General features: G+C 70.7%; 56 protein-coding genes and 2 riboswitches (2 of these 58 cut by a window edge). Of the genes, 35 read left to right on the forward strand and 21 right to left on the reverse strand.

Annotation, left to right across the window (positions count from 1 at the left end; all coding sequences use genetic code 11):
* Both FCI23_RS27100 and FCI23_RS27105 read right to left on the reverse strand, forming a co-directional pair.
* Positions 1–507: the 5' portion of an ImmA/IrrE family metallo-endopeptidase gene (locus FCI23_RS27100; protein WP_136726555.1), read on the reverse strand. 681 nt of this gene lie to the left of the window's left edge; only the first 507 of its 1,188 coding nucleotides appear in the window; its start codon is at positions 505–507; its stop codon lies beyond the left edge, outside the window.
* Positions 508–544: 37 nt separating this feature from the next.
* The gene (locus tag FCI23_RS27105) at positions 545–1,750 is read right to left on the reverse strand and encodes a bifunctional adenosylcobinamide kinase/adenosylcobinamide-phosphate guanylyltransferase (protein WP_136726556.1); all 1,206 of its coding nucleotides are present in this window, start codon (positions 1,748–1,750) and stop codon (positions 545–547) included.
* A gap of 96 nt (positions 1,751–1,846) precedes the next feature.
* On the opposite strand from FCI23_RS27105, the gene FCI23_RS27110 reads away from it, so the two are divergent.
* Positions 1,847–2,065 carry a hypothetical protein gene (locus FCI23_RS27110; protein WP_136726557.1) on the forward strand — a complete coding sequence of 73 codons (219 nt, stop codon included), beginning with the start codon at positions 1,847–1,849 and terminating at the stop codon, positions 2,063–2,065.
* Positions 2,066–2,170: 105 nt separating this feature from the next.
* On the opposite strand, the gene FCI23_RS27115 is transcribed toward FCI23_RS27110, so the two are convergent.
* The 3 genes from FCI23_RS27115 to FCI23_RS27125 form a co-directional block, all read right to left on the reverse strand.
* Positions 2,171–3,226 carry a S1C family serine protease gene (locus tag FCI23_RS27115; RefSeq protein ID WP_136726558.1) on the reverse strand — a complete coding sequence of 352 codons (1,056 nt, stop codon included), beginning with the start codon at positions 3,224–3,226 and terminating at the stop codon, positions 2,171–2,173.
* Positions 3,227–3,299: 73 nt separating this feature from the next.
* Positions 3,300–4,067: a class I SAM-dependent methyltransferase gene (locus FCI23_RS27120; RefSeq protein WP_136726622.1), complete on the reverse strand. Its 768-nt coding sequence runs from the start codon at positions 4,065–4,067 to the stop codon at positions 3,300–3,302.
* A gap of 50 nt (positions 4,068–4,117) precedes the next feature.
* On the reverse strand, positions 4,118–4,705 hold the full coding sequence (locus FCI23_RS27125; protein WP_322973898.1) for a DUF3043 domain-containing protein: 588 nt from the start codon (positions 4,703–4,705) through the stop codon (positions 4,118–4,120).
* 264 nt (positions 4,706–4,969) lie between these two features.
* On the opposite strand from FCI23_RS27125, the gene FCI23_RS27130 reads away from it, so the two are divergent.
* The 4 genes from FCI23_RS27130 to FCI23_RS27145 are packed head-to-tail and all read left to right on the forward strand — an operon-like array spanning position 4,970 to position 8,056.
* Positions 4,970–5,746: a PspA/IM30 family protein gene (locus FCI23_RS27130; protein ID WP_136726560.1), complete on the forward strand. Its 777-nt coding sequence runs from the start codon at positions 4,970–4,972 to the stop codon at positions 5,744–5,746.
* A gap of 19 nt (positions 5,747–5,765) precedes the next feature.
* On the forward strand, positions 5,766–6,044 hold the full coding sequence (gene pspAA / locus FCI23_RS27135) for a PspA-associated protein PspAA (protein ID WP_136726561.1): 279 nt from the start codon (positions 5,766–5,768) through the stop codon (positions 6,042–6,044).
* A 27-nt stretch (positions 6,045–6,071) separates the two neighbouring features.
* Positions 6,072–7,373: a sensor histidine kinase gene (locus FCI23_RS27140; protein WP_246144046.1), complete on the forward strand. Its 1,302-nt coding sequence runs from the start codon at positions 6,072–6,074 to the stop codon at positions 7,371–7,373.
* Entirely contained in the window at positions 7,370–8,056 is a 687-nt protein-coding gene (locus tag FCI23_RS27145) for a response regulator (RefSeq protein ID WP_136726562.1), read from the forward strand. Before FCI23_RS27140 ends, FCI23_RS27145 begins: the two co-directional genes overlap by 4 nt.
* Here the strand turns inward: FCI23_RS27145 and FCI23_RS27150 are convergent.
* Both FCI23_RS27150 and nadA read right to left on the reverse strand, forming a co-directional pair.
* Positions 8,039–8,923 carry a GNAT family N-acetyltransferase gene (locus FCI23_RS27150; protein ID WP_136726563.1) on the reverse strand — a complete coding sequence of 295 codons (885 nt, stop codon included), beginning with the start codon at positions 8,921–8,923 and terminating at the stop codon, positions 8,039–8,041. The genes FCI23_RS27145 and FCI23_RS27150 overlap by 18 nt on opposite strands.
* A 48-nt stretch (positions 8,924–8,971) precedes the next feature.
* Complete coding sequence (gene nadA, locus FCI23_RS27155) at positions 8,972–10,156, reverse strand: quinolinate synthase NadA (protein WP_136726564.1); 1,185 nt, start codon at positions 10,154–10,156, stop codon at positions 8,972–8,974.
* 271 nt (positions 10,157–10,427) lie between these two features.
* On the opposite strand from nadA, the gene FCI23_RS27160 reads away from it, so the two are divergent.
* A complete protein-coding gene (locus FCI23_RS27160; protein ID WP_136726565.1) occupies positions 10,428–10,778 on the forward strand; it encodes a HesB/IscA family protein in 351 nt (116 codons plus the stop codon).
* Between the two features lie 64 nt (positions 10,779–10,842).
* Here FCI23_RS27160 and FCI23_RS27165 read toward each other — a convergent pair whose 3' ends face one another.
* Complete coding sequence (locus FCI23_RS27165) at positions 10,843–12,198, reverse strand: hypothetical protein (RefSeq protein ID WP_136726566.1); 1,356 nt, start codon at positions 12,196–12,198, stop codon at positions 10,843–10,845.
* A 73-nt stretch (positions 12,199–12,271) separates the two neighbouring features.
* A complete protein-coding gene (locus FCI23_RS27170) occupies positions 12,272–12,478 on the reverse strand; it encodes a hypothetical protein (protein ID WP_136726567.1) in 207 nt (68 codons plus the stop codon).
* A gap of 252 nt (positions 12,479–12,730) precedes the next feature.
* On the opposite strand from FCI23_RS27170, the gene FCI23_RS27175 reads away from it, so the two are divergent.
* From FCI23_RS27175 to FCI23_RS27185, 3 genes are all read left to right on the forward strand, one after another.
* Complete coding sequence (locus FCI23_RS27175; RefSeq protein ID WP_136726568.1) at positions 12,731–13,705, forward strand: carbohydrate kinase family protein; 975 nt, start codon at positions 12,731–12,733, stop codon at positions 13,703–13,705.
* Between the two features lie 94 nt (positions 13,706–13,799).
* Positions 13,800–14,399, forward strand: a complete 600-nt coding sequence (locus FCI23_RS27180; protein ID WP_136726569.1) for a TetR/AcrR family transcriptional regulator — start codon at positions 13,800–13,802, stop codon at positions 14,397–14,399.
* Between the two features lie 81 nt (positions 14,400–14,480).
* Complete coding sequence (locus FCI23_RS27185) at positions 14,481–15,107, forward strand: TetR/AcrR family transcriptional regulator (protein ID WP_136726570.1); 627 nt, start codon at positions 14,481–14,483, stop codon at positions 15,105–15,107.
* A 19-nt stretch (positions 15,108–15,126) separates the two neighbouring features.
* Here FCI23_RS27185 and FCI23_RS27190 read toward each other — a convergent pair whose 3' ends face one another.
* Positions 15,127–16,515 carry a cysteine desulfurase/sulfurtransferase TusA family protein gene (locus FCI23_RS27190; protein ID WP_136726571.1) on the reverse strand — a complete coding sequence of 463 codons (1,389 nt, stop codon included), beginning with the start codon at positions 16,513–16,515 and terminating at the stop codon, positions 15,127–15,129.
* Positions 16,516–16,813: 298 nt separating this feature from the next.
* Here FCI23_RS27190 and ctaC point away from each other — a divergent pair, with 298 nt between their 5' ends.
* The 4 genes from ctaC to FCI23_RS27210 all read left to right on the forward strand — a co-directional run bounded on the left by ctaC (position 16,814) and on the right by FCI23_RS27210 (position 21,308).
* On the forward strand, positions 16,814–17,773 hold the full coding sequence (gene ctaC, locus FCI23_RS27195; RefSeq protein WP_136726572.1) for an aa3-type cytochrome oxidase subunit II: 960 nt from the start codon (positions 16,814–16,816) through the stop codon (positions 17,771–17,773).
* Positions 17,770–19,515 carry an aa3-type cytochrome oxidase subunit I gene (ctaD, locus tag FCI23_RS27200; protein ID WP_136726573.1) on the forward strand — a complete coding sequence of 582 codons (1,746 nt, stop codon included), beginning with the start codon at positions 17,770–17,772 and terminating at the stop codon, positions 19,513–19,515. The genes ctaC and ctaD overlap by 4 nt, the downstream gene beginning before the upstream one ends.
* Positions 19,512–19,910, forward strand: coding sequence for a cytochrome c oxidase subunit 4 (locus FCI23_RS27205; protein ID WP_136726574.1), 399 nt, complete (start codon positions 19,512–19,514; stop codon positions 19,908–19,910). The genes ctaD and FCI23_RS27205 overlap by 4 nt, the downstream gene beginning before the upstream one ends.
* A gap of 135 nt (positions 19,911–20,045) precedes the next feature.
* On the forward strand, positions 20,046–21,308 hold the full coding sequence (locus tag FCI23_RS27210; RefSeq protein ID WP_246144054.1) for a L,D-transpeptidase: 1,263 nt from the start codon (positions 20,046–20,048) through the stop codon (positions 21,306–21,308).
* Between the two features lie 118 nt (positions 21,309–21,426).
* Here the strand turns inward: FCI23_RS27210 and FCI23_RS27215 are convergent, their stop codons facing one another.
* Entirely contained in the window at positions 21,427–21,831 is a 405-nt protein-coding gene (locus FCI23_RS27215) for a hypothetical protein (RefSeq protein ID WP_136726575.1), read from the reverse strand.
* A gap of 215 nt (positions 21,832–22,046) precedes the next feature.
* Between FCI23_RS27215 and ctaE the strand changes: the two genes are divergently transcribed.
* From ctaE to FCI23_RS27245, 6 genes are all read left to right on the forward strand, one after another.
* Positions 22,047–22,667 carry an aa3-type cytochrome oxidase subunit III gene (ctaE, locus tag FCI23_RS27220; RefSeq protein ID WP_136726576.1) on the forward strand — a complete coding sequence of 207 codons (621 nt, stop codon included), beginning with the start codon at positions 22,047–22,049 and terminating at the stop codon, positions 22,665–22,667.
* 64 nt (positions 22,668–22,731) lie between these two features.
* Positions 22,732–23,547: a cytochrome bc1 complex diheme cytochrome c subunit gene (gene qcrC, locus FCI23_RS27225; RefSeq protein ID WP_136726577.1), complete on the forward strand. Its 816-nt coding sequence runs from the start codon at positions 22,732–22,734 to the stop codon at positions 23,545–23,547.
* On the forward strand, positions 23,544–24,605 hold the full coding sequence (gene qcrA / locus FCI23_RS27230; protein WP_136726578.1) for a cytochrome bc1 complex Rieske iron-sulfur subunit: 1,062 nt from the start codon (positions 23,544–23,546) through the stop codon (positions 24,603–24,605). The genes qcrC and qcrA overlap by 4 nt, the downstream gene beginning before the upstream one ends.
* Positions 24,602–26,236, forward strand: a complete 1,635-nt coding sequence (gene qcrB, locus FCI23_RS27235; protein ID WP_136726579.1) for a cytochrome bc1 complex cytochrome b subunit — start codon at positions 24,602–24,604, stop codon at positions 26,234–26,236. Before qcrA ends, qcrB begins: the two co-directional genes overlap by 4 nt.
* A 154-nt stretch (positions 26,237–26,390) precedes the next feature.
* A complete protein-coding gene (gene trpD, locus FCI23_RS27240) occupies positions 26,391–27,440 on the forward strand; it encodes an anthranilate phosphoribosyltransferase (protein WP_136726580.1) in 1,050 nt (349 codons plus the stop codon).
* Positions 27,441–27,517: 77 nt separating this feature from the next.
* A riboswitch (SAM riboswitch) is annotated at positions 27,518–27,633 on the forward strand.
* 183 nt (positions 27,634–27,816) lie between these two features.
* Complete coding sequence (locus tag FCI23_RS27245; protein WP_136726581.1) at positions 27,817–29,232, forward strand: aminotransferase class V-fold PLP-dependent enzyme; 1,416 nt, start codon at positions 27,817–27,819, stop codon at positions 29,230–29,232.
* 212 nt (positions 29,233–29,444) lie between these two features.
* On the opposite strand, the gene FCI23_RS27250 is transcribed toward FCI23_RS27245, so the two are convergent.
* Entirely contained in the window at positions 29,445–29,726 is a 282-nt protein-coding gene (locus FCI23_RS27250; protein WP_136726582.1) for an Lrp/AsnC family transcriptional regulator, read from the reverse strand.
* 223 nt (positions 29,727–29,949) lie between these two features.
* Complete coding sequence (locus tag FCI23_RS27255; protein WP_136726583.1) at positions 29,950–30,774, reverse strand: rhomboid family intramembrane serine protease; 825 nt, start codon at positions 30,772–30,774, stop codon at positions 29,950–29,952.
* 125 nt (positions 30,775–30,899) lie between these two features.
* On the opposite strand from FCI23_RS27255, the gene FCI23_RS27260 reads away from it, so the two are divergent.
* From FCI23_RS27260 to FCI23_RS27290, 7 genes are all read left to right on the forward strand, one after another.
* Positions 30,900–31,154, forward strand: coding sequence for a hypothetical protein (locus FCI23_RS27260; RefSeq protein ID WP_136726584.1), 255 nt, complete (start codon positions 30,900–30,902; stop codon positions 31,152–31,154).
* 93 nt (positions 31,155–31,247) lie between these two features.
* A complete protein-coding gene (locus FCI23_RS27265; protein ID WP_136726585.1) occupies positions 31,248–32,621 on the forward strand; it encodes an NYN domain-containing protein in 1,374 nt (457 codons plus the stop codon).
* Positions 32,622–32,883: 262 nt separating this feature from the next.
* Positions 32,884–33,033, forward strand: a riboswitch (cyclic di-AMP (ydaO/yuaA leader).
* A 10-nt stretch (positions 33,034–33,043) separates the two neighbouring features.
* On the forward strand, positions 33,044–34,066 hold the full coding sequence (locus FCI23_RS27270) for a C40 family peptidase (RefSeq protein ID WP_136726586.1): 1,023 nt from the start codon (positions 33,044–33,046) through the stop codon (positions 34,064–34,066).
* Between the two features lie 153 nt (positions 34,067–34,219).
* Positions 34,220–35,272 (forward strand): C40 family peptidase, encoded by a 1,053-nt coding sequence (locus FCI23_RS27275; RefSeq protein ID WP_136726587.1) that lies wholly within the window; start codon positions 34,220–34,222, stop codon positions 35,270–35,272.
* Between the two features lie 192 nt (positions 35,273–35,464).
* Entirely contained in the window at positions 35,465–36,598 is a 1,134-nt protein-coding gene (locus FCI23_RS27280) for a hypothetical protein (protein WP_246144056.1), read from the forward strand.
* On the forward strand, positions 36,595–37,761 hold the full coding sequence (locus FCI23_RS27285; protein WP_136726588.1) for a M48 family metalloprotease: 1,167 nt from the start codon (positions 36,595–36,597) through the stop codon (positions 37,759–37,761). Before FCI23_RS27280 ends, FCI23_RS27285 begins: the two co-directional genes overlap by 4 nt.
* Before the next feature lie 527 nt (positions 37,762–38,288).
* Positions 38,289–39,011 carry a transporter substrate-binding domain-containing protein gene (locus tag FCI23_RS27290; protein ID WP_136726589.1) on the forward strand — a complete coding sequence of 241 codons (723 nt, stop codon included), beginning with the start codon at positions 38,289–38,291 and terminating at the stop codon, positions 39,009–39,011.
* Between the two features lie 214 nt (positions 39,012–39,225).
* Here FCI23_RS27290 and FCI23_RS27295 read toward each other — a convergent pair whose 3' ends face one another.
* The gene (locus tag FCI23_RS27295) at positions 39,226–40,536 is read right to left on the reverse strand and encodes a glycosyltransferase 87 family protein (RefSeq protein ID WP_136726590.1); all 1,311 of its coding nucleotides are present in this window, start codon (positions 40,534–40,536) and stop codon (positions 39,226–39,228) included.
* A 144-nt stretch (positions 40,537–40,680) separates the two neighbouring features.
* On the opposite strand from FCI23_RS27295, the gene FCI23_RS27300 reads away from it, so the two are divergent.
* Entirely contained in the window at positions 40,681–41,826 is a 1,146-nt protein-coding gene (locus FCI23_RS27300) for a glycosyltransferase family 4 protein (RefSeq protein WP_136726591.1), read from the forward strand.
* Positions 41,827–41,881: 55 nt separating this feature from the next.
* Positions 41,882–43,504, forward strand: coding sequence for a GMC oxidoreductase (locus tag FCI23_RS27305; protein WP_136726592.1), 1,623 nt, complete (start codon positions 41,882–41,884; stop codon positions 43,502–43,504).
* A gap of 9 nt (positions 43,505–43,513) precedes the next feature.
* Here FCI23_RS27305 and FCI23_RS27310 read toward each other — a convergent pair whose 3' ends face one another.
* From FCI23_RS27310 to FCI23_RS27325, 4 genes are read right to left on the reverse strand one after another with little or no spacing between them, the layout of a single operon-like run.
* Positions 43,514–44,161: a bifunctional 4-hydroxy-2-oxoglutarate aldolase/2-dehydro-3-deoxy-phosphogluconate aldolase gene (locus FCI23_RS27310; protein ID WP_246144057.1), complete on the reverse strand. Its 648-nt coding sequence runs from the start codon at positions 44,159–44,161 to the stop codon at positions 43,514–43,516.
* Between the two features lie 32 nt (positions 44,162–44,193).
* The gene (locus FCI23_RS27315; protein WP_136726594.1) at positions 44,194–45,435 is read right to left on the reverse strand and encodes an alanine racemase; all 1,242 of its coding nucleotides are present in this window, start codon (positions 45,433–45,435) and stop codon (positions 44,194–44,196) included.
* On the reverse strand, positions 45,435–45,857 hold the full coding sequence (locus FCI23_RS27320) for a RidA family protein (protein ID WP_136726595.1): 423 nt from the start codon (positions 45,855–45,857) through the stop codon (positions 45,435–45,437). The genes FCI23_RS27315 and FCI23_RS27320 overlap by 1 nt, the downstream gene beginning before the upstream one ends.
* 5 nt (positions 45,858–45,862) lie before the next feature.
* Positions 45,863–46,894: a sugar kinase gene (locus FCI23_RS27325; RefSeq protein WP_246144058.1), complete on the reverse strand. Its 1,032-nt coding sequence runs from the start codon at positions 46,892–46,894 to the stop codon at positions 45,863–45,865.
* A gap of 224 nt (positions 46,895–47,118) precedes the next feature.
* Here FCI23_RS27325 and FCI23_RS27330 point away from each other — a divergent pair, with 224 nt between their 5' ends.
* Positions 47,119–47,952 carry an IclR family transcriptional regulator gene (locus tag FCI23_RS27330; protein WP_246144059.1) on the forward strand — a complete coding sequence of 278 codons (834 nt, stop codon included), beginning with the start codon at positions 47,119–47,121 and terminating at the stop codon, positions 47,950–47,952.
* A 208-nt stretch (positions 47,953–48,160) separates the two neighbouring features.
* Here the strand turns inward: FCI23_RS27330 and FCI23_RS27335 are convergent, their stop codons facing one another.
* Positions 48,161–49,975 (reverse strand): AMP-dependent synthetase/ligase, encoded by a 1,815-nt coding sequence (locus tag FCI23_RS27335; protein WP_136726597.1) that lies wholly within the window; start codon positions 49,973–49,975, stop codon positions 48,161–48,163.
* Positions 49,976–50,203: 228 nt separating this feature from the next.
* Between FCI23_RS27335 and FCI23_RS27340 the strand changes: the two genes are divergently transcribed.
* From FCI23_RS27340 to FCI23_RS27365, 6 genes are all read left to right on the forward strand, one after another.
* Positions 50,204–50,965: a metallophosphoesterase family protein gene (locus FCI23_RS27340; protein WP_136726598.1), complete on the forward strand. Its 762-nt coding sequence runs from the start codon at positions 50,204–50,206 to the stop codon at positions 50,963–50,965.
* Between the two features lie 80 nt (positions 50,966–51,045).
* Positions 51,046–51,501 carry an SRPBCC family protein gene (locus FCI23_RS27345; protein WP_136726599.1) on the forward strand — a complete coding sequence of 152 codons (456 nt, stop codon included), beginning with the start codon at positions 51,046–51,048 and terminating at the stop codon, positions 51,499–51,501.
* A gap of 1 nt (position 51,502) precedes the next feature.
* On the forward strand, positions 51,503–52,732 hold the full coding sequence (locus tag FCI23_RS27350; RefSeq protein WP_136726600.1) for an ArsA family ATPase: 1,230 nt from the start codon (positions 51,503–51,505) through the stop codon (positions 52,730–52,732).
* 53 nt (positions 52,733–52,785) lie between these two features.
* Positions 52,786–53,178 (forward strand): DUF5304 family protein, encoded by a 393-nt coding sequence (locus FCI23_RS27355; protein WP_136726601.1) that lies wholly within the window; start codon positions 52,786–52,788, stop codon positions 53,176–53,178.
* Between the two features lie 124 nt (positions 53,179–53,302).
* The gene (locus tag FCI23_RS27360; protein ID WP_136726602.1) at positions 53,303–54,244 is read left to right on the forward strand and encodes an ROK family glucokinase; all 942 of its coding nucleotides are present in this window, start codon (positions 53,303–53,305) and stop codon (positions 54,242–54,244) included.
* Between the two features lie 237 nt (positions 54,245–54,481).
* A complete protein-coding gene (locus FCI23_RS27365) occupies positions 54,482–55,246 on the forward strand; it encodes an endonuclease/exonuclease/phosphatase family protein (protein WP_136726603.1) in 765 nt (254 codons plus the stop codon).
* A 16-nt stretch (positions 55,247–55,262) separates the two neighbouring features.
* On the opposite strand, the gene FCI23_RS27370 is transcribed toward FCI23_RS27365, so the two are convergent.
* A complete protein-coding gene (locus FCI23_RS27370) occupies positions 55,263–55,856 on the reverse strand; it encodes a hypothetical protein (protein ID WP_136726604.1) in 594 nt (197 codons plus the stop codon).
* Positions 55,849–56,405 carry the 3' portion of an alpha/beta hydrolase gene (locus FCI23_RS27375; protein WP_136726605.1) on the reverse strand. Its footprint extends 217 nt past the window's final position, so only the last 557 of its 774 coding nucleotides appear in the window; the start codon falls outside the window, past its right edge; its stop codon occupies positions 55,849–55,851. Before FCI23_RS27375 ends, FCI23_RS27370 begins: the two co-directional genes overlap by 8 nt.

A 56,405-nucleotide genomic window follows, 5' to 3' on the forward strand; every position in this document is an offset into this window, starting at 1 on the left:
CACCTGGGCGCAGGCGGCGGTCAGGCCGCTCAGGTCCAACTCCCTCAGGGGCGGCACCCCGGCGGCGCGAAGCCGGTCGCGGGCTGTTTCCGCCAGGCGGGCGCCCTGCTCGTGGGGGCTGCCCTCCGGCCGGGCCGCCGGAAGAGCGGGGAGCTCCGGAGCGTGGTCGAGCAGGCTCAGTACGTCGTAGGCCGTGGTGAAGCGGCCCGCGAGCTCTTCGAGCGCCCGCTCGTCGAGCGGGGGAGAGGACGGGGAGGGTGCCACGGCACGCGCGGCCAGTGCCGGTCGGGCGGGGGTGTGGCCGGTCAGCAGCCAGTCGACGGTGACAGCACCGGCCTCGGCGACGAGGGCCAGTTCGAGGGAGGTGAAGCGGCGAGCACCGCTGAGCGATTTCGACAGCTTGTCGCCGGTGATCCCGATCCGCTCGGCGAACGCGGCCCGGCTCGGCGCGACGCGGTCGATGACCTCGCGCACGCGGTCCAGGGTGGTCTGCTCAGTCCTCGCCATGTCACCAACGTACGACCGTGTTGCGAAAATCGCAACCCTACCCCCGGAGAGCGAGGGCCTGCCCGGCGACGACAAGCAGCACGTGTTCGGACTCATCGGCGATCGCCGCGTTGAGGCGCCCGAGCTCGTCCCGGAAGCGGCGCCCGGAAGCGGTGCCGGGGACGACGCCGGACCCGACCTCGTTGCTGACGGCCACCACGACCCGCCGCCGCGTCCCGCGCCAGGCGGCGGCCAGTTCGGCGATGCGGTCGTGGAGTTCGCGCCTGGCGCCGTTGGCCCAGACATCGTCGTTCCAGGCGCCGACGGCGTCCATGGCGTTGGTGAGCCAGAGCGAGAGGCAGTCGATGAGCAGCGGGGGACCGTCCGCGTCGGCGAGCAGCGGCAGGAGGTCGCAGGTCTCGACGGTCCGCCAGGACGACGGCCGCCGCTCCCGGTGCAGGGAGACCCGCTGGGCCCATTCGGCATCCCCGCCGCGGGTCCCGCCGGTGGCGGCGTAGAGGACGTCCGGGAACCCGGCGAGCCGCCGCTCCGCCTCGGCGGACTTGCCGGACCGGGCGCCGCCGAGGACGAGGGTGCGCCGGGGCACGTCCGGCACCTCGGGGCAGTCGCCGACGACGAGCGACGTGCCGTCGGGCACGGCCCGCGCGCCCAGCGCGGCCAGCCGCCGCCGCAGCTCGGCGCCGGGGGGAACGGCGTGGCCGATGTGGACGGCGACCACGTCCGTCGTGCCGTCCACGGATCCGGCCGCGCGGAGCCGGGCGAGGGCGTCGGGCCGGCCGACGGCGTCGAGCAGCACCAGGTCGTACCGGCCGGAGGACGGCCCTGAGGCGCCGGGGGAGCACCCCGGGGGGAGGTAGAGCAGCCGCCGGCCGTCCGGCGAGGTGACCTCGTACGCCGTGCCGGGGGCATCGACGGCCAGCGCCCGCACCCGGTGCCCGGTCAGGAGAGCGAGCTCCTCGCCGTCGGGCACCCGGGCGGGAGCGGGCAGCCCGGCGGGGATCTCGACGGCCGGACCGTCGTGCGGGTGCGACAGCAGGACCTGTCGTACACCGCTGAGCGAATGCCCGGAACGGGCCGCGGCGAAGGCCGGCCCGGGGGTGAGGTCGAGCAGTAGCGCTCCGTCCACGAGGATCGCCGTGGCGGCGCGCGCCTGGTCGCCGACGGCGTACGCGCAGGCCGCGCAGGGGCAGTCGGGGAGCGGCAGGCCCTCGGGGCCGCCGGTGCCGAGCAGAGTGAGTTCCACCTCACGATCGTCTCGCGTCCGCGCACGTCGGGCTCGCCGGGTCCACTGTGCGGATACGCTGCCGGGCAGGGCACTTCCAGTTGCGAGGAGATGGATATGGCGTGGACGTGGCGGTTCGAGAAGGCCGACGGAACCGAGGTTTCGCCCGCGGTCGAGCCCGAGGAGTTCACGACGCAGGGGGACGCCGAGTCGTGGCTCGGTGAGATCTGGAAGGAACTGGTCCAGGGCGGCGCGGACCAGGTCCTGCTCTTCGACGACGGGACGAAGATCTACGGTCCGATGAGCCTGCACGCCGAGGAGGAGCAGCAGCCGTAGGCGTGGCGGAGGGCGCCCGGCGGAGGGCGCCCCCACCCACTCCTCGGCCGGGGTTCGGACCCGCGCCGGGTTCGGACCCGCGCGGGGTATCGGACCCGCGCCGGTTCACAGCTTGCCGAGGGCGACGGTGACGGTCGCCGTCTTCCCGTCACGTTCATAGGTGACCTTCACCTTGTTACCGGGGGTATAGGCCACCAGCGCCTCGGACAGCGACTGAATCGTGGTGACAGCGGTGGTGCCCACCTTGGTGATGATGTCGCCCGCCCGCAGCCCGGCCTTGTCGGCGGGGCCCCCGGGCACCACCGAGACGATGGCGACCCCGGCCGGCTCGAAGTCGGCGTTGAGTACGGTGCGCCCGACGATGCCCAGCGCCGCCCGCCCCGATTCCGTGACTTTCCCGTTCTTGATGATCTGGTTGGCGACACGGGTGACCGTCGACGCCGGGATCGCGAAGCCGATGCCCGCCGCCGCGCTGTTCCCGAGGTCCGGGTCGGTCGCCGCCAGCGTCGGGATGCCGATCACCTCCCCGCTGAGGTTCACCAGTGCACCGCCGCTGTTCCCGGGGTTGATCGGCGCGGATGTCTGCACCATGTTCGCGATCGTGGCCCCTGTGCCGCCGCCGCTCTGCCCCTCGCTCACGGTGCGGCCCACGGCCGACACGATCCCCTGAGTGACGCTCCCGGACAGCCCCAGCGGGCTGCCCATGGCCAGGGTGATCTGGCCGACCTCGACCTTCGAGGAGTCGCCGAATTTCGCGGCCCTCAGGCCCTTCAGCGGATTGTTCAGCTTGATGACAGCGAGATCCTGGGCGGGGTAGCTGGACAGCAGCGTCGCCTTGAGGACCTTGTCGTTGTTGGGCAGCGTCACCTCGAAGTCGGTCGAGCTGCCGACGACATGCGCGTTGGTGACGATGTCGCCCTTGTCGTCGTACACGATCCCCGAGCCCAGTGCCGAGCCCGTGGTGATCTGTACCACGGACGGCAGGACATTCTTCACGACCCGCTGGTACTCCTGCTCCAGCTGATCGGTCGACGCCGACGCCGACGCGGAGGGTGACCGCGACGCCGTGTTCCCCGGGCCGGAGGGATTGCACCCGGCGGCCAGCAGCGCTGCCGCGCAGGCCGCCACGAGGAGCTTCGTACGCGCAACAGATTTGCTCATGTCGGAATTGTCGCGTTTGTGGCGCTTAAATGCAGAGGATCGCGCGCCCGCCGCCGCTCGTGTCGGGCCGGGTTTACCGGGGCGGCCCAGGCGGGGAGGCCCGGACGCCGCAGAAGTGCAGCAGTGCCGCCACCGCGCGGTACGGATCCGTACGCCCCGCCAGCTCCTCCGCGGCGAACAGCTGCTCCCGCTCGGCGGGATCGTCCGGCAGGGGCGCGTCATCAGGCGCCGCGTCGCTGAGCACCCGTACGCCGTACCAGGTGTGCAGGGGCACGCCGATCCCGGTGAGAGTCGCGGTCAGGGCATCGCGGCGGTCGGCGCGGACGGTGAGGCCGAGCCGGTTGGTGTACGTGTCCGAGCCGAAGGCGTCCAATGCGGTGCCCCACTCGCCGAGCAGGCCGGGGCGCATGGCGAGGGCGTCGGCGTTCCGTACCAGGAGGGAGAGGAGGCCGCCCGGCGCGAGGACGCGGGCGAGCGCCGCGAGTACGGGATCGGGCTCGGGGATGTACATCAGTACGCCGTGGCAGAGCACGACGTCGAAAGAGCCCGGTCCGAAGTGCCGCCCGGTCTCGCGGCCGTCACCGTCGATGAGGGTGACCCGGTCGCGGATGCCCTCCGGCTCGGCCTCCAGCGCCGCCCGCAGCGCGTCCCGCATGGCCGGTTCGGGTTCCAGGCCGGTCACCAGATGCCCGGCGCGCGCCAGCCGCAGGGCCTGGGTGCCCTGGCCGGGGCCGACGTCGAGCACGCGCAACCGCCGCCCGACGGCGAACCGGGTGCTGATCTGCTCGTCGAGCTGGCGGGCGACCAGTTCCTGCCGGACTGCGTTCCGTATGCCGCCCAGACCGCGCAGCCAGTTCTCGGCGCCTCCGGTGAACCCGGCGGTGCCGCCGCTCAGAGTTTCGTGCCGCGCGGGACCTGCGGCTTCGGCAGCCGGAGACGGCGCATCTGGAGGGTGCGCATGAGGGCGTACGCGGTCGCGCCACGGGCGTCCTTGCCCTCGAAACGCTCGCGCAGCTGCCGCTTGAGCAGGAAGGCGGTGACTGCCGAGTCGACCACGATGAGCACGATCACTACCAGCCACAGCAGTAGCGACAGGTTCTTGAGCGCGGCGTTCGGCACCATGCTCAGTACGAGGATCACCACCGCGAGCGGCAGGAAGAACTCGGCGACCCGGAACCGCGAGTCGACATAATTCCGTACGAATTTGCGTACCGGACCCCGGTCGCGGGCCGGGAGATAGCGCTCATCACCGCCGGCCAGCGCCTCCCGCTGCTTGGCCAGCTCGGCCCGGCGGGCCTCCCGGGCCTGCTTGGTCGCGCCCTTGCGGTCACCGGGGGCGACCACGGCGGTACGGCGCCGGATCTGCGCATCGCTGCGCTTGGGCGTGGGGCGACCCTTGGGAGCCTGCGGGTCGCGGGGCTGGTCCTCTACCACCGTGGTGGTAGAGGAGCGCTCATCTGAGGAACGACGTCGGAACACAAGTCCAAGGGTACGTGTCCCGAGCATCGCCTCCCAGCCTCCGGCTGTTCATCGCGCCGGAGGTCACCCAACTGTGATCCTTCGCGAGGACGCTGCGAAGACGGCGCGAAGAGGCTTCTCGCTTCGCCATCCGTCACGGATTACATCCACCTCCAGGCTGAGGCCATGTCCGCTGCGTATACCTACGATGGAACCAAGGCCCGTACTGTGGGGTCTGTAGAGGTGCTGGCGAGCTGATTTCCGAGAAGGGGGCGCGCGAGGCCCATGAGCGGTGTTATGAAGCGGATGGGGTTGATCTTCCGCGCGAAGGCCAACAAGGCGCTGGACCGGGCCGAGGATCCGCGCGAGACCCTGGACTACTCGTACCAGAAGCAGCTGGAGCTGCTCCAGAAGGTACGCCGGGGTGTCGCGGACGTGGCCACGTCGCGGAAGCGCCTGGAGTTGCAGCTGGGTCAGTTGCAGCAGCAGCAGACGAAGTACGAGGACCAGGGCCGCAAGGCGCTGGCACTGGGCCGGGAGGACCTGGCGCGCGAGGCGCTGTCCCGCCGCGCCGCGCTGCAACAACAGCAGAGCGACCTGGAGACGCAGCACCAGACCCTCCAGGGCGAGGAGGAGAAGCTCACCCTCGCGGCCCAGCGGCTGCAGGCCAAGGTGGACGCCTTCCGTACGAAGAAGGAGACCATCAAGGCGACCTACAGCGCGGCCAAGGCGCAGACCCAGATCGGCGAGGCCTTCTCCGGCATCTCCGAGGAGATGGGCGACGTGGGCATGGCGATCCAGCGAGCCGAGGACAAGACCGAGCAGCTCAGGGCACGCGCGGGCGCGCTCGACGAGCTGCTGGCCTCCGGTGCGCTCGACGATCCGACCGGTATCGCCAAGGACGACATCCAGGCCGAGCTGGACCGGCTGTCCGGTGGCTCCGACGTCGAGCTGGAGCTCCAGCGGATGAAGGCCGAACTGGCGGGCGGCAGTGCCCCGAAGCAGGCTATTGAGGGCGGCGCCCCTGCCGAGCAGGACAAACCCCGGCTCGACAAGAGCTAAGGCACCCGAGGAGGGCGTCATGATCGTACGGATCATGGGGGAGGGGCAGGTAAGGCTGGACGACAGCCACCTCACCGAACTGAACAGACTCGACAGCGAGCTCCTCGCCGAATTGGACAAAGGTGACGCGGCCGCCTTCCGCGCCACCCTCGTCAGCCTCCTCGACGCCGTCCGCGGGCTCGGCGAACCGCTCCCGGACGACTTCCTGGAGCCGTCCGACCTGATCCTCCCGTCCCCGGACGCCACCCTTGAACAGGTCCGGGCGATGCTCCGTGACGACGGACTCATCCCCGGCTGACGGGGCCAGCCCGTACCGTTACCTGACGTGAACTGCTTTCCCCGCTCCTGCCACTGGCTGCGGGCCCATCCCGGCGTGTGTGACGCCGGGCTGGCCGCCGTCGTCCTGGGCGCCGTCCTTGGCAGCATGTGCGCAGGCCCGCACGCCCACAGCTACCACACCGGGCCCGTGGCCGCCGCTCTCGCGGTTCTCGCCTGCGCCTGCCTGGTACTGCGCCGCAGCCGGCCGCTCACCGTACTGGCCATCACCTGCGCGGCCACTGTCGCCGATGTCGTCGCGGAGGGCGGCCACGGCCGGGGAACGGTCGGCACGAGCGTCATCGTCGCGCTCTTCACCGTCGCCGCCCGTACCGACCGGTCCACCACATGGCGGGTCGGTGCACTCACCTGCGCCGGGCTCACCGTCGTCACCGTGCTCTTCGGCGCCCGCCCCTGGTACAGCGGCGACAACTTCGCCATGTTCGCCTGGACCGGCCTGGCCGCCGCCGCGGGGGACTCCGTCCGCAGCCGCCGCGCCTATGTCACCGCCATCGAGGAGCGCGCCGAGCGTGCGGAGCGCACCCGGGAGGAGGAGGCCAAGCGCCGCGTCACCGAGGAGCGGATGCGCATCGCCCGCGAGCTCCACGATGTGGTCGCCCACCACATCGCCCTGGTCAACGTCCAGGCGGGCGTCGCCGCCCACGTCATGGACACCCGCCCGGACCAGGCCAAACAGGCCCTCGCCCATGTGCGCGAGGCCAGCCGGTCGGCGCTGGACGAACTCCGCGCCACAGTGGGACTGCTCCGCCAGTCCGGCGATCCGGAGGCCCCCATGGAACCGGCCCCGGGGCTGGGGGTCCTCGACCAGCTGATCGACGGCTTCCGGCGCGCGGGGCTCCCCGTACGGGTCGCGGTCACCGGATCCGGGCCGGTTCCGGGCGGAGCCGTCGGTCCGGGCGGGGCGGCCCCGGCGTGCCGCCCGGGAGGCGGCCCCGGGGACACCGCCGTACCGGACGCCGGGCCGCTGCCCGCGGGCGTCGACCTCACGGCGTACCGGGTGATCCAGGAGTCACTGACCAATGTGCACAAGCACGCCGGCTCCGGCGCCCGCGCCGAGGTGCGGATCGCGCGCGGCCGCGACGCCGTGGAGGTCACCGTCCTCGACGACGGCCGCGGCGCACCCGCCGGAGGCCCGGTAGGCCATGGCCTCATCGGCATGCGCGAGCGCACCGCCGCCCTCGGCGGCACCTGCGAGGCCGGCCCCGGTCCCGACGGCGGCTTCCGAGTCCACGCCCGCCTGCCGCTCGGAGCATCCATCGTGCCCGTACCGGCCGCAAGGGAGGCGGGATGACCATCAGAGTGCTCCTCGCCGACGACCAGGCACTGCTGCGCGGGGCCTTCCGCGTACTGGTCGAGTCCGAACCGGACATGGAGGTCGTCGGCGAGGCCGCCGACGGAGCCGAGGCCATCGCACTCGCCCGTTCCGCGCGGGCCGACGTCGTGCTGATGGACATCCGCATGCCCGGCACGGACGGGCTGGCCGCGACCCGGGCGATCACCTCCGACGAGAATCTCGCCGGGGTCGTGGTGCTCGTCCTCACCACCTTCGAGGCCGACGAGTACGTGGTCCAGGCGCTGGGCGCGGGGGCATCCGGATTCCTCGGCAAGGGCGCCGAGCCCGCCGAACTCCTCGACGCCATAAGGACCGTCGCCGCAGGTGACGCCTTGCTCTCCCCGGCCGCGACCAAGAGCCTCATCGCCCGCTTCCTCGCTCAGGGCGGCGGCGCTCCGGAGCGCCCGGCGCCCCGCCTGGAGGTGCTCACGGCCCGCGAACGCGAGGTGCTCGCCGAGGTGGGGGCGGGGCTGCCGAACGACGAGATCGCCCAGCGGCTCGGGGTCAGCCCGCTCACCGTGAAGACCCATGTCAACCGCACGATGGCCAAGCTGGGCGCCCGCGACCGGGCCCAACTGGTCGTGGCGGCATACGAGTCGGGCCTGGTCCGTCCGGGCGCCGCGTCACAGAAACATGCCTGACGGAATGTAGGGGTTCGGCGGCCGCATGCCGCGCAGGCAGACATAGCCCGCGTTGGTCAGCTCAAGACCGGCCGCCAGCCCGACGTCCACCGCCCATTCCTGCTCGGCGGTCAGATTCCTCACCTCGGCCCCAGCGCCTTCCGGGGCGCTCAGCAGGGCCGCGGTCAGCAGCCGTTTGGCCAGCCGGCGCGAGGTCGCGGCCAGCAGGTGGACCCTGCCGTCGTTGGCAGCGTCGACATAGACGTATCCACTGCCCGCCAGGTCGTCGACGACAAGAAGCGCGTAGTGCCGCAGCAGTTCCTCGTGGTCGGGCCCGTGCGCGCCGCCGCGGGTGCGGCGGTCGACGGAGTCCATCATGTCCCGGTGCTTCGCGGAGCCCTCGTGCACGGCGCCGTCGGGCGCGGCGAGCCGGGCCTTGTCCACCGGACCCCGCAGCCGCATCGCGGGGTGCAGGGTGAAGCCCGCCTGCCGGTAGGCCGCCGCCGCCCGGGGGTCCCGCGAGCCGCAGATGATGCCGCGCAGGCAGGCCCGGCCGTGCAGCAGCGCCGCGGCCAGCAGTTCACGGCCGACGCCGCGCCCTTGGGCCTGCGGCAGCACCGCGAACAGCGCCAGTCCCCAGGTGCCCTCGCGACGGGTGGACAAGGCCGTGCCCACCGGCGTCCCCGCGTCGTCCAGGGCGAGCCAGCAGCCGCCGGGGTCGGTGCGGGCCAGATGCCGGTTGATGCTGCGGAAGCGGGCGATCCGCTCGGGCGGCTCCGGGGTGCCCGGGGCGCCGCCCAGCGCGTGGGGGGCGCCGAAAGCCGCGGCCGCGACGACCCCTACGGCTTCGGCGTCCTCTTCGGTGTCACGCAAAGGGCGCAGGATCATGGCCCTATCCTGCCCGCCCCGTCCCGACCGGTGGGGGGATCCTGCCGACTACGGCAGCGCGAGCATCCGCTCCAGGGCGAGTTTGGCGAAGTGCTCGGTCTCCTTGTCGACCTGGATGCGGTTGACGACCTTGCCGTCCGCCAGCGACTCCAGCGTCCAGACCAGATGCGGCAGGTCGATGCGGTTCATGGTCGAGCAGAAGCAGACGGTCTTGTCCAGGAAGACGATCTGCTTGTCCGGGTGGGCCTTGGCCAGCCGCCGTACGAGATTGAGCTCGGTGCCGATCGCCCACGCCGACCCGGCCGGGGCGGCGTCCAGCGCCTTGATGATGTACTCCGTGGAGCCGACCTGGTCGGCCGCCGCGACGACTTCATGCTTGCACTCGGGGTGCACCAGCACATTCACGCCGGGTATCCGGGCCCGTACGTCCTCGACCGAATCCAGCGAGAAGCGGCCGTGCACGGAGCAGTGGCCGCGCCAAAGGATCATCTTCGCGGCCCGCAGCTGCTCGGCCGTGAGCCCGCCGTTCGGCTTGTGCGGGTTGTAGAGGACGCAGTCGTCGGGCGAGAAGCCCAGGTCACGCACGGCGGTGTTGCGGCCGAGATGCTGGTCGGGGAGGAAGAGGACCTTGTTCTGCCGGGGCCCTCCCTCCGCGAAAGCCCATTCCAGGGCCCGCTTGGCATTGGAGGAGGTGCAGATCGTGCCGCCGTGGCGGCCGGTGAAGGCCTTGATGTCCGCCGAGGAGTTCATGTAGGAGACAGGGACGGTGACGTCGGCGACCCCCGCCTCGGTGAGCACGTCCCAGCACTCGGCGACCTGTTCGGCGGTGGCCATGTCGGCCATGGAGCAGCCCGCGGCGAGGTCGGGCAGGATCACCGCTTGTGCCTCGGAGGTGAGGATGTCCGCGGACTCGGCCATGAAGTGCACGCCGCAGAAGACGATGTACTCGGCCTCGGGCCGGCCGGCCGCGTCGCGCGCCAGCTTGAAGGAGTCGCCGGTGACATCGGCGAACTCGATGACCTCGTCGCGCTGGTAGTGGTGGCCGAGAATGAAGACCTTCTCCCCGAGCTTCGCCTTCGCGGTACGGGCCCGCTCGACCAGGTCCGGGTCGGAGGGCGCGGGGAGGTCGCCGGGACAGTTCACGCCGCGCTCGCTGCGGGGGTCGGCCTCGCGGCCGAGCAGGAGCAGGGCGAGCGGGGTGGGCTGCACATCGAGCGTTTCGGTGGTGGTCACGGGCTCGTAGCCCTTTCTTCTTGCGGCTCTTCTTGCGGCTGTGAGGGGCTCTTGTGGCCCTTGTTGACGCGGATACGGAGCAGACCCTTTTCGTCTACTTGACGCTATCTATCATAGACCGTTTGTGTCAGGCTGACGAGAGCCGATGTGTCACTGTGACGCATTACCTGGCACACGCGGGTGTGCGAGCATGGATTGACCGGAATGAATCCGGCGGGCCATTGGTTGCCAACCTGTGGCAGACAGTCCGCACAACCCGGGAGAGAAGCAGATGACGGTTCAGGACGAGACCACCACGGACGGCATCCTCCTGTCCGATGCCGCAGCGTCCAAGGTCAAGGGCCTGTTGGAGCAGGAGGGCCGCGACGACCTCGCACTGCGCGTCGCTGTCCAGCCCGGCGGCTGCTCGGGCCTGCGGTATCAGCTCTTCTTCGACGAGCGCTCGCTCGACGGCGATGTCACCAAGGACTTCGGCGGTGTGAAGGTCGTCACCGACCGGATGAGCGCCCCGTACCTGGGCGGCGCGTCCATCGACTTCGTCGACACCATCGAGAAGCAGGGCTTCACGATCGACAACCCCAACGCCACCGGCTCGTGCGCCTGCGGCGACTCGTTCCACTGACGTGACCATGAAGGCGCCGCACCCCATTCGGGGTGCGGCGCCTCAGTCGTCCCGAGGGACGTCCTCAAGCCTTCGGGACCGTGCTGCCGTCCGAGGCGTCGATGACCTTGCGAGCGCCCAGCGGCGTGTCCAGTTGCACCGTTTCGGTGAATTCCTTGGCCAGCATCACGCAGACCTTCCCGGGGTGCTTCGCCGCTCCGGTGACCCGCACCAGCACCTGGGCGCCCGACTCGTCGGCGGCGGCGGAGTAATCGCTGCACACGCTGCCCCAGAAGCGCACCTTCAGGCTCGTCCCGCCGGCGCTGTAGGACGTGATGTCCATCTTGTGGCTGCCCCCCGCCGGGCCGCTCCCCGACGGATCCGCGGTCGGCGTAGCAGTCGGGGTCGCGGTCGGGGTGGGAGCCGGCTTGACGTAGCGGGGGTCCATGGCCTGCTGCGCCACCGTGGAGGGGGTCGGCAGCGCGTCCTGTGCCACCTCGAAGAGCCAGGACGGTACGAGTGCCTGCGTGCCGTCCACGAACTGGGCCGAGAGCCCGAACCGGGCGGAGAGCACCGACACCGTCTTCTTGGCGGCGAGGCACGGCAGCGCACGCGGCAGCGTCGGGTCGTCGCCCGGGGCCCTGGACCCGGTGGGGACGACCGACGGGCAGGCGGGGGCACGGACGCCCGCACTGCTCGCGTTCGCCTCCTTGACCGCCTGCGCGGCGCTGACCACCGGATAGCTGCCGCCCTTGGCGAGCGGCGAGAGCATCCCGTTCCCGCTGACGATCCCGCCGTCCGGGCCGACCCGGACGGTCGTACGCCATCCGTGGGTCGGCAGGCCGCCCACCACGGGGTCCACATTCACGGTGCGCGTGTTGCCGGCCAGCGTGCTCGCGTCGCTCTTCTCGCCGCCGAGGCCGAGGGCGGCCAGCACCGGGGCGGCCTTCTCGCGGGCCGTCTGCGCCGGGACGGTGCCGGTGCCGGTGTTGCCGGTGGAGGGCGGGGTGCTGCCGTAGCGCGAGTACGCCCAGCTGCCCGGCGCCTGCTGGTTCACCTGGAGCGTGGGCCCGCTCCCGCCGCCGGCCTTCCATATGCCCTGGTCGCTCTTGACGGTGCCGGGTACCCCGAGCGCCTTCGCCAGCTGCTCCACGGCCGCCCGCGGCACACTGCCCGGCACCCGGACCGCCGCCGACCCGGGACCGTCCGGGAGCTTGCCCTTGACGACCAGCTTGCCGCTGACGAGGGAGACCCCGCCGGCCAGGTCCAGCGGCTCCGGTGAACCGTTCTTCCCCGGCGAAGTCGCCCGGGTGCCGCCGTCCGCGCTCATCGTGGCCCAGTAGGCACCGCCGCCCCCGGCCAGGATCACCGCGGCGGCGACCGCCGCCATGGCCCATGGCCGCCGGCTCCGGCGGGGCGCCTGAGTACGTTCGGTGTCCACCGTCTCGCTCCTTCGGCTCCGTACGGCTCCTTACGCCGCTTCGACGGAGTGGAGGGGCGGGTGGTTCCGCCGATCAGTCGCCGGCCCCGGAGCCGTAATCCGCCATACCGTCCACGACATGCGCGGATTCGGCCGGAACAGTGATCCCGTGCAGGCTGGAGGGAGCGACGGCCGCCGGACTCGCCGCGGCGGGGACTTCCCAGTGGGGTGCCATCCGCAGGCAGTCGTCAATGAGCTCGGCGAGGGACTCGGTCTCGGCGACGGGGGGTAGCGGTGCCATGGATACTCCTTCGCCAGGGGAATCAACCCCGCAGCCCGCACTGCGGAGCGTTATCGCTCCACCACAGGCTGTCCTCATACTGTGAGGTGCCGGTCAGGGATTGACCGTCATACCCCGAGCCTAAGTACGGACGGGCAAGGGCGAAAGCTGTACTGTCCGGTAGCTCGTCATGTCGGAGCAGCCGTCAAACCGGTAGCGTGAGAGAGCAGTCCTTGCCGCTCTCACCCCTCCCTCCAGCAGGAGCAGCCCGTCGTGCGTATCGCTGTCACCGGCTCCATCGCCACCGACCATCTGATGACCTTCCCCGGCCGTTTCGCCGACCAGCTGGTCGCCGATCAGCTGCACACGGTCTCACTCTCCTTCCTGGTCGACACCCTCGACATTCGGCGTGGTGGGGTCGGCCCCAACATCTGCTTCGGCATGGGCGTCCTCGGCCTGCGCCCGGTTCTGGTCGGTGCTGCCGGGGCGGACTTCGCCGAGTACCGCTCCTGGCTGGAGCGTTACAACGTCGACACCGACTCGGTCCGGATCTCCGAGGTGCTGCACACCGCGCGCTTCGTCTGTACCACCGACGACGACCACAACCAGATCGCCTCGTTCTACACGGGCGCGATGAGTGAGGCCCGCCAGATCGAGCTGCGACCGGTCGCCGACCGGGTCGGCGGCCTCGACCTGGTGCTCATCGCGGCCGACGACCCCGACGCGATGCTCCGCCACACCGAGGAGTGCCGCAGCCGCGCCATCCCCTTCGCCGCCGACCCCTCGCAGCAGCTCGCCCGGATGGACGGCGACGACATCCGGATACTGGTCGACGGCGCCGCGTACCTCTTCACCAATGAGTACGAGAAGGCCCTGATCGAGACGAAGACCGGCTGGTCGGCGGAGCAGATCCTGTCCAAGGTCGGCACCCGCGTCACCACGCTCGGCTCCAAGGGCGTCCTGGTCGAGCAGGCCGGGGAGGAGCCGATCACTGTCTCCTGCGCCCAGGAGGAGCGCAAGGTCGACCCGACCGGCGTCGGCGACGCCTTCCGGGCCGGTTTCCTCGCGGGCCTGTCCTGGGAACTGTCCCTGGAGCGCTCCGCCCAGCTCGGCTGCATGCTCGCGACCCTCGTCATCGAGACCTTGGGCACCCAGGAGTACGAACTCCGCCGTGGCCAGTTCATGGACCGTTTCGCCAAGGCCTACGGCGACGACGCGGCCTCCGAGGTGCGGGCCCACCTCGTCTGACCTTTGGGGTCCCTGTTAGAGAAACGTTTGCGTTTCTCTAACAGGGACCCTAGTCTTTCGGTACGATACCGTTTCGTATGTATTGGAGATTGGGATGCCGACCGCCGAGGCCCAGGTCCCGCCGCGCCGCACCCGCCTGACCCCCGAGCGGGAGCAGGAGCTGTATGTCGCGGTGATCGACCTGCTGCGGGAGGTCGGTTACGAGGCGATGACCATGGACGCCGTCGCCGCCCGTACGCATTCCAGCAAGGCGACCCTCTACCGCCAGTGGAAGGGCAAGCCGGAACTCGTGGTCGCCGCCCTGCGGCACACCAAGCCGATGCGGATCGCCCAAATAGACACCGGTACCTTCCGTGGCGACCTGCACCAGTTCGCCAGGGGAATCGCCGGGGCCGCGAAGAAGGACACCGCGGTCCTGCGCGCCCTCGGCCAGGCCTGCCACCACAACAAGGAGCTCCTGCTGGCGCTGCGGGAGAATCTGATCGAGCCCGAGCGGCTGGCATTCGACACCGTCGTCGAGCGAGCCGTGGCCCGCGGTGAACTGGTCGCGGGCTCTCCGGCCCTGGAGTTCGCCCCGCACATGCTGCTCGGCGCGATCGCCGCCCGCGAACTGCTCGACGACCAGCCGGTGGACGTCGAATACCTCACCCGCTACATCGACGCCGTGGTCCTCCCGGCCCTGCGATCAGCCTGACCTTCTGACGCCACCCGCGACGGGCACAGGCCTCTCACCAGCGGCGCCTATACGATGACGCTTTCCCCGACGCCGGAACTGATGGAGCGCAACGTGACCCCCGCGAGCGACAGCGAGCCCCGCCTCCGCCGGAGCCGGCTGTCGCCGGAGCGCGAGATCGAGCTGTACAACGCGACGATCGAGCTGCTGAGCGAGGTCGGCTACGAGGCCATGACCATGGACGCCGTCGCCGCCCGCGCCCACTCCAGCAAGGCCACCCTCTACCGCCAGTGGCAGGGCAAGCCAGGTCTCGTCATCGCCGCGCTCAAGCATCACAAGCCGGTCACCATCGTCGACATCGACACCGGATCGCTCCGTGACGATCTCTACGAGATCGCCCGCAGGCACGGCACGATGGCACACACCAAGCAGGACGCCGCCCTCATGTCCGGCATGACACACGCGGTCCGCAACGACGCCGAACTCGGCAGCGCGCTGCGCACCGCTCTCGTCGAGCCCGAGAACGAGGCACTCGGCCGCATGCTGGCCCGCGCCGTCGAGCGCGGCGAGCTGGCCGCGGACGTCCCCGCCGCTCGATTTCTGCCGCACCTGATCGCCGGCGCGGTCTTCTTCCGCGAGATGATCGACGGTGAACTCGCCGACGAAGCCTATCTTCGCGACGTCATCGACTCCGTCATCCTGCCGGCCCTGCAAGCCCCGGCTCGGTAGGGCCTGTCCTGGAGACTGCTCAGCCGAGGCGGCGCACCCAGTACGCCGAGCCGCGCGGAGCCGGGTGCTCGGCGACGTACTCCTGCTCACGCATCGCGCACCACGCGGGGATGTCGAGACGGGCGGCCTCGTCGTCGGAGAGTACGGAGACGATCGCGCCGACCGGAACGTCACCGATGACCTTCGCGAGCTCGATGACCGGGATCGGGCACCGCTTGCCGAGCGAGTCCACCACCAGCGCGGGCTCGTCGCCGCCGTTCCCGGTCGGGGCGGACGCCGGCGTCGGGGCGCCGAGCCGCTCCCGTACGGACCTTACGATCCCCGGCAGTACATCAAGGAAGCGGTCGACGTCCGCCGCCTCCGTGCCCGGCGGCAGGGACACGCGGACATTGCCCTCCGACAGCACGCCCATCGCCTTGAGCACATGGCTCGGTGTCAGCGTGCTGGACGTGCACGAGGACCCGCTCGACACGGAGAAGCCCGCCCGGTCCAGCTCGTGCAGCAGCGACTCCCCGTCGACATAAAGACAGGAGAACGTCACGATGTGCGGCAGCCGCCGCACCGCGTCCCCGACCACCTCCACATCCGGCACCAGCTCAGGCACCCGCCGCCGGATCCGCTCCACCAGCACCGACAGCCGTGCGCCCTCCGCCGCCGCCTCGGCCCGTACCGCCCGTAGCGACGCAGCCGCCGCGACGATCGCCGGCAGGTTCTCGAAGCCCGGCGCCCGCCCCGACTCCCGTTCGTCCGCGGGACCCCGGACCGAGTAGCGGGTCCCCTTCCGTACCGCCAGCAGCCCCACCCCGGCCGGCCCGCCCCACTTGTGCGCGCTCGCCGCCAGCAGCGACCAGCCATCCGGCGCCGGCCCCCATCCCAGCGACTGCGCCGCGTCCACCAACAGCGGCACCCCGGCCGCCCGGCACAACTCCGCCACCTCCGCGACCGGCTGCACGGTGCCCACCTCATGGTTCGCCGACTGCAGACACGCCAGCGCGGTGTCCGCCCGCAGCGCTGCGCCGAACTCCTCCGCTCCGACCCGTCCGGCGCGGTCCGTACCCACTTCGGTGACCTCGCCGCCGTTTTCTGCCGTCGTCGCATGCAGGACGGAGGAGTGCTCCACCGCCGACACCACCATGTGCCGCCCCACCCGGCGCCGTCCCGCCAGCGCCCCGGCCACTCCTTCGTGTACCGACCGGGTACCCGAAGGAGTGAAAACCAGCTCGTCCGCCCGGCACCCCACCATCTCCGCCACGGTCTCCCGCGCCGCGTCCAGCAGCAGCCGCGCCCGCCTGCCCTCCCGGTACAGCCGTGCCGGGTCCGCCCACCCCTCGTCCAGCGCGGCGAGCAACGCCTGCCGCGCGACCGGGTGCAGCGGTGCCGCTGACGCGGCGTCGAAGTAAGCAGCCATGCTCCGCACGGTACGCCGGGTGAGTGAGCCAAAGGGGCGCGCCGCTGTCGAAAGGGAGAACGCGCGGAGGTCGCGAGGAACGATCGACCGTCGACGGCGGCTGAGGCGCCCCGGGGGCGAACCGAGCCCTAAAAAAGGAGCACCGGCGCGTTGGCACCCCTCCCCGTGCGACCCCAAAACGCGTCCAGTAGGGTTTGGTCCGCATAAACATCCACACCACTGCGCCCGCGCCCGGGCGGACCGACCAGCACAGGCCGGGGCCCCGGAGGCGCGGGCGAGACTCTCGGGAAGGCGCTACGTGAGTCCCAACGGCTCCGACCGCTCGTCGCGGCGCCCGATGCGGCGGAAGCTGCCGCACGCGCTGGCAGCGGGCCTGGTCCTTGCGACCGCCACGGGTTGCACATCAGAGGACTTTCCCCGCCTCGGTATGCCCACCCCCATCACCGCACAGGGCCCGCGAATCCTCTCGCTCTGGCAGGGCTCCTGGGCCGCCGCTCTCGTGGTCGGCGTGCTCGTCTGGGGACTGATCATCTGGAGCGTCATCTTCCACCGGCGCAGCCGGACGAAGATCGAGGTCCCGGCGCAGACCCGGTACAACATGCCCATCGAGGCGCTGTACACCGTGGTCCCCATGGTGATCATCGCGGTGCTCTTCTATTTCACCGCCCGCGATGAGTCCAAGCTGCTGGAGACCTCCAAGAGGCCGGATCACGTGATCAACGTGGTCGGCTTCCAGTGGAGCTGGGCCTTCAACTACGTCGAGAACGTGGACGGGAAACTCTCGACACCGAGCAAGGTGCCGAGTGAGATCTCCATGATCTCGGCGAAGAAGCTGGATGCCCCGCCCGGGGCCGAGGGCGTCTATGACTTCGGCACGCCGGCCACGAAGAACCCGCAGACCGGCAACCCGGGTCCCACGCTGTGGCTCCCCAAGGGCCAGTCCGTGCGATTCGTGCTGACCTCTCGTGATGTCATCCACTCCTTCTGGGTGGTGAGCTTCCTGTTCAAGATGGACGTCATCCCGGGCCAGACCAACGTCTTCCAGGTGACGCCGACCAAGGAGGGCACCTACCGGGGCAAGTGCGCAGAGCTGTGCGGCGTGGACCACTCCCGGATGCTGTTCAACGTCAAGGTCGTCTCGCCGGCCCAGTACGAGCAGCATCTGAAGGACCTGGCGAAGAAGGGCCAGACGGGGTACCTCCCAGCAGGCATTGCCACCACGGGCAACGCCAAGAATGTGGAGATCAAGACCACATGAGCATTCTCAACCAACCCCAAGGTGCGGCCGCGGCCGATGACACCTATCAGGACGAACTTCCGGTACGCCGTAAAGAGCCCGGCAATGTGGTCGTGAAGTGGCTGACCACCACTGACCACAAGACGATCGGCTCGATGTACCTGATCACCTCGTTCGCGTTCTTCATCATCGGCGGCATCATGGCGCTGCTGATGCGTGCCGAGCTGGCCCGTCCGGGCCTGCAGATCATGTCGAACGAAGAGTTCAACCAGGCGTTCACGATGCACGGCACCGTGATGCTGCTGATGTTCGCGACGCCGCTGTTCGCCGGTTTCACCAACTGGATCATGCCGTTGCAGATCGGCGCGCCCGATGTGGCGTTCCCGCGGCTGAACATGTTCGCCTACTGGCTCTACCTCTTCGGCTCGCTGATCGCGGTCGGCGGTTTCATCACCCCGCAGGGCGCGGCCGACTTCGGCTGGTTCGCGTACTCGCCGCTGTCGGACGCGATCCGTTCGCCCGGTGTCGGTTCCGACATGTGGATCATGGGTCTGGCGCTTTCCGGCTTCGGCACGATCCTCGGTGCGGTCAACTTCATCACCACGATCATCTGCATGCGCGCGCCCGGCATGACGATGTTCCGGATGCCGATCTTCTGCTGGAACGTCCTGCTGACCGGTGTGCTGGTCCTGCTGGCCTTCCCGGTACTCGCCGCCGCGCTGCTGGCGCTGGAGGCGGATCGAAAATTCGGGGCGCATGTCTTCGATGCCGCGAATGGCGGGGCGCTGCTCTGGCAACACCTGTTCTGGTTCTTCGGCCATCCAGAGGTGTACATCATCGCCTTGCCGTTCTTCGGCATCATCAGTGAGGTCATCCCGGTCTTCAGCCGCAAGCCGATGTTCGGCTACGTCGGCCTGATCGCCGCGACGATCTCCATCGCCGGCCTCTCGGTGACCGTGTGGGCGCACCACATGTATGTCACCGGCGGTGTGCTGCTGCCGTTCTTCTCCTTCATGACGTTCCTCATCGCGGTCCCGACCGGTGTGAAGTTCTTCAACTGGATCGGCACGATGTGGAAGGGCTCACTGAGTTTCGAGACCCCGATGCTGTGGGCGATCGGCTTTCTGATCACCTTCGCCTTCGGTGGTCTGACGGGCGTCATCCTGGCCTCGCCCCCGATGGACTTCCACGTCTCCGACTCCTACTTCGTGGTGGCGCACTTCCACTACGTCGTCTTCGGCACCGTGGTGTTCGCGATGTTCTCCGGCTTCCACTTCTGGTGGCCGAAGTTCACCGGCAAGATGCTGGACGAGCGGCTCGGCAAGATCACTTTCTGGACGCTCTTCATCGGCTTCCACGGCACCTTCCTCGTCCAGCACTGGCTGGGCGCCGAGGGTATGCCGCGCCGTTACGCGGACTATCTGGCGGCCGACGGCTTCACCACGCTGAACACGATTTCGACGATTTCGTCGTTCCTGCTCGGCATGTCGATGCTGCCGTTCTTCTACAACGTCTGGAAGACCGCCAAGTACGGCAAGAAGGTCGAGGTCGACGACCCGTGGGGCTACGGCCGTTCGCTGGAGTGGGCGACCTCCTGCCCGCCGCCCCGGCACAACTTCCTCAGCCTGCCGCGTATTCGCTCCGAATCCCCGGCGTTCGACCTGCACCACCCCGAGATCGCCGCTCTTGAGCAGCTGGAGAACCACGGCTCGGCCGGGCACAACCTGGTCGGTGCCAAGGGTGAGACGGAGGTTGGCAAGTGAAGGTCCAAGGCAAGATGTTCATCTGGCTGGCCGTCTTCATACTGGTTATGGCGATCGTCTACGGCGCCTGGTCCAAGGAGGCCACCGGCACCACGGCCCTCTTCATGGCCTTCGGCCTGAGCTTGATGATCGGGTTCTACCTGGCCTTCACCGCTCGCCGGGTGGACACGGGCGCCCAGGACCGCGCGGACGCGGATGTCGCGGACGACGCCGGTGAGCTGGGCTTCTTCAGCCCGCACAGCTGGGCCCCGCTCGCCCTCGGGATCGGCGGAGCGCTGGTGTTCTGCGCCGTCATCTTCGGATGGTGGCTGGCGTACTTTTCCGCTCCGCTCGTCCTCTTCGCGCTCTGGACCTGGGTCTTCGAGTACTACCGCGGTGAGAACCGCACCCAGTAACGCGGCTCGCGCCGCACCCGGGCTGAGCCCGGACGCCTCAGCGAGGCGTCCGGGCTCAGCCATTCGGCGTAGCGGGGCCGCCCATTCGTACGCACTCGGGGTGCCGGATGCGGCGGCGGTTCCTAGCGTGTGAGCATGGGTCACAAGATTCTGCGGCGGACGGCGATGAGCAGCGCACTCCTGGTGGCGTCCCTGGCGGCAGGACTCGCCGCGTGTGGCGGGGGCGGTGGTAACCCGCTGGCCTCGACGCCGTACGACGCATCCGGGCAGATCGCCTTCAGCGCGGCCATGGGCGGGAAGGCCCGGACGGATCCGTCAAAGACGCTGGAGATCACCGCGAAGGGCGGCAGCCAGATCACGGATGTGACGGCCACCGACGCCGCAGGGCGCCATCTGCGCGGCGAACTCGCCGCGGACGGTTCACGCTGGCGCAGCACATCCGCGCTCGCCGCGGGCGCACATTACACGGTCAGGGTCAGCACCGAGGACGAGCTGGGCCGGCCCGGCCGGCACACCACGACCTTCGACACGGCGGCAGCCAAGCAGCTGAGGGTCACGTTCGGCCCGGACAGTGGCACCTACGGCGTCGGGCAGCCCGTCACCGCCGCGCTGAGCTCCCCGGTGACGGATGCCGGGGACCGGGCCACAGTGGAACAGAATCTGCATGTCGAGGCCTCGCCGGAGGCGGTCCAGGGCGCGTGGTACTGGGTGGACAGCAAGACGCTGCACTACCGCCCCCGTGAGTACTGGCCCCCGCGTGAGCAGATCGCGGTCAGCAGCACCCTGGACGGCGTGAAGGTGCGGGACGGGCTCTACGGCGGCCCCGCGAAGTCCGTCGCACTGCGGATCGGTGACCGGGTGGAGGCGGTGACCAACGCGGCGGCGCACGTGATGACCTTCAGACGCAACGGCCAGTTGGTCCGCACCATCCCGGTGACAACGGGGAAACCCGGATTCTCCACCCGTAACGGCATCAAGGTGGTGCTGGGCCAGGAGTCGCTCGTGCGGATGGACAGCAACACGGTCGGCATCGCCGCAGGCAGCTCGGACGCTTACGACCTGCCGGTGCGGTGGGCCACCCGGGTGACCTGGAGCGGTGAGTACGTACACGCCGCGCCCTGGTCCGTGAGCGCGCAGGGGCGCGCCAATGTCAGCCACGGCTGCACCGGGATGAGCATGGAGAACGCCCACTGGTTCTTCGACCAGGTCCGCCGGGGTGACATCGTCCGGGTGGTGGGCAGCCTGGGCCCGACGATGACCCCGTTCGACAACGGCTTCGGCGACTGGAACCTCAGCTGGGCCGCGTGGATGAAGGGCAGTGCCATCGGAGCCCGTGCCGAAACCGTGTTGACGGCGAAGCGCATCCAGGCCGCGCCCCGGCTCCGGCCGGAGCTGTAGGCGTGACGGACCCGTACGCCTGACGGAGCGGTACGCCTGACGGACCCGTACGCCTGACGGCCCCGTACGCCTGATGGAGCTGTACGCGGCCACACGGCCCCGCGGGGCCGGTCGCGGCCTAGGCGGCGTCGAGGTGGAGCCGGCCGCGCAGCAGCCCCGCCAGCGCCCCGACGAGTGCCACCGGGTCGACGGGGTGGGTGACGGCCGCGTCCGCCCGGCTCCAGGTGGCCAGCCAGGCGTCCTGGGGGCGGCCGATGAGCACCAGCGCCGGGGGGCAGTGGAAGATCTCGTCCTTGATCTGCCGGCACACCCCCATGCCGCCGGCCGGCACCGCCTCGCCGTCCAGCACGCACGCGTCGATGCCGCCCTGGTCCAGTGCCGCGATCACCGCGGGCAGGGTCGCGCACTCCACGAACTCCACCGGCGGCACATCGGCGGCCGGGCGCCGCCCGACGGCCATCCGGACCTGCTCCCGGGTGTTCGCGTCGTCGCTGTAGACCAGCACCGTGGCGGTCGCCTGCATCCGTTGCCTCCTCGCCTAACCGCGGTCTCCCCGGGGGCTGGGGGACGGCCCCCGTGCCCCCGATGACGTCGCCTGGATGCTACTCCTGACCAGGCCTCCATGAGGAGAGTGCGAACCCGAACGGCTCTCCCATACCCCCTTCGGGGGACCAAGCGGGGGGCTTGACACACCGAATGGCACCCCCCGGAGTGAGGGCGGGATAAGGGACCGACATAATGTCGGACGTGGCGACAGCAACGGCAGTAGAAACCGGGTACGCACACCCGTCGGTCAACCGGCCGAACCTCACCAGCGTCGGAACCATCATCTGGTTGAGTTCCGAGCTGATGTTCTTCGCGGCCCTCTTCGCGATGTACTTCACCCTCCGGTCGGTCACTGGTGACAGCTTCTGGAAGGCACACGCCGCGGCGTTGAACGTTCCGTTCTCCGCGACGAACACCACGATCCTGGTGCTCTCTTCCCTCACCTGCCAGATGGGCGTCTTCGCCGCTGAGCGGGGCGACGTGAAGAAGCTGCGCTCATGGTTCATCGTGACGTTCATCATGGGCGCGATGTTCATCGGCGGTCAGATCTTCGAGTACACGAACCTGGTCAGGAACGACGGGATCTCACTGAAGTCCGACCCGTACGGTTCGGTCTTCTATCTGACGACCGGCTTCCACGGCATGCACGTGACCGGCGGCCTCATCGCCTTCCTGTTCGTCCTAGGCAGGACGTACGCGGCGAAGCGGTTCACTCATGAACAGGCCACTGCGGCCATCGTCGTGTCCTACTACTGGCACTTCGTCGATGTCGTCTGGATCGGCCTCTTCGCCACGATCTACCTGATCAAGTAATCGGTCCGGCACCGATCACACTCCAGACACACTGACGCAAGAGATCCTGACACCGGGGTAATCCGTGAAAAAGCTCTCCGCACGACGGCGCCATCCGCTGGCGGCGCTTGTCGTCCTACTCTTCGCGCTCGCGGCCACCGGGGGGCTGTACGCCGCACTCGCACCGCAGAAGGCGCAGGCCGAAGACACCAGTCAGCAGTCCCTCGCGATCGAGCAGGGCAAGAAGCTGTACTCCGTAGGCTGCTCCAGCTGCCACGGAATGGCCGGCCAGGGCAGCAAGACCAATGGTCCGAGCCTGGTGGGCGTCGGCTCCGCCGCCGTCGACTTCCAGGTCGGCACCGGCCGGATGCCGGCCCAGCAGCCCGGTGCCCAGATCCCGGCGAAGAAGGTCATCTACTCGCAGGCCGAGATCGACCAGCTCGCCGCGTACATCGCCTCGCTCGGCCCGGGCCCGTCCATCCCCACCAAGGACGAGTACACCCCGACCAGCGCTGACTCCGCCTCCAGGGGCGGTGAGCTCTTCCGCACCAACTGCACCCAGTGCCACAACTACAACGGCAAGGGCGGCGCGCTGACGAACGGCAAGTACGCCCCCGCCCTTGACGGGGTGTCGAGCAAGCACATGTACGAGGCGATGCTGACCGGCCCGCAGAGCATGCCGAACTTCCCGGACAGCACGCTGACGGCGCAGAACAAGCGGGAGATCATCGCTTACCTCAAGGCGACCAACAGCGACAACGCCGCCAGCCCCGGCGGGCTCTCGCTCGGCAGCCTCGGTCCGGTGACCGAAGGCCTCGTCGGCTGGGTCTTCGGTCTCGGTCTCCTGATCGTCACCGCCATCTGGGTCGCGGCCCGGACCACAAAGGCCAAGAAGTCATGAGTCAGACTGGATCCCACCACCCCGTGTCAGAAGAAACTCTGCCAAGTGAGCTGGAGCAGGCTCACCAGGGCGAGGTCGCGGAGAACCCGTTCGCCGACCCGGGCCTGCCGCCCCACGAGCCCCGCCGCCAGGACATCGACGAGAAGGCCGCCAGGGCTTCCGAACGTACGGTGGCGCTGCTCTTCACGCTTTCGATGATCGCCACGATCGCGTTCATCGCAAGCTTTGTGATCTTCCCGGTCGACAAGATCATCTACATCTGGCCGCTCGGGCATATCAGCGTGCTGAACTTCTCGCTGGGCATGTCTCTCGGAATCGCCCTCTTCGCCATCGGCGCGGGCGCGGTCCACTGGGCCCGCACCCTGATGTCCGACGAGGAAATGATCGCCGAGCGGCATCCGATCGAGGCGGACCCGGAGACCAAGGCGCAGGTGCTCGCCGACTTCGCGCAGGGCGCGAAGGAGAGCCAGTTCGGCCGCCGGAAGCTGATCCGCAACACGCTGTTCGGCGCTCTGAGCCTGGTGCCGCTCACCGGCGTCGTCCTGCTCCGCGACCTGGGCCCGCTGCCGCAACAGAAGCTCCGGCACACCCTGTGGTCCGCGGGCAAGCTGCTGATCAACCAGAACACCAACAAGCCGCTGCGTCCCGAGGATGTCACCGTAGGTTCGCTGACCTTCGCCGTGCCCGACGGGCTGGCGGAGGACCAGGCGGACTTCGCGGAGCAGATCGCCAAGGCGGCCCTGATGATCATCCGGATCGCTCCGGAGAACATCAAGGACAAGCGCGAGCGCGATTGGGCGTACCAGGGGATCGTCGCGTTCTCCAAGATCTGCACCCACGTCGGCTGCCCGATCAGCCTGTACGAGCAGCAGACGCACCATGTGCTCTGCCCGTGCCACCAGTCGACGTTCGACCTGTCCGACGGTGCCCGGGTCATTTTCGGCCCGGCCGGTCACGCCCTTCCGCAGCTGCGGATCAGCGTCAACAGCGACGGTTACCTCGAGGCGCTCGGCGACTTCTCCGAGCCCGTGGGCCCTGCGTTCTGGGAGCGTGGATGAGTACCACCACTGAAACCACGAAGCCGCGCGGCAAGGCGCCCGCCGGTGAGCGAGTCGCCGACTGGGCCGACGGCCGGCTGGGCCTCTACGGCCTGGCCAAGTCCAACATGCGCAAGATCTTCCCGGACCACTGGTCCTTCATGCTCGGCGAGGTCTGCCTCTACAGCTTCATCATCGTCATCCTTACGGGTGTCTATCTGACGCTGTTCTTCCACCCGAGCATGAACGAGATCATCTACAACGGCTCGTACCCGCCGCTCCAGGGCATCCGGATGTCCGACGCGTACGCCTCGACGCTGCACATCAGCTTCGACGTCCGCGGCGGTCTGCTGATGCGGCAGGTCCACCACTGGGCCGCGCTGGTCTTCATCGCCGGCATGTTCGTGCACATGTTCCGGGTCTTCTTCACCGGCGCCTTCCGCAAGCCGCGCGAGCTCAACTACGTCTTCGGCTTCCTGCTGCTCTTCCTGGGCTTCTTCGACGGCTTCCTGGGCTACTCGCTCCCCGACGACCTGCTGTCGGGTACCGGTGCCCGCTTCATGGAGGGCGCGGTCCTGTCCGTGCCGGTCGTGGGCACGTACATCTCGTTCTTCCTGTTCGGCGGCGAGTTCCCGGGACAGGACCTCGTACCGCGGTTCTTCACCATCCATGTGCTGCTGATCCCGGGCATCATGGCCGGTCTGCTGGTGGCCCACCTGATCCTGGTCTTCTACCACAAGCACACCCAGTTCCCCGGTGCCGGCAAGACCAACAACAACGTGGTCGGCATGCCGCTGCTGCCGGTGTACATGGCGAAGGCGGGCGGCTTCTTCTTCCTCGTCTTCGGCGTCATCACGGCCCTCTCGGCGGTCGCCTCGATCAACCCCGTATGGGCCTACGGCCCGTACCGGCCGGATCAGGTGTCCACCGACGCCCAGCCGGACTGGTACATGGGCTTCGCCGAGGGCCTGATCCGAGCCATGCCGGGCTGGGAGATCAACGCCTGGGGCCACACCCTTGTGCTGGGTGTGTTCATCCCGCTGCTGCTCTTCCCAGCGGTGCTGTTCTTCATGGGCGCCTACCCGTTCATCGAGTCCTGGGTCACCGGTGACAAGCGCGAGCACCACCTGCTCGACCGCCCGCGCAACCGTCCGGTCCGGACCGCCATCGGCACCGCCTGGATCAGCATCTACCTGGTGCTGCTCGTGGCCGGCGGCAACGACGTCTGGGCCACCCGTTTCCATCTGTCGATCAACGCGATCACCTGGTTCGTCCGGGTCGGTACGTTCGTGATCCCGGTGCTCGTCTTCATCGCCACCAAGCGGATCTGTCTCGGCCTCCAGCGCCGGGACCGCGAGAAGATCCTGCACGGCCGCGAGACCGGCATCATCAAGCGGCTCCCGCACGGCGAGTTCATCGAGATCCACGAGCCCCTGCCGAAGGAAGCGCTGCACGCCATCACCGATTACGAGCAGCCCAAGCCGCTCGACCCCGGTCCCGAGGTGGACGAGAACGGCGTGGAGCGCAAGCTGGGGCGCCTCACCAAGCTCCGTGTGCGGCTCTCCAAGGCCTACTACGGCGAGGACACGCAGATCCCCAAGCCCACCGTCGAGGAGTACAAGGAGGTCACCAGCGGCCACGGTCACCACTGACGCGCCACCGCTGAGCTTCGCCACAGCCCAGGGCCCGGCCCGGCACCCCTTCACAGGAGTGCCGGCCGGGCCCGGGGCTTTTCGGGCGGCAACGACGCGCGGTACTACGCTGTGCGCAGCATCCCGTAAGGCCTTACGACCCAGGAGCGGACCCATGAGCGCCCCCACCCCCGCCGGAGCCAAGAACTGGCCGGACGTACTGAGCGCGCTGCTGGCCGGAACGGACCTGACGGCGGGGGACACCGCGTGGGCGATGGACCGGATCATGAACGGCGAGGCGAGCGATGTGCAGATCGCGGGCTTCATGGTGGCGCTGCGGGCGAAGGGCGAGACCGTCGACGAGGTGACGGGTCTGGTCGAGGCGATGTACGCGCACGCGGAGCCGCTGATCATCCCCGGCCCCGCGGTGGACATCGTCGGTACCGGTGGGGACCGGGCGAAGACGGTCAATATCTCCACCATGTCGGCGATCGTGATCGCGGGCGCCGGCGCCAAGGTCGTCAAGCACGGCAACCGGGCCGCGTCCTCGGCCAGTGGCTCCTCCGAGGTACTGGAGAAGCTCGGCATCAACCTGGACCTCTCGCCGCAACGGGTCGCCGAGGTCGCCGAGGAGACCGGCATCACCTTCTGCTTCGCCGCCAAATTCCATCCCGCGATGCGATACACCGCTGCCGCGCGAAGGGAACTGGGCGTCCCCACCGCCTTCAACCTCCTCGGTCCGCTCACCAACCCGGCCCGGGTCACCGCCTCCGCCATCGGCTGCTTCGACACCCGGATGGCCGGGCTCATCGCGGGCGTCCTCGCCCGGCGCGGCTCCTCGGCGCTGGTCTTCCGGGGCGACGACGGCCTCGACGAGCTCACCACCACCGGGACCTCCCAGGTATGGGCCGTGCGCGACGGCATGGTCCGGCAACAGTCCTTCGACCCCCGCGACGTCGGCATCGACCTGGTGCCCGTGGAGGCCCTGCGCGGCGCCGACCCCGAGTACAACGCGGACGTCGCGCGGCGGGTGCTGGCCGGTGAGACCGGGCCCGTCCGGGACGCGGTGCTGCTCAACTCGGCGGCGGCGCTGGTCGCCCTGGAGCCGGGCGGGGGTTCTCTGCAGGACCGGATCGCCGCCGGCATCGAGCGGGCCGTCGAGTCGATCGACTCGGGTACGGCGGCGAAGACGCTGGAGCGGTGGGCCGCGGCCACGAACGCCTGACGGCGGCGGCAAGGGGGCTGTCCGTACTGCGGACGGCCCCCTTGCCCGTCCGCGATCACATGGCATACTTCTGGGCAGGTCACGAGTGACAGCGCAATGCCCCGGCTCGCTGTCCGGCAACCCTCCGTCCGTGGCGGGGTGCCCCGGGTGATGACCAGGCCGTAGGCAGTGAGGTCTATGGCAAGCGCGGACCCCTCGTAACCGCCAGGGGTCCTGGTTGTCGAGGAGTAGTTGCGTGAGCAAGCGAATGCGATAGGGCCGACGGCCCCGATCTTCACCCCTCTGTCTGTCCGAGGTGTGTATCCGAGGAAATCCCCATGCGCGATCGCGCGTGGGCTCTGAAGCCATTCCGCCTGCCCTCCCGGGAGAATTCGCCATGTCCGTGCGCCCTGCCGCCGTCCTTTCCGCCCCGGCCACCGCTGCCGCCGCCCCGCTGCCCGTGCTGGGCCGGGACGTGCTCGTACCGCTGGTGACCGGCGGCGAGGTCACCTACGCCGCCCTCGACTACGCGGCCAGCGCGCCGGCCCTGCAGCGGGTGTGGGACGACGTGGCCGCCTACGCGCCCTACTACGGCAGCGTGCACCGCGGCGCCGGGTATCTGTCGCAGCTGTCGACGGACCTCTTCGAGGCCAGCCGTGCCACGGTCGCCGAGTTCCTCGGCTGCCGCCCGGACGACCAGGTGGTCTTCACCCGGTCCACCACCGACTCCCTGAACCTGCTGGCCGCCGTCGTTCCCGAGGGCACCCAGGTGTACGTCTTCGAGACCGAACACCACGCGTCGCTGCTGCCCTGGCGCGGCACCGACGTCACGTATCTCGCCGCCCCCCGCACTCCCCGGCAGGCCGTCGACTCCATCCGTTCCGCGCTCGCCGGGTGCGACCCGGAGCGCCCGGCACTGGTGTGTGTCACCGGCGCCTCCAATGTCACCGGCGAGCTCTGGCCCGTACGGGAGCTGGCCGCGGCGGCGCACGAGCACGGTGCCCGCATCGTGCTGGACGCCGCCCAGCTCGCCCCGCACCACCCCCTGGACGTGGCCGGGCTGGACGTCGACTGGGTCGCCTTCTCCGGGCACAAGCTGTACGCCCCCTTCGGCTCGGGTGTCCTCGCCGGGCGCGCCGACTGGCTCCAGGACGCGGAGCCGTACCTCGCCGGGGGCGGCGCCAGCCGTCGCGTCGCCCGGCGTGCGGACGGCGGGGTGGACGTCGAGTGGCACACCACCGCCGCCCGGCACGAGGCGGGCTCGCCCAATGTCATCGGCGTCTACTCCATCGCCTCGGCCTGCCGCGCCCTCACCGACGCCGGGTTCGACCGGCTGGTCGAGCGCGAGCAGCACCTCGTCGCCCGGGTGCGGGCGGGGCTCGCCGAGGTGCCGGAGGTCAGGGTCCTCTCGCTCTTCGGCGACGACGCCCCGCGCGTCGGCGTCATCTCCTTCGTCGTCCAGGGCTGGAACAGCTCCCACTTCGCGGCCGCCCTCTCCGCCGAGTACGGCATCGGCGTGCGCGACGGCCTCTTCTGCGCCCACCCTCTCGTCCGCACCCTCCTCGGCACCGAGCCCCAGGATCCGGGCGAGTGCGGCGCCCCCGACGCCGAGCCCGGCGAGCTCCCCCAGCCTTCGGCCGGGGGGACCCCCATCTCGCTTCGCTCGCTCAACGCCATCCGGGTCAGCTTCGGCGCCGGCACGCCCGACGAGCACATCGACCGTTTCCTGGGCGCAGTCAGGGAACTCGTCCGCGACGGCGCCCAGTGGAACTACCGCGCCGAAGACGGCCGCTGCGTCCCCGCCCGCGACTGATCGCCAAGCCCTCCGGCCGGGGACACGGCACGTAGGGCGCCGCCTGCGGTGGGCTTTTGTGCCCGGCCGCCCGCCCGTTGAGCTGTGCGCAGGCCGCGGATGGCTGTCCCGGGGCGGGGGCCTCGCCGGGGTTGGGTTTGTGCGTCGGCTTCGCCGGCGAGCGCATTCCCACTCGCCGCCCAAGCGTTGACGGGCGAGCCGCGCCGGAGGCGCTACGCGTCGAGCCCGATCGCGAATGCCGCTTCCAGGTCGTGCTGGGAGTACGTACGGAACGCGATCTGCGTCTCGGTGCTCTCCACGCCCGGCACCTTGTTGATGTGGCCCGGGATGACCTCTGCCAGGTCATCGTGCCGGGCCACCCGCACCATGGCGACCAGATCGTACGCACCGGTCACCGAATAGACCTCGCTGACGCCGTCCATCGCGGCGACGGTCTCCGCGATCTCGGGGATCCGGTCGACGCTGGTCTTGATGAGCACGATCGCGGTGATCACGGTTGCGGGTCTCCTTGTTTCGTGGCCCCGGGGGGCTGGGTCGCCGCTCAGCTTAGAGGCCGCGCGAATAGGTGGGGCGGCGTCGCGTGCCGAGCTGTGACATCAGCCGACTCCGTCGGCGGGGGCGTCTGGAAGTGGCGTCGTCGGTGTCGGTCGACGACTCTCCCCCAGACTCCGTCCGGGAGGTGCCCCCAGGAGCTGCCCCCACCTTCCTCCACCCCACCTATTCGCGCGGCCTCTTAGATGGCCCGTCGAAGAACGGCCCGGCGCCGGGTGCCGATGGCTCCGGCCGGGCCGGCTCCGGCCCGGCACGCCCGGGCTTTCGGCGGAAGTACACCCAGGTGCAGAGGAAGCCGAAGGCGAAGCCGACGATATGTGCCGCGTAGGCGACGGCGGGACCGGACGGGGAGGCCTGGGCGGCGAGCCATTGCAGGACGAACCAGAAGCTCAGGACCGCCCAGGCGGGCAGGCGCAGCGGGAGGAAGAAGAGAAAGGGGAACAGGCTGGTCACCCGTGCCCGGGGATAGAGGTAGAGGTAGGAGCCGAGGGCACCGGAGATCGCTCCGGAGGCGCCGACGAGGCTCTGGGCGGAGTGGGCGTGGACGAGGGCGTAGCCGTACGTCGCCAGGTAGCCCGCCACCACATAGAAGAGGAGGTACCGCACCCGGCCCATGCGGTTCTCGATGTTGTCGCCGAAGACGTAGAGGAAGAGCATGTTGCCGAGCAGGTGCAGCCAGCTGCCGTGCACGAAGAGCGCGGTGAGCACCGACAGGACCGGCACCTTGCCGTAGTCGTGCGGTGCGGGGCAGCCGGCCGGGGCGGGGATCAGGGCGGCGGGGAGGGGGCCGTGCCACAGCTCGTCCGGGATGACGCCCCAGCGGGCGAGGTAGGCGTTCTGCTCGCACAACAGGCCCCGCCCGGAACCGTAGAGCGGTAGGAATCCGGAGATCGGGCCGGCCAGGAAGACGACGGCACACACCGCGATGAGGGCGTATGTGACCACGGGTACCCGGCGGACCGGGTTCTTGTCGTGGACCGGGATGACCATGTAAGGATCATGACGGAACGGTTGTAGCGGGCATAGGGTGCCTCGCCGCAGCGCAGCGTGCCGCTGAGGCCGTAGGGTAACCGGAACGCAAACCGCACCATGTACCGAGAGAGGTGTCAACGCTGATGCCGGTTCCCCTGCCGACAGCGACGACGAGGTGGCGCTGCACGCTGTGCGGCAATCTGACGCGCTTCGACGTGACCCGTTCCAGCAAGGTGGTCGAGTACGTCCATCTGGACCTCGCGGGAGAGCCGACGGTCGAGGAGACCGAGGTGGTCAGCGAGACCGTGGAGTCGGTGCGCTGCCGCTGGTGCAACGCCGTGGACCAGATCGAGCTGGTGGACCGGCCGAGCGCGCGGTCGGAAGCGGCACAGGGTTGACCGCGTACGGGGACAATGGGTATGTGTACGGCGGCGGCCATTGGGGTCGAGGGAGGCCGGGGAGGCGCCGATAGGACTGGACGGGAGTGACGGGTGGACGGGACCGGCGGTAATCCGCAGGCCGAACAGAACGGCGACGACGCGTCCGCCGAGAGTCTCGACCGGCCGTTGCCGGAAGGCGTACGCCACCGGGTGGTGACCCTGGCGGCGGATGCCTTCGGCGGGCTGACCCACGCCGAACTGCCGTCCCAGCTGCGGCCGTACGCCCGATTCACCCCCAATCGCCGGGCCAAGTTCGCGGCGACGGCGCTGGCCGCGACGCTGGAGGGGGACCCCGCCTTCCGGCAGCGGATCGCCGGCAAGCTCCGGGAGGCGCAGCCGGAGCTGGCCGAGGCGCTGGACGCCGGCACACCGCCGCCGGCCGTCGATCCGCTGGATGTGGCGGCGGCGGCGTATCTGCTGCGTCCGCCGGGGTGGGTGAAGCTGGTCGCCGCGGCCGGCGAGGAGGCGCAGCGGGCGCATGACGAGCGGGTCGGCGAGGAGGCCGCGCGTGAGGTGCGGCAGCTGAGGGACGAACTCGCCGAGGTGCGCGACCAGGCTCGCGCCGACGCCCTGAAGGCCCGCGCGGACCTGGAGGGGGTCCGCAAGGAGGCGGAGGCGTTGCAGCGCCGGCTGCGCAGCGCGGCGAGCGATGTGAAGCGGGCCGAGGCGGCGCTGCGCAAGGTGGAGGCGGAGCTGGAGGACGTACGGTCCACGGCCGCCACCGAGAAGACGGCGGCCGACAGTGAGGCGCGCCGGCTGAAGGCCCGTCTGACGGAGTCCGAGTCCGCGCTGGAGGCGAGCCGCCGGGCGGTCCGGGAGGGCCGCAGTATCGAGGACGTACGGTTGCGGCTGCTGCTCGACACGGTGCTGGACGCGGCGGCTGGGCTGCGGCGGGAGTTGGCGCTGCCGCCGCGCGACATGATGGGGGTCCGGCCGGCCGACACGGTGGACGCGGTGAAGCCGGGCGCGATCAGCCCGAAGGACATCGCGCGGCGGGCGCTGTCGGAGAACGACCCTGCGTTGCTCGACCAGTTGCTGGCGCTGCCGCAGGCGCATCTGGTGGTGGACGGCTACAACGTGACCAAGACGGGGTATCCGGCGCTGCCGCTGGAGAAGCAACGGCTGCGGCTGCTCGGCGGTCTCGCGGTGCTGGCGGCGCAGAGCGGTGCCGAGGTCACCTGTGTCTTCGACGGGGCCGATCTGGACGCGCCGGTACTGCTGGCGCCGCCGCGCGGGGTGCGGGTGCTGTTCAGCAAGGCGGGGGAGACCGCCGACGAGCTGATCCGGCGGCTGGTGCGGGCCGAACCGGCCGGCCGCCCCATCGTGGTGGTCTCCGCCGACCGGGAGGTCGCGGACGGGGTGGCGCGGGCCGGGGCGCGTCCGGTCGCCTCCACTTTGCTGCTGAAGCGACTTGCCCGGGTGTGACCGGTGTGGGGCCTGGAAGGAACTGTGTTCCCCCGTGGGGCTCCTGTGGTGATTTCCGGGAGGCGGGCAGGAACTAAGCGTCAACTGCTCATCGCTGTAAGTGCGGTGTATGTAAAGAAAACGCCGTTGACAGATTTTTTTCCTTCAGGGATTTGATCCGATCACAGGATGGTCACTAGGGTCAGGGCTCGAACCTCTGCGCAGTCGATCATCCAGCAGGGATGGCAGTGGGGGTACCGCCGAGTCTGTAGTGCCGTGCGTACGACGGGGGACGCCGACGCTCGGAGCCGGGGAACCACGTTCCCGGGGTGAATCGGCACCAGGGCGCTCCGCAAGGGACGTTGAGGTGTTGTAGGGCTGCTTCCGGCCCGAACCCGTCAGCTCACCCGGTAGGCGGCTGGAGGAAGAAGGAGCTCGCCTTCGTGGCGTCCCACCGTCGACCCAAGCAGGCCAGTCGCACACGGGTGACCGTGTTCACCGCGACTGCCGCCGCAGCCGTCGCCCTGTCGTCCCAGGCCGCGCACGCCGACACCAAGCCGACCGTCAAGTCGGTCAAGGCCAAGGTCGACGCTCTCTACAACGAGAGCGAGCAGGCGACCCAGCAGTATGACGGCGCGCAGGCGCAGCAGCAGACCCTGCAGAAGCAGGTCGACCAGCTGCAGAACGAGGTCGCACGGGAGCAGGGCGACCTGAACAAGCTCCAGGACCAGCTCGGTTCGCTCGCCAGCGCGCAGTACCGCAGCGGCGGCATCGACGAGTCCATGCAGCTTCTTCTCTCCTCCAACCCGGACGACTACCTCTCGAAGGCGTCCACCCTCGACCAGCTGACCAGCCAGCAGGCCCAGGCGCTCAAGCAGATCGCCGAGAAGAAGCGCACCCTCGACCAGCAGAAAGCGGAAGCCGCCAGCAAGCTCTCCGAGCTGGATGCGACCCGCAATGACCTCGCCAGCAAGAAGAAGGACATCCAGGCCAAGTACCAGCAGGCCAATAAGCTCCTCAACTCGCTGACCGCGAGCGAGAAGGCGGCCTACGACGCCCAGCAGGCCGCCGCCAACCGCTCCACCACCCGTGTGAACCTCGGCAACAGCGCCTCCGCCACCGCGCGGGCCGCCTCCGCTCTCGCCGCCGCCAAGACCAGGCTGGGCACCCCCTACGTCTACGGCGCCAGCGGCCCCAGCTCCTTCGACTGCTCCGGCCTCACCTCGTGGGCATACGCCCAGGCCGGTGTCTCCATACCCCGCACCTCCGAGTCCCAGGCCAACGCCGGCACGCACCTGACGCTGAGCCAGCTCCAGCCGGGCGACCTCGTCATCTTCTACAGCGACGCCCACCACGTCGGCCTCTACGCCGGCAACGGCATGGTGCTGCACGCGCCGAAGCCGGGTGCGGTGGTCCGGTACGAGGCGATCAGCGACATGCCCTTCCAGTTCGGCGTACGGATCTGATCCGGGCGAGCGCGAGTGCACCTTCCGGGTGATGTCGGACAGTGGCGATTGACGGCATAAGCCCGGTGACCTGCGCAAGCGGCAAGTCAACCGGGCGACGGGCCGGACCGGGTCTTTGAACTCCCCGCGTCCGGCTGACTACTGTCACCCGACGTGGCATCCCATCGACGCACTTCGCAGCCGGGCCGCACCACCGCCGCCCGTACGTCCCGCGTCGCCGCCCTTTCAGTGGCTGCGACGGCAGCAGCCTTAGCGACACCCACGGCACAGGCAGCCCCGGGGGAAACCCCTGCGGACGTCGCCTCCCGGGTCGACCGGCTCTACCAGCAGGCGGAGAAGGCCACCGAGCAGTACGACGCGGCCGGCGAGCGGGCCGACAAGCTCCGCGCGGATCTCAACGACCTCCAGGACGAGGCCGCCCGGGGACAGGAGCGCGTCAACCGGATGCGCGACGGGCTCGGCAGCCTCGCCGGGGCCCAGTACCGAAGCGGCGGATTCGATCCCGCGCTGGCGCTGATGCTCTCCTCCGACCCCGACAGCTACCTGGACCGGGCCGAGGCCCTCGACCGGATCAGCAACCGCCAGCTCACCCAGCTCGAGGAGTTGCGGGAGGCCAAGCGCGCCCTCGACCAGCACCGCTCCGAAGCCACCGCGAAACTCAATGAGCTCAACCGCGTCCGTGCCACCCTCCGCGCCCGCAAGCGGGACGTCCAGGGCAAGCTCGCCACCGCCCAGCGCCTGGTCAACTCCCTCTCCGCCGCAGACCGCGCCCGCTTCGCCTCCCGCCTCGCCGAGCGCACCTCCCGCTCCGCCCGCGGCTTCGACCTGTCCGACCTGTCCGGTCTCGGCCCCGCCTCCGGGCGCGCCGCGGCGGCGGTCGCCGCCGCCCGCGCCGCCGTCGGCGCCCCCTACGCCTGGGGCTCCACCGGCCCCTCCACCTTCGACTGTTCCGGGCTCATGGTCTGGTCCTACCGGCACGCCGGCGTCGCCCTGCCCCGCACCTCCCAGGCCCAGCTCGGCGCCGGCCAACACGTCCCCCTCGGCCAGGCCCGCCCCGGCGACCTCGTCATCTACCGCAACGACGCCAGCCACGTCGGCATGTACGTCGGCGGCGGCCAGGTAGTCCACGCCCCCTACCCCGGCGCCCGGGTCCGCTACGACCCAGTAGGCATGATGCCGATCGCAGCGGTGACAAGGCCCGCCTAAGCCGTGGGCAGGCGTTCCGCAAACTAGTCGTGGGCAGGCGTTCCGCAGGGCCGAGCGGAGCGAGACGGGGGCACCTCCCGGCCGAAGGTTGGGGGTGGGTGGGCACAACCCACCCCCCGGCCCGCACATTGAGAGCCCGCCCGGCCCGGGGCCCGGAGCAGAGCCCGCCGCAGGCGCCCGTACGATCACCGCGTGAGGCGATTCCTGGTGACCGTGGCAGCGTGCGCGCTACTCGCCGCCGGATGCACCCCCACCCCGCCCCGGGCACCGGAAAGCGTTCAGCACATGCTGGACCGCCACGCGGCAGCCGTCCTGCACCACGACGAGCCCGCCTTCCTCGCCGACGTCGCCCCCTCCCTGCAGCCGGCGCAGCGGCAGGTGTTCCAGAACCTCGCGGAGGTGCCGCTCGCCTCCTGGTCGTACCGGCTGGAAAGCTCCGGCTCTGCCGCCCGGGTCCAACTCCGCTACCGCGTCAAGGGCTACGACGCCGACCCCGTCACCACCGACCTCTCCCTGGGCCTCACCCGGAGCGGCGGGCGCTGGCGGATCACCTCCGAGCAGCACACCGCCGCCCAGCTCTGGGACCAGGGCAAGGTGCACGTCGTACGCGGGACCCGCAGCCTGGTCCTCGGCCTCGGGACGCCCGCCTCCCTGGCCGCGTACGCCGCTGACGCGGACCGTGCCGTGGCCGCCGTACGGCGGGTCTGGGGCGACCACTGGGCGCGCCGGGTCGTTCTGGAGGTGCCGGGCACCCTCGACCAGATGGCGGCTCTGCTGAACGCCTCCTCGGCGGCCTACCGGGGCATCGCAGCCGTCACCACCGCGGAGCTGGGATCCCCGGCTGTCCCCGCCGACCGCGTCATCGTCAATCCCGAGGCATTCGGGGAGCTGTCCGCCCTGGGCCGGCAGGTCGTCCTGACCCATGAGACAACCCACGTCGCGACCCGCGCCTTCACCACCTCCGCCACCCCCCTGTGGCTCTCCGAAGGCGCCGCCGACTGGACCGGTTACCTCGGCACGGGCCGCACCCCGCACCAGGTCGCCCCCGAACTGGCCCGCGATGTCGCCGCCGGCAAGCTGCCCCGTAACCTCCCCTCGAACACCGACTTCGGCACCACCGCCGCCGGGCTCGCCCAGGCCTACGAAGGCGGCTGGCTGGCCTGCCGGCTCATCGCCGACCAGTGGGGGAGCGCGAAGCTCACCGCCCTCTACCGGGGCGTGAACGACCGGACCACGGCCGACGCGGCGATGCGCCGCACACTGGGCGTGAGCCTCGTCGAATTCACGGCGCGGTGGCGCGCCTATGTGCAGAAGGAGCTGGCATGACATCCGAAGAAGGCGCCTCGGACAACGCGGACTTCACCCCCGAGGAGATCGCCCGCGGCCGTGCCCTGCGCCGCGCTCAACTCCCCTGGTCCCTCGGCAGCCGCGCCACCGGGCTCGCCCTGCTCCTCGTTCTCGGGCTGACCCCGGCCGGTGCCGGGCTCGTCGGCGTCTTCGGCCACACCTGGGCGCTCCGCGTCCTCGGCGGCGGCCTGGGCCTGGTCGTGCTGCAGCAGGCGGTGTCCCTGCCCTTCGCCGCCCGGCTCCGGGTCGTACGGGTCCGCTTCGGCCTCGTCACCCAGGGCTGGGGCGGCTGGGCGGTCGATGTGCTGCGCGGGCTGCTCATCTCCGTACCCCTGGCGCTCGGCGCCCTCTACGCCGTCTACGGGCTCGCCGGGGCCACCCGCTGGTGGTGGGCCTGGGCGGCGCTCGGCGCGGCCTGTGCGGCCCTCGTGCTCTCCTGGCTGGCCCCGGTCCTGCTGGAGCCGATCTTCAACCGCTTCACGCCCATGTCCCCCGGCCCGCTCCGTGACGCCCTCCTCGCCCTCGCCGACCGCGACCGCATCCCCGTCCGCGAAGTCCTCGTCGCCGACGCCTCGCGCCGCACCACCGCCCTCAACGCCTATGTCTCCGGCTTCGGCCGCACCCGCCGCATCGTCGCCTACGACACCCTCCTCACCACCGCCACCCCCCGTGAGGTCGAGCTTGTCGTCGCCCACGAACTCGGCCACGTCAAACACCGCGACGTCGCCCGCGGCACCCTCCTGGGCGCGGCCGGCGCCGCCGTGGGCGTATGCGTGCTGGCGGCTCTGGTGAGCCGGCAGCCCCTTCTGGACCTGGCGGGCGCCGACCGCTTCGCCGACCCCCGCTCCCTGTGGCTCCTCGCCGCCGTCGCCGCCCTCGGCTCCGCCCTCACCGGCCCCCTCGCCTGCGCGGTAAGCCGCCGCGTCGAGCGTCGCGCCGACCACCACGCCCTCGAACTCACCGCCGACCCCGCCCAGTTCATAGCCATGCAGCGCCGCCTCACCGTCGCCAACATCGCCGACCCCGACCCGCCCCGCGCCCTCCACCTGCTTTTCGGCACCCACCCGACAGCGGCCCAGCGCATCGCGGCCGCGCGCAGCTTCCCGACCGGCAGCCCAGCCTCCCCCGGCCTGCGGACCTAGAGGCCGCGCGAATAGAGGTGGGGCGGCGTCGCGTGCCGAGCTGTGACATCAGCCGACTCCGTCGGCGGGGGCGCCTGGAAGTGTTGCCGTCGGTGTCGGTCGACGACTCTCCCCCAGACTCCGTCCGGGAGGTGCCCCCACCAAGCTCTCGGCTCCGCTCGAGCAGGGGGCACCCCCATCGCGTCGCCTCGCCCCCAGCCTTCGGCCGGGAGGTGCCCCCACCCCCAGCTACCTCCCCCAGCCTTCGGCCGGGAGGTGCCCCCAGGAGGTGCCCCCACCTCCGCCTTGCCAGACTTGCCCCTCGCCCCGCTCCTTCCTCCACCCCACCTATTCGCGCGGCCTCCTAGTCGCGCGGGAAAACTCCTGCCTCGCGTTATGTCTGCTGGGAGGTTGTCGCCTGTCTGTGCGAGCGGGCGGGGCAGCTGTCTTGCACCGGGCGGTCGGTTGACGCTCAGCGGTGCCGGGCCGGCCGCCGGTGGCGACAGACGCGCCGATGCGCAGTCGCAAGGTGTCCTAAACTTCGCTTCATGGGGATCGTGATTGCTGCCATCACCAAGGACCTGGCGCCGAATGGCTCGCTGCGGGCCTCAATCAATCTGGGTAATTCGGTACTGGCCCAGGGCATGCCGACGGCGCCGACCGGCGTTACGGTCGACATCGCGCGTGAGGTCGGCGCGCGGTTGCACGTGCCGGTGGAACTCGTCTGCTTCGACGCGGCGCGAAAGTCGTACGAGGCGATGACGGCGGGCCAGGCCGACATTTGCTTCCTGGCCATCGAGCCGGCGCGGGAGGCTGAGGTTGCCTTCACCGCACCGTATGTCGTGATCGAGGGTGTGCTCGTCGTGCCCCAGGACTCAGCCTTCACCACGGCCGCTGATGTCGATCGCGCAGGTGTTCGTATCGGCGTGCAGCGTGGGTCTGCCTATGACCTTTTCCTCTCCCGCACCCTTCAGCAGGCGAGCGTCGTGCGCGGGGACGAAGGAGTCGACGAGCTCCGCGCCCAGGGCTTGGAGGTCGTGGCCGGTGTCAGGCAGCCGATGACCGAGTTCGTCGCGACGCATCCCGAAGTCCGGCTGATCGAGCCTCGGTTCATGCAGATACAGCAGGCAGTGGGCACGACCAGGACCCGGAAGCCCGAGACCGTCCAGTTCCTCCGCGACGTCATCGAGGAGCTGAAAGCCAGCGGTTTCGTTGCCGACGCTCTTCGGCGCGCGAATCAATCCGACGCCCTGGTCGCCCCACCCGGGTAGGCACAGCCCTCATGGCTGGGAAGCAGCGCCCTGCGTGATTCTCAGGTCACGGGCCGACCGCGACCACCGCCACCCCCTTCAGAGGGCTTCCCCGGCAGCTCCGGAGCGGCGCCCCCCGCCGTGGGCCAGGAGGACGCCAGGGAAGTCCGCGAAGTCACCAGCATCCGTCCCCGGCCCGGGCCGTGCGCCCTACAGCCGGGCAGTCGGAGGACGCTCACCGGTGCGGGGCCTCCGCCGAGGGCCTGCGGCGGAGCGGTGGAACGGGCTCGGCTTGCGGCGCGTCGGGGATGTGCGGGGCTCGGCTGACGGAGGCGCGCCAGAGGTTGCGGCAGGCGATGAGCGAGGCCGCGACGAGCAGACCGTTGCGCAGCGTGAGTACGGCGACGCCCATGGAGCTGCTCGTGACCACGTCGTGGAAGAGGACGGGGAATTCGGCGCCGGTGACGGCGGTGGCCACCAGGACCAGGACCGCGGGAAATGCCTGGACGCTGGCCCGCAGGGTCATGCAGACGGCGGCGAGGCCGACGAGCCAGATCATGTACTGGGGGCTGATCACCCGGCTGGTCGTGGTGAACAGCAGGATCGCGGTGAAGGCGGCGTCGCACATCGTCGCCGGTGTGTGGGTACGGGCCTTGAGCCGCCAGAGCAGCAGCCAGCCGAAGGCGATCGCGGTGAGCGCGAGGGCGAGGTGGCTGACGACGCTGACATACGGGCCGAGGAACTCGACGGAGCCGTAGTTGAGCAGCACTTTGCCGCCGTGCCAGTGTCCGAAGCGCCGGGCCAGGTGGAAGACCAGGGAGCCGAGGGACTCGACCTCGGTACCGCGGTCGCTCTGGAAGGTCAGGAAGGCGAAGCCGCCGGGCATGATCGTGGTGAAGAAGAGGGCGATCGCGGCGACGGCGATCCCTGCCGCCGCCCACATCCGGCGCCCGGCGCGCCCGGGCGGGGTGCCGACCAGGAGCAGTACCGGCCACACCTTGAGCATCGCGCCGAAACCGGCGAGCGCCCCGGAGACCCGGGGGTGGCGGGCGGCGGCCAGCAGGGCGGCCATGGCGACGACCGTGACCTGGAGGTCGTAACGGGCGTAGACGGTCGGGCCGATCATCGCCGCCCCCAGCACCCACACCCAGGCGCCCGCCATGCCGCGGCTGCCTTGTGCACCGTCCCGCCCCGCGCGCAGCAGCAGCCCGAAGCCCACCACGTCGGCGGCGCAGGCCAGCCAGATGAAGGCCGAGGTGTAGTCGAGGAAGGGCAGCAGGGCGGGGGCGAGCATGGGCAGCGCCGCGGCGGGCGGGTACTGCCAGGTCACGTCGTGGAGCGGGAAGGAGCCGCCCCGCATCACCTCGAACCAGCTGTGGTACAGCACCGTGACATCGGAGGCCGGGTCCACGCCGGGCAGGACGATCAGGCGGAAGACGCACAGCAGCACCAGGACCCGGGTGACGGCGAAGACCGCGACGGGTGGTCCGAGACGCTGGAGGAGGGGGCCGCCGCCCGTACGATCACGGCTGTCGGCGCCTGCCATGTACACCTCGTTCGTTCGCCTGGCCCGCGGTCGTGGTCGCGGGTGCTGGAAGCATGATGCCGGTCTTGTCTCCGGACGGGTGGTAAGACGCGGCCGGCGGCCGGTCGGTTGCCCGGCGGGGCGGAGCCGATACGCTCGGCCGCGATGGACAAGACGCTGATCGTGACCAACGACTTCCCGCCCCGGCCGGGCGGCATCCAGGCCTTCGTACACAGCATGGCCTGCCGCCTCGACCCGGGTCAGGTCGTCGTGTATGCCAGCACCTGGAAAGGGGGGCAGGACGGTGACGGCACGGAGGTCGCCGTGTTCGACGCCGAGCAGCCCTTTCCGGTGGTCAGGGACCGTACCACGATGCTGCTGCCGACCCCCCGGGTGACCCGGCAGGCGGCCGGTCTGCTGCGTGAGCACGGCTGTACGTCGGTGTGGTTCGGGGCGGCCGCGCCGCTCGGGCTGATGGCGCCCGCGCTGCGGAGGGCGGGCGCGCGGCGGCTGGTGGGGACGACGCACGGGCACGAGGCGGCGTGGGCGCAGCTGCCCGCGAGCCGCCGGCTGCTGCGGCGGATCGGCGAGGGCACGGACACGATCACCTATTTGGGTGAGTACACCCGCTCGCGGATCGCGGACGCGCTTACCCCCGCTGCCGCCGCGCGGATGGTCCAGCTCCCGCCCGGGGTGGACGAGAAGACCTTCCACCCCGGCTCGGGCGGCGACGCCGTACGGGCCCGGCTGGGCCTCGCCGGCCGGCCCGTCGTCGTATGCGTGTCGCGGCTGGTGCCGCGCAAGGGCCAGGACACCCTGATCCTGGCGATGCCGCGGATCCTGGCCGCCGTGCCGGACGCGGTGCTGCTGGTGGTCGGCGGCGGACCGTACGCGGGCGAGCTGCGGAAGCTGGCCGCGCGGACCGGTGTCGCGGAGGCCGTCCGCTTCACCGGGCCGCTGCCGTGGGAGGAACTGCCGGCCCACTACGGCGCCGGCGATGTCTTCGCGATGCCGTGCCGGACCCGGCGCGGCGGGCTGGATGTGGAGGGGCTCGGGATCGTCTATCTGGAGGCCTCGGCGACCGGGCTGCCGGTGGTGGCCGGGGACTCCGGCGGCGCGCCGGACGCGGTGCTGGACGGCGAGACGGGGTGGGTGGTGCGCGGCGGCTCGCCGGAGCAGGCGGCGGACCGGATCGTCATCCTGCTCGGCGACCCGGAACTGCGGCGGCGGATGGGGGAGCGGGGCCGGCGGTGGGTGGAGGAGGCCTGGCGCTGGGACATTCTCGCGGAGCGGCTGAAGTCCCTCCTGTAAAAGACCATGCGTCTCGTGTATAGGCGGAATCCGATATTCCGTCCATGCTTTGCCCATGACACCCAATCTGACGCGTCGTCAGTTAGTGGGGCTGGCCGCGATACAAACCGCCGCCGCCCTCGGACTCACCCGGATCGGACTCTCCACCGCCCAGGCGGCCGAGAACGCCGACTACGCCGAATACGCCCCGGCCGTCGTCATCGGCTCCGGCTACGGCGCCGCAGTGGCCGCGCTGCGCCTCGGCCAGGCCGGCATGCAGACCCTCGTCCTGGAGATGGGCGCCCTGTGGGACACCCCCGCCTCGGACGGCAAGGTCTTCTGCTCCATGATCTCCCCCGACCGCCGCTCCACGTGGTTCCGCACCCGCACCCAGGCACCACTGTCCACGTTCCTCTGGCTGGATGTGATCAACAAGGACATCACCCCCTACCCGGGCGTCCTCGACCGGGTGGAGTACACCGACATGTCGGTGTACGTAGGGCGCGGCGTCGGCGGCGGCTCGCTCGTCAACGGCGGCATGGCCGTCACCCCCTCCCGGGCCTACTTCCAGGAGGTCCTGCCCCAGGTCGACGCGGCGGCGATGTACGACACCTACTTCCCGCGCGCCAACACCATGCTCGGCGTCAACAACATCTCGTCCAGCTGGTTCGAGGGAACGGAGTGGTACCAGTACGCCAGGGTCTCGCGGGACCAGGCGACCAAAACCGGCCTCAGGACCACCTTCATCCCCAACGTCTACGACTTCGACTACATGCAGCGCGAGGCCGCCGGCACGGCCACCCAATCGGCGCTGGCCCAGGAGGTCATCTACGGCAACAACTACGGCAAGCGCAGCCTCGACAAGAGCTACCTCGCCGCCGCGCTCGGCACAGGCAAGGTCACCATCGAGACCCTCAACCGGGCCAGGGCCGTACGGAGAGAGGCGGACGGCACCTACGTCCTCACCGTCGACCGCATCGACACCACCGGTGCTGTCGTCGCCACCCGCGAGGTCGGCTGCCGCTACCTCTTCCTCGGCGCCGGCTCCCTCGGCACCACCGAACTCCTGATCCGCGCCCGCGAGACGGGCACCCTCCCCGCCCTCAACGCCAAGGTCGGCACCGGCTGGGGCGGCAACGGCAACATCATGCTCGGCCGCGCGAACTATCTTTGGAACCCCACCGGCGCCAACCAGTCCACCATCCCCGCCATGGCCATCGACGACTGGTCCAACACCGCCAACCCCGTCTTCGCCGAGATCGCTCCGCTGCCCGCCGGCACCGAGACCTGGGCCAGCCTCTACCTCGCCATCACCAAGAACCCCGAACGCGGCACCTTCTCGTACGATTCCGCCACCGACTCCGCGAAGCTCAACTGGACCCTCGCCCAGAACCAGCCCTCCGTCACCGCCGCCAAGACCCTTTTCGACCGTGTCAACGCCGCCAACGGCACCGTTTACCGCACCGATCTCTTCGGGGACACCCGCGCCTTCGCCGACGACTTCTGCTATCACCCCCTCGGCGGCTGCGTCCTCGGCCAGGCGACCGACATCTACGGACGGGCGGCCGGGTACGACAAGCTCTACGTGACCGACGGCTCGCTCATCCCCGGCTCGATCGGGGTCAACCCGTTCGTCACGATCACCGCACTCGCGGAGCGCAACATGGCCCGGGTGCTCGCCGAGGACGCGATCGCCTGAGACCCCTCCTCAGGAGGCGAGGGCGGCGACGAACGCCTCGGCCCGGCGGGTGATACCGGCCCAGTCGCCGGCCGCGACCGCCGAGGGCGGGACGACGTCGGTTCCGGCGCAGACGGCGCGGGCACCGCAGGTGAGGAACTCACCGGCGTTGCCCGCGTTGACGCCGCCGGAGGCGACGAGGGGGATACCGGGATAGGGCCCGGCGAGGTCCTTGAAGTAGCCGGGGCCGAAGCTCCGGGCCGGAAAGATCTTCACCGCTGTCGCGCCCAGGTCGGCCGCCTCGGCGACCTCGGTAGGGGTGAGGGCGCCCATGATCACCGGAATTCCGGCGGCCCCCGCGACGTCCGCCACGGCCGGACGGCCACCCGGGGTGACCAGGAACTCGGCCCCGGCGGCCAGCGCCTCCTCCGCCTGGGCCGCCGTCAGGACGGTGCCGACGCCGATACGGCAGCCGGTCCCGGCAGCGGCCGCCCGGCGCAGATGGCCGGCGACACCGGGCGTGGTGTACGTGAACTCGATCCAGCGGATGCCGCCCGCCGCGAGCGCCGCACACAGCGCGGGGGCGTCCGGGATGGAGGGAGCCCGGACCACGGCTATGACGCGGTCGGCCGACAGGGCGGACAGGGTGGCAAGGGCGTACGGGGCGAGAGCGCTCACGGGACTGGCTTCCTTGGTGGGGGATCGCTCGGTCAGAAGAAGGTCCGCACCAGGTCGACGACGTTTGGACGGTCCGCGTCCGCGTCGTCCAGCACCGGGATGAGGGTCCATTTGTCGAAGGCCGTACAGGGGTGCGACAGCCCGAGGCGCACGACATCGCCGACGGCGGCATCCGCGTCGCGCAGGAAGGCGTGCTGGTCGTTGAGGGCGGTGATCCGGCCGGGCACCGACTGCGGTTGGGGCAGGCCCTCGTCGTACGGGAAGTCGCGCTTGCCGCAGTCGAGGAGGGCGAGGGCGGGCTCGGGACGGGAGACCACCCGGGCCCAGCCGTGCATGGCGGAGCGGAAGGGCGTGGCGGCGCCGGCCAGCGGGGAGACCGAGCGGTAGAAGCCGTCGTCATGGACGAGATAGGCGCCGGAGCGCAGCAGCACTCGGGTGCCGCCGGTGGCGGCGGGGGCCAGCACGCGGACGACGGTGTCGAAGTAGGCGCTGCCGCCTGCGGTGAGGACTGCCTCGCCGGTCAGCAGGCCCTCCTCGCGCAGCCGGTCGTGGAGGACGACCAGGACACGCAGATACCGCTCTACGGCGGCGATGGACTCGGGGGCGGTGTCGTGGGCCAGAGCGCCCTCGTAGCCGCTGACTCCGGCCAGCCGCAGGCGTGGTGCGGCGTGCACGGCGCGGGCGGTGGCCAGCGCCTCGTCCGGGGTGCGGGCGCCGGTCCGGCCGCCGGGCGAGCCGAGCTCGACGCAGACGTCGAGCGGACGTGAGCCGGGGGCAGTGGCCAGGGCGGCGGACATCAGCTCGACCGTACGGACGGAGTCGGCCCACGAGGTGAGGGAGAGGCCGGGGTCGGCGTCGAGCTCGCCGGCGATCCAGCGCAGCCCGGCGGGGTCGAGGAGGGCGTTGGCGACGTGGATCCGGCGGACGCCGAAGGCGCGGGCGACCCGCACTTGGGAGAGGTTGGCCAGGGTGATGGCCTCGGCGCCGGCCTCCAGCTGCCGCTGCCAGAGGGCCGGGGCCATGGTGGTCTTGCCGTGCGGGGCCAGGCCGACGCCCGCGGCGGCGCACCAGGCCGCCATGGTGCGCAGGTTGTGGTCGAGGGCGGCGGCGTCGAGGGTCAGCAGCGGTGTGCCGAGCTCGTCCAAGTGGGGATTCCCGGCGAGGAATTCGGCGGCTGTGAGGCCGTGGGCGGCGGCCGGGACGGCCTTGAAGCGCCAGTCGAGCCGTTCGTCGGCGAGGGCGGCGACCCGCCGGGCGTCGATGGTCTGTTCCATCAGCCGACCACGGCCTGGGCATCGATCTCGACGAGCATGGCCTCATTGGGCAGTTCGACGAAGACCGTGGTGCGGCAGGGCTTGACGCCGTCCTTCACATAAGCCTCGATGAACTCGCCGTACACCTCGTTCATCGGGCCGAAGTCCTCCCGCTTGGTGAGGTAGACCCGGAACATCAGCACGTCCTCCACGGAGGCCCCGCCGGCCTCCAGCACCGCCCGGACGTTCTCCAGGGTGCGGCGGGTCTGCGCCCGTACGTCGCCCGGGTGGACGTACTCGGCGGTGGCCGGGTCCTGCGGGCCCTGGCCGGACACCTGGAGAATCGGGCCCTTGCGCACACCTTGGGAGAACACCCAGGCCGGGGCGGGGGCGCCGTCCGTCCGGACCTCGGTCTTCTCGGCACTCGGGGGGTTCTGCGTCATTTCGGTCATCCTTCCTTGTCGAGGGCGGTGTTCAGCGCGGTCCACGACAGTTCGTCAAGGGCGAGCAGGCGGTCGAGTTCGGCGCGTGGCGGGACGGTGGGGATGTCGCTCCTGCTCCGGAGGGTAGCGCCGGCGACGAGGTGTCCGAGCCGGAGCCGGGCGGTGGCGTCACGGCCGTCGAGGAAGGCGGAGAGATACCCGGCGGCGAAGGCGTCACCGGCGCCGACGCGTTCGATGATGCGGGACCGGGGGGCGGGGACGAACGTCTCGCCGTGATCGTCGGAGTACGAGGTCGCCCCGTGCCCGGCGTCCTTGACCACCAGCAGCGGCACGCCCGGGAGCAGTTCGCGGATCTCTTCCGGCTTGGCGGCACCCCACAGGCTCTCGGCCTCGTCCCGTCCGACGAACACCGCGTCGGCGGCGCCGGCCAGCCGGAGCAGGGCGCGCGCGGCCTGCTCCCGCCCCTCCGGCCACAGCGCCTGCCGGTAGTTGACATCGAAGGAGACGACCGGGCCGGGGACGGCGCGCCGGACGACGATCTCTTCCAGGAGCTCGGCGCAGCTGCCGGACAGCGCGGCGGTGATGCCGGAGAGGTGCAGGACACGGGCCCGGCCCAGCAGCGGCAGGCGGGCCAGCTCGGGTCCCATCCGGGTGGCTGCCGAGCCCCGGCGGTAGTAGTGGACGCCGGTCCGGTCGGGTCCGGGGTCTTTGAAGTAGACGCCCGTCTGCCGTTCGGGGTCGGTTCGAACTCCCGTCACATCGACCCCGTGGGCGGCCAGATCGGCCAGGACGCGCTGCCCGAAGGGGTCCGCGCCCACCCGGCTCAGCCAGGCGGCCCGGTGGCCGAGGGTAGCGAGTCCGCAGGCGACATTGGACTCGGCGCCGCCCACGCCCAGCGCGAGGGAGCGACGGGTGGCCAGCGGTCCGGAGTCGAGCGGGCTGAGCATCGCCATGGTCTCGCCGACGCACACCACATCGGGACCGGGGTCCTGCCGTGTGGCTGGCGTGGTGCGGGGCCTGGGGCTCGGGATGGACACGTCGGTGGTTCCTTCGCGCGGCTGATCCGAGAAATTTTGCAATGCAAAATACTGCTTCGCATGGTGGCGGACTCAAGCTAGTCGAGCCCGTATGCAGCGTCAACGCCTGCTCGCTTTAATAGCACTGCGTTTTGACATGCAAAACGGAAGCTTGCTCCGACGGCCGGCGCGGTGGCACACTCCAGATGCCTGACGCTCACGACCCGAACCGCAAGGGAGACCGCGTGCCTCGGTCCGACACCACGGACGCCGCCCGTGACACGACCGGCTCCCAGCGCAACACCTCGTCATCCCTCCGGCGGGCGCTGGCCATTGTGATGTTCCTGGCCGAGGACCGCGGGCATCCGCAAGGTTCGTCGCTGGCCGACCTGTCCGTGGGACTCGGGATCAGCAAGAGCACCGTGCTGCGGCTGGTGGCGCCGCTACGGGAAATACGGCTGGTCGACCAGGACCCCGAGAGCGGCCGCTACCGCCTCGGACCCCAGAACGCACTGCTCGGCCAGGTGTACCTGGAACGGCTCGACCTGCGGCGCACCGCCGCCCCGGTCCTGCATGAACTCGCCGAGAGCGCGGGCGAGACGGTGCACCTCGTCATCTTCGACGCCCCGGAGATCGTCTACATCGACAAGGTCGAAAGCTCGCAGGCCGTACGCATGCACTCCCGCATCGGCAGCCGCCAGCCCGCCTACTGCACCGCCGTGGGCAAGTCCTTCCTGGCCCACGCCTCGGACGACGTCGTCCAGAGCGTCATCGCCGCGGGCATGCCGCCCCGCACCCGCAGCACCATCACCACCGCCGAGCGGCTCCATGCCGAACTCGCCGTCATACGCCGGCACGGCTACGCCGTCGACGACATCGAGAACGAGGAGGACATCCGCTGCGTCGCCGCCCCGGTCTTCGACCACGGCGGCTCCGTCACCGCCGCCGTAAGCATCTCCGGCCCGTCCTCCCGCGTCACCCGCGACCGCGTCGCCGCCATCGGCGCCCTCCTCGTAGCCTCCGCCAAGGCCCTCTCCGAACGCCTCGGGCACGAGATGGCGCCGCCGGAGTTTCCGTAGCCCTGACGCCGCTTCATCGCGACGGCGCCGCGAGCGACCGTCCGTGTCGCGCAAGCAGCCCGGCCACCGCCAGGCACCGGAGCCCGGCGTTCTGCGCCGGCGCCGCCGGCGACACCCCCACGGGGGCCCAGCCCCGAAGGGCATACGCGAAGGGCGGGCGGACCGCCGCGCTCTCCGGCGTCACTCGCGCCAGGGCGCCGGGCGTCGCTCAGCGGGTGTAGATGGCCTCGATCTCGTCGGCGAAGTCCGTCAGGATGACATTGCGCTTGAGCTTCAGCGACGGCGTGACATGCCCGGACTCCTCCGTGAACTGGCCCGGCAGGATGCGGAACTTCTTCACGGCCTCGGCGTGCGAGACCGCCGCGTTGCCGTCGTCCACGGCCTGCTGCACCGCGGCGATCAGGTCGGGGTCGTCGCGCAGTTCGGCCAGCCTTGCGCCGGCGGGCTTGCCGTGCTCCTGCGCCCAGAGGGGCAGGAACTCCTCGTCGATGGTGACGAGGGCGCCGATGAAGGGCCTGGCGTCGCCGACGACCATGCACTCGGCCACGAGGGCGTGCGCGCGGATGCGGTCCTCGATCACGGCGGGGGCGACGTTCTTGCCACCCGCGGTGATGATGATCTCCTTCTTGCGGCCGGTGATCGTGAGGTAGCCGTCCTCGTCGACGGTGCCGATGTCCCCGGTGTGGAACCAGCCGTCGGAGACGGCTTCGGCGGTCGCGGCCTCGTTGTTCCAGTAGCCGGTGAAGAGGTGCTCGCCGTAGAGCAGCACCTCGCCGTCGTTGGCGATCCGGAGCGTGGAGCCCGGGAGCGGCTGGCCGACGGTGCCTATCTTGGTTCGATCCCAGGGGTTGAACGTGGTGGCGGCACAGGTCTCGCTGAGGCCGTATCCCTCCAGGACGGTGAAGCCGATGCCACGGTAGAAGTGGCCGAGGCGCTCGCCGAGCGGGGCACCGCCGGAGATGGAGTACTCGCCCCGGCCGCCCAGCACCTTCCGCAGCTTGCTGAAGACCAGCCGGTCGAAGACCTTGTGCTTGAACTTGAGACCGACGGACGGACCGCCGGTGCTGTCGAGGGCCCGGCTGTACTCGATGGCGGTGTCGGCCGCCTTGTCGAAGATCTTGCCCTTGCCTCCGGCCTGCGCCTGCGCCCGCGCGGAGTTGTAGACCTTCTCGAAGACCCGCGGCACGCCGAGGATCAGCGTGGGCCGGAAGGAGCCCAGCTCATCGGTGAGGTGCTTGACATCGCTGACGTGGCCCAGCTTGATCGGCGCCATGACGGCGGCCACCTCCACCAGCCGCCCGAAGACGTGCGCCAGCGGCAGGAAGAGCAGCACCGAGGAGTCACCGGTGCGGAAGAGCGGCCTGAGGCGTTCCACGACATTGCCGCACTCCGCGAAGAAGCTGCGGTGGCTGAGCACGCAGCCCTTGGGGCGGCCGGTGGTGCCGGAGGTGTAGACGATGGTGGCGGGGGAGTCCGCGGTGGCGGTGGCGCTGCGCTCGGCCACGACCTTGTCCGCGATGTCGTCGCCGGCCGCGGTGAGGGTGTCCACCGCGCCGGCGTCGATCCGCCAGAGGTGTTTGAGATGCGGCAGCCGGTCCCGTACGGACTCGACCGCCGCCTCGTGGGCCGCGGTCTCGACGACAACGGACACGGCGCCGGAGTCGCCGAGGATCCACTCGACCTGTTCGGCGGACGAGGTCTCGTACACCGGGACGGTGACGGCGCCCGCGCTCCAGATCGCGAAGTCCAGCAGCGTCCACTCGTACCGGGTGCGGGACATCAGGGCGACCCGGTCGCCGGGCTCGACGCCGGAGGCGATCAGCCCCTTGGCCGCGGCGGTGACCTCGGCGAGGAAGGCGGTGGCGGTGACGTCCTGCCAGCCCCCGTCACCCGCTGTCCCCACTGGCGCCTTTCTGGCGATGACGACCACATCCGGATGCTGCGCGGCGTTGCGGCGGATGAGATCCGTCAGATTGCCGTCCGCAGGGACCTCGTAAAGGGCCGGAAGGCTGAACTCGCGCAAGACTGCTGCTCCTCATCGGCGCCGGCGCCGGGCGGCTGGATCCGTGACCGAAGCCGAGAAACGGGGATGTTGGACTGCCCGGACGTTACCCACCGGTAAACCGCTAGCGATAGGGCTGCCGTGTAGATGTTTTGTGTGTCACATGCTGGGGGACGCAGGTGGATCCGCCCGGAAAGGGTATGACAGACCGCCGGTGACCCGCAGTGAACACCGGTTAGGGTGATCGCCATGCGGGTCCATGTAGTCAGTGACGTCCATGGCGCGGCCGATGCCCTCGCGAAGGCGGGAGACGGGGCCGACGCTCTCATCTGTCTCGGCGACCTCGTGCTGTTCCTCGACTACGCGGACCACTCACGCGGCATCTTCCCGGATCTCTTCGGCGTGGAGAACGCCGACCGCATGGTCGAGCTGCGCACCGCCCGCCGCTTCGACGAGGCCCGCGAGCTGGACCGCGGGCTCTGGTCCGGCATCGACCGGCTCGCCGCCATCGAGTCCGCCGTACGCAAGCAGTACGCCGAGCTCTTCGCCGCCTTCTCCGTGCCGACGTACGCCACCTACGGAAATGTCGACATCCCCGCCCTCTGGCCCGAGTACGCCGGCCCCGGCACCACCATCCTCGACGGCGCCACCGCCGAGATCGGCGGCCTCGTCTTCGGCTTCGTCGGCGGCGGTCTGCGCACCCCCTACCGCACCCCGTACGAGATCGACGACGAGGCATACGCGGCGAAAGTCGCCGCTCTCGGCCCGATCGACGTGCTCTGCTCGCACATCCCGCCCGCCGCCCCGGAGCTCTGCTATGACGTCGTCGCCCGCCGGTTCGAGCGCGGCAGCGAGGCCCTGCTCGACGCGATCCACGAACTGCGGCCCAAGTACTCCCTCTTCGGCCATGTCCACCAGCCGCTCGCCGCGCGTATGCGGATCGGGACCACCGAGTGCGTCAACGTCGGGCACTTCAACGCGACCCGGGCGCCATGGGTCCTGGAGTGGTGAGCTGCGTTCGACCAGTACGCGGTAGCCTGCACCCACCAGTAACGAGCATGAGGACGCACAGTCCCGGAGGGGCCACGGCGATGGCGGAACACACGAGGTCGAGCATCACGATCGAGGCGGCGCCGGCCGAGGTCATGGGGGTCATCTCCGACTTCGCCCGCTACCCCGACTGGACCGGCGAGGTGAAGGAGGCCGAGGTCCTCTCCACCGGCCCCGACGGCCGCGCCGAGCAGGTCCGCCTGCTGCTCGACGCCGGAGCCATCAAGGACGACCACACCCTCGCCTACACCTGGTCCGGTGACAAAGAGGTCAGCTGGTCGCTGGTCAAGTCCCAGATGCTGCGCACCCTCGACGGCTCCTACTCCCTCGCCCCCCTCGGCGACGGCAGCAGCACCGAGGTCACCTACCAGCTCACGGTCGACGTCAAGATCCCCATGCTCGGCATGATCAAGCGCAAGGCCGAGAAGGTCATCATCGACCGCGCCCTCGCCGGCCTCAAGAAGCGTGTCGAATCCGACCCCGACCCCCAGGCCTGAGGTGCGCACCCTCCTGATCACCGGCCCGGGCGGCGCCGGCCGCACCACGGTGGCCGCGGCCACGGCGGCTGCCACCGCCGCCCGGGGACTGCGGGTACTGCTGCTCAGCGCCGACCACGGCGCCGGGCTGGACACGGTGCTCGGAACACCACTGGGTGCCGGCACGGTCCCCACCCAGGTCACCGGAGCCCCCGGCCTCTGGGCCGCCCGGATCGACGCGACCGCCTCTTTCCGCAAGGACGCCACGGACCTCCAGGACCACCTCGGCGCCCTGTTCGACCTGCTCGGCGCCGCCCCCCTCGACCCCGAGGAAATCACCGAACTCCCCGGCGCCGAAGTGCTCACCCTGCTGCGCGCCCTGCGTGAGGCGGCAGCCGGGGCCGGCACTCCGGACGCCTGGGACGTCGTCGTCGCCGACCTCCCCCCGACGCACACCGCGCTCGCCGTCCTGTCCCTCCCCGAGCAGCTGCGCCGCTACCTCAGGCGCCTCGTCCCCGCCGAACGCCAGGCGGCCCGCGCCCTGCGCCCGGTGCTGGCCCAGCTCGCGGGCGTGCCGATGCCCGACGAGCGGCTGTACGAGGCGGCCGGGCGCGTGGAGCGCGAGCTGGGCGCCGCGCAGGCCGTGCTCCAGGACGCCGGGACCACCGTACGGCTGGTCGTGGAGCCGGGACCGTCGAGCGACGCGGCGCTGCGGACCGCCCGCGCCGCACTGGCCCTCTTCGGCCACCGCCTGGAGGCGGTGATCGCCAACCGCCTGCTGCCCACCGGCTCGGCGGACCCCTTCCTCGGGGGGCTCTCCGGCCAGCAGCAGAAGCACCTCAAGACGCTGTACACCGAATACGAGGAGCACGGGCACCAGGGCACCGCCGTCCACGAGGTGCCGCACCTCGGCCGTGACCCCCGGGGCGCCGACGACCTGGCTACCTTGGGCCGAACCATGGCCGCCGCCGCGCACCCGGGACCGGGCGGGGCCGCCGGACCACCCTGGACCGTGGAGGACCGGCTCTCGGCCGACGGATACTTCCTCTGGCGGCTGCCGCTGCCCGGCGCAACCCGCGATTCACTCGATCTGGTACGCCGGGGAGAGGAACTCGTCATCGACGTGGCAGGATTCCGGCGGATCGTACGACTGCCGTCGGCCTTGCGCCGCTGCACCGTGGCGGGCGCGGCGCTGCGCGAGGGTGTCCTACAGGTCCGCTTCACCCCCGATCCGCAGATCTGGCCCCGATGAAACAACCGGGTCCCTTCGGGTAACGTCGAGGGCACCCAGTTGAGGAGGCCGCCATGAGCGAAGCCACGGACCGCCCCGACGCCGACGCCTGGGCCAAGGCGAGCGCCGAGGACATCGCCGGGGAGCAGGCCCGGCGGCGAGCACAGGCCGGGCAGGGCCCCGGCAGTGCCGCGGAAGAGCTGCGACGGCTGGCCGAGGCGGTGGCCGACAAGGTCGGCGCCCTGCGCAGCCCCGCCGCGCAGCTTGCCGCCCAAGGGATGATCTCGCAGGTCAAGGCGGTCGTCGAGCCTATAAGGGAACGTAATCCCGAGGTCTTCGAGCACCTCGCGACCGCTGGTTCCGAGCTGCTCGCCGCCTACCGTTCGGCCGTCGCCGGGCAGGAGCACCGCTGGACCGCCGGCCGAGGTCCCGGCTCCGCTCCGACCGAGCACATCGACCTGGACTGAGCCGGGCGCCGAGCAGGGCCTATGTGCCTGGGCTGCGGCTGCCCTCCGGTACGGTTGGAGATGGCGGGGACCGGCGTCTTATTCGCCCCCTGCGGGCGTATCAAGACCGGAAACTGAGGGACAAATGGGACTCACCATCGGCGTCGATATCGGCGGCACCAAGATCGCGGCCGGAGTGGTCGACGAGGAAGGCTCGATCCTCGAGACCGTCACGGTGCCGACCCCGTCGACCCCTGAGGGCGTTGTCGACGCCATCGCCGCCGCCGTGCGTGATGTCAGCACGAACCACGCAGTGGAGGCCGTCGGCATCGGCGCCGCCGGCTATGTCGACGACAAGCGCGCCACCGTGCTCTTCGCCCCCAACATCAACTGGCGCCACGAGGCACTCAAGGACAAGGTCGAGCAGCGCGTCGGCCTCCCCGTCGTCGTCGAGAACGACGCCAACGCCGCCGCCTGGGGCGAATACCGCTTCGGTGCCGGCCAGGGACACAACGACGTCATCTGCATCACCCTCGGTACCGGCCTCGGCGGCGGCATCATCATCGGCAACAAGCTGCGCCGCGGACGCTTCGGTGTCGCCGGCGAGTTCGGCCACATCCGTATGGTCCCCGACGGCCTGCTGTGCGGCTGCGGCAGCCAGGGCTGCTGGGAGCAGTACGCCTCCGGGCGCGCTCTCGTCCGCTACGCCAAGCAGCGTGCCGTCGCCCAGCCCGAGAACGCCGAGTTGCTCCTCTCGCTCGGCGACGGCACTCCCGCCGCCATCGAGGGCCACCACATCAGCCAGGCCGCCCGCGGTGGCGACCCGGTCGCCATCGACTCCTTCCGCGAGCTCGCCCGTTGGGCCGGCGCCGGCCTCGCGGACCTGGCATCGCTCTTCGACCCTTCCGCCTTCATCGTCGGCGGCGGTGTCTCCGACGAGGGCGAGCTCGTCCTCGACCCGATCCGCAAGTCCTTCCGCCGCTGGCTCGTCGGCGGCCAGTACCGCCCCCACGCCCAGGTCCTCGCCGCCCGCCTGGGCGGCAAAGCCGGCCTGGTAGGCGCCGCCGACCTGGCCCGCCAAGGCTGAGTTGTGGGCAGGCGTGCCGCAGGGCCGAGCGCAGCGAGATGGGGACACCTCCTGGGGGCACCTCCCGGCCGAAGGCTGGGGGAGGTAGCTGGGGGAGGGTGGGCACACGCCGACCACCGGCCCGCACATGAGAGCGGCCCCGGGGCCCTGGGCAGCGCCCCGGTTGTGGGAAGGGGCGGGAAGGGGAAAGCGCCGCAGGCACCGCGCCACGGCCCCGCCCCCCGGTAAAGTGAACGCGTGAGTCACCCGGCCCCGCCGGACCTTCCGGCCTCCCGCACCGAGACCGACGGCTCCGCCGTCATCCGCGTGCTCAGCTACAACATCCGGTCCATGCGCGACGACGAGGCGGCGCTCGCCCGGGTCATCCGGGCCTGCGCCCCCGACCTCGTCCTCGTACAGGAAGCCCCGCGCTTCTTCCGCTGGCGCAAGGCGGCCGCCCGGCTCGCCCGCGCCTCCGGCCTGGTCTGGGTCACCGGCGGCGCCCCCGCCACCGGCCCGATGATCCTCTCCTCGCTGCGGGTGAACGTGGAGCGTACGGAGGATCTGCTGCTGCCCCACAACCCCCCGCTCCACCGGCGCGGCTTCGCGACCGCCGTCGTCCGCGTCGGCGGCGCACGGCTCTCCGTACTCAGCTGCCACCTCAGCATGCAGGCGGCCGAGCGCTACACCCAGGCCGGGCTGCTCCTCGACCGCCTCGCCGCCATGGGCGAGCCGCACGCTGTCGTCGGCGGCGACCTCAACGACCGCCCCGGCGGCCGCACATTCGGCCGCATCGCGGGCTCTCTGCAGGACGCGTGGGCCAGCAAGCCCTGGGGCGGCGAGCACACCACCCGCCTGGGCGACCCGCTCCAGCGCATTGACGCCATCTTCGCCACCCATGGCGTGGAGGTGCTCGGCTGCGGCGTGCCGATGGCTCTCCCCGGCATCACCGAAGCAGACCTGAGGGCCGCCACGGACCACCTTCCGGTCCTGGCCGCCCTGCGGGTCCCCGCTGCCGGCTGACGTCAAAGGAATCGCGTCAAACGACGGCGCCGCCGCCCGGCAGGTCGTCGTCCTCGTCGTTGCCGGGGCGCATCCTGGCCACCAGGGTCGCGAAGCCACCCAGGAAGCCGCCGATGCCGGCCGTGATCGCCCACCAGGGCAGCTCCTGCTGCAGGAGGATGAACACGAAGATCAGCAATGGCCCGCCCAGTACGGCGAGCCAGGCGAACTTCGTGGTCACATCGGCTTCCGGCAGCGGCGGGGGCTCCGGCGGGACGAAGTGCCCCTCGTCCTCCTCGTCCAGCCCGTAGTCGCGCGGCCCCGTGATCACCGGGTGCACGACTATCGACCGGGCCGGCCCCGGAGACGCCGGGGCGGCAGGACGGGCGTCCTTGCCGCCGTCCTCCTCATCCTCCCCGTCGCTCTCGCTGTCCTCGGCGCTGGTGTCGGCGCCGCCGTCCCCGACCGCCGCAAGGTCCTCCGCCGCCGGCCAGGAGCCGGTGCCGGGCGCGGGCTCGTCGTCGTACGTGGCGACCAACTCGGCCCAGGCAGCGTCCTCGTCGAGCTTCGACGGGAGCTCCGGGACGCCGTCCGGCTCCGGCGGCTGTGGGCCCTCTTCCCGTTCAGCCACGGGGCGCGCCCTCCTTCGCTGCCGGGGCGAGCCGCTGGATGAACCGTGACGACTCCTCGAAGATCTGCTCGGCGTCGTGGTCCAGGGTCGCGACGTGGTAACTGCGCTCCAGCAACCGCTCGGTGACATCGGAGGACGACACGCGCCCGATGACGAGGGCCGAGTTGGACGGATGCACCACATGGTCGACGCGGCTGTGCATGAGCAGCAGCGGCTGGGTGACCTGCGGCAGTCCGGCCCGCACCACCTTCCAGAAGCGGCTCAGCGAGTGCACCGCGTGCAGCGGAGTGCGGTCGTAGCCGACCTCGGCGATGCCCTCCTTCGCTATGTCGCTCGCGATTCCCGGCACGGACGGCACAAGATGCCGCAGCACCGGCACCGCCTTCAGCTGGTGGCTGTCGGCCTTCAACGACGGATTGACCAGCATGATCCCGGCGATGGCCGCGCCATGCTGTGCGGCCAGTCGCAGCGTCAGCGTGCCGCCCATGGAGATGCCGCCCACGAAGACCCGCGAGCAGCGCCCGGACAGTGCGCGCAGCTCGCGGTCGA

The sequence above is a fragment of the Actinacidiphila oryziradicis genome (assembly GCF_005047355.1).
Taxonomy (GTDB): Bacteria; Actinomycetota; Actinomycetes; order Streptomycetales; family Streptomycetaceae; genus Actinacidiphila; species Actinacidiphila oryziradicis.

Coding starts and splice junctions, on each gene's coding strand:
- FCI23_RS27290 (WP_136726589.1), top strand. CDS start 38,289: ATGGGGATCGTGATTGCTGCCATCACCAAGGACCTGGCGCCGAATGGC.
- FCI23_RS27130 (WP_136726560.1), top strand. CDS start 4,970: ATGAGCGGTGTTATGAAGCGGATGGGGTTGATCTTCCGCGCGAAGGCC.
- FCI23_RS27360 (WP_136726602.1), top strand. CDS start 53,303: ATGGGACTCACCATCGGCGTCGATATCGGCGGCACCAAGATCGCGGCC.
- ctaD (WP_136726573.1), top strand. CDS start 17,770: ATGAGCATTCTCAACCAACCCCAAGGTGCGGCCGCGGCCGATGACACC.
- FCI23_RS27170 (WP_136726567.1), bottom strand. CDS start 12,478: ATGGCACCGCTACCCCCCGTCGCCGAGACCGAGTCCCTCGCCGAGCTC.
- FCI23_RS27305 (WP_136726592.1), top strand. CDS start 41,882: ATGACACCCAATCTGACGCGTCGTCAGTTAGTGGGGCTGGCCGCGATA.
- FCI23_RS27300 (WP_136726591.1), top strand. CDS start 40,681: ATGGACAAGACGCTGATCGTGACCAACGACTTCCCGCCCCGGCCGGGC.
- trpD (WP_136726580.1), top strand. CDS start 26,391: ATGAGCGCCCCCACCCCCGCCGGAGCCAAGAACTGGCCGGACGTACTG.
- qcrA (WP_136726578.1), top strand. CDS start 23,544: ATGAGTCAGACTGGATCCCACCACCCCGTGTCAGAAGAAACTCTGCCA.
- FCI23_RS27340 (WP_136726598.1), top strand. CDS start 50,204: ATGCGGGTCCATGTAGTCAGTGACGTCCATGGCGCGGCCGATGCCCTC.
- FCI23_RS27215 (WP_136726575.1), bottom strand. CDS start 21,831: ATGCAGGCGACCGCCACGGTGCTGGTCTACAGCGACGACGCGAACACC.
- FCI23_RS27210 (WP_246144054.1), top strand. CDS start 20,046: ATGGGTCACAAGATTCTGCGGCGGACGGCGATGAGCAGCGCACTCCTG.
- FCI23_RS27320 (WP_136726595.1), bottom strand. CDS start 45,857: ATGACGCAGAACCCCCCGAGTGCCGAGAAGACCGAGGTCCGGACGGAC.
- FCI23_RS27115 (WP_136726558.1), bottom strand. CDS start 3,226: ATGAGCAAATCTGTTGCGCGTACGAAGCTCCTCGTGGCGGCCTGCGCG.
- FCI23_RS27285 (WP_136726588.1), top strand. CDS start 36,595: ATGACATCCGAAGAAGGCGCCTCGGACAACGCGGACTTCACCCCCGAG.
- FCI23_RS27255 (WP_136726583.1), bottom strand. CDS start 30,774: ATGGTCATCCCGGTCCACGACAAGAACCCGGTCCGCCGGGTACCCGTG.
- FCI23_RS27295 (WP_136726590.1), bottom strand. CDS start 40,536: ATGGCAGGCGCCGACAGCCGTGATCGTACGGGCGGCGGCCCCCTCCTC.
- FCI23_RS27185 (WP_136726570.1), top strand. CDS start 14,481: ATGGAGCGCAACGTGACCCCCGCGAGCGACAGCGAGCCCCGCCTCCGC.
- ctaE (WP_136726576.1), top strand. CDS start 22,047: ATGTCGGACGTGGCGACAGCAACGGCAGTAGAAACCGGGTACGCACAC.
- FCI23_RS27315 (WP_136726594.1), bottom strand. CDS start 45,435: ATGGAACAGACCATCGACGCCCGGCGGGTCGCCGCCCTCGCCGACGAA.
- FCI23_RS27190 (WP_136726571.1), bottom strand. CDS start 16,515: ATGGCTGCTTACTTCGACGCCGCGTCAGCGGCACCGCTGCACCCGGTC.
- FCI23_RS27260 (WP_136726584.1), top strand. CDS start 30,900: ATGCCGGTTCCCCTGCCGACAGCGACGACGAGGTGGCGCTGCACGCTG.
- FCI23_RS27160 (WP_136726565.1), top strand. CDS start 10,428: ATGACGGTTCAGGACGAGACCACCACGGACGGCATCCTCCTGTCCGAT.
- FCI23_RS27345 (WP_136726599.1), top strand. CDS start 51,046: ATGGCGGAACACACGAGGTCGAGCATCACGATCGAGGCGGCGCCGGCC.
- pspAA (WP_136726561.1), top strand. CDS start 5,766: ATGATCGTACGGATCATGGGGGAGGGGCAGGTAAGGCTGGACGACAGC.
- FCI23_RS27145 (WP_136726562.1), top strand. CDS start 7,370: ATGACCATCAGAGTGCTCCTCGCCGACGACCAGGCACTGCTGCGCGGG.
- FCI23_RS27180 (WP_136726569.1), top strand. CDS start 13,800: ATGCCGACCGCCGAGGCCCAGGTCCCGCCGCGCCGCACCCGCCTGACC.
- FCI23_RS27110 (WP_136726557.1), top strand. CDS start 1,847: ATGGCGTGGACGTGGCGGTTCGAGAAGGCCGACGGAACCGAGGTTTCG.
- FCI23_RS27355 (WP_136726601.1), top strand. CDS start 52,786: ATGAGCGAAGCCACGGACCGCCCCGACGCCGACGCCTGGGCCAAGGCG.
- qcrB (WP_136726579.1), top strand. CDS start 24,602: ATGAGTACCACCACTGAAACCACGAAGCCGCGCGGCAAGGCGCCCGCC.
- FCI23_RS27150 (WP_136726563.1), bottom strand. CDS start 8,923: ATGATCCTGCGCCCTTTGCGTGACACCGAAGAGGACGCCGAAGCCGTA.
- FCI23_RS27245 (WP_136726581.1), top strand. CDS start 27,817: ATGTCCGTGCGCCCTGCCGCCGTCCTTTCCGCCCCGGCCACCGCTGCC.